This is a genomic window from Micromonospora sp. NPDC049523 (assembly GCF_040676775.1).
GTDB lineage: Bacteria > Actinomycetota > Actinomycetes > Mycobacteriales > Micromonosporaceae > Micromonospora_G.
This window is the reverse complement of sequence record NZ_JBFAPP010000001.1, coordinates 1-56716: the sequence shown is the minus strand read 5'-3', so window position 1 is coordinate 56716 and position 56716 is coordinate 1. Positions and strand designations below refer to the sequence as shown.

Annotated in this window: 56 protein-coding genes (1 of these 56 cut by a window edge); 25 read left to right on the top strand and 31 right to left on the bottom strand. The window is 71.2% G+C overall.

What is annotated here, in order from left to right; all coding sequences use genetic code 11:
• The 6 genes from AB0J90_RS00280 to AB0J90_RS00255 all read left to right on the top strand — a co-directional run.
• Positions 1-1235 carry the 3' portion of a diaminobutyrate--2-oxoglutarate transaminase family protein gene (locus AB0J90_RS00280; protein WP_363590675.1) on the top strand. 151 nt of this gene lie to the left of the window's left edge, so only the last 1235 of its 1386 coding nucleotides appear in the window; its start codon lies beyond the left edge, outside the window; its stop codon occupies positions 1233-1235.
• Complete coding sequence (locus AB0J90_RS00275) at positions 1232-2833, top strand: pyridoxal-dependent decarboxylase (protein ID WP_363590674.1); 1602 nt, start codon at positions 1232-1234, stop codon at positions 2831-2833. Before AB0J90_RS00280 ends, AB0J90_RS00275 begins: the two co-directional genes overlap by 4 nt.
• Entirely contained in the window at positions 2830-4209 is a 1380-nt protein-coding gene (locus tag AB0J90_RS00270) for a lysine N(6)-hydroxylase/L-ornithine N(5)-oxygenase family protein (RefSeq protein ID WP_363590673.1), read from the top strand. The genes AB0J90_RS00275 and AB0J90_RS00270 overlap by 4 nt, the downstream gene beginning before the upstream one ends.
• Positions 4210-4290: 81 nt before the next feature.
• A complete protein-coding gene (locus tag AB0J90_RS00265; protein ID WP_363590672.1) occupies positions 4291-6102 on the top strand; it encodes an IucA/IucC family protein in 1812 nt (603 codons plus the stop codon).
• A gap of 1 nt (position 6103) precedes the next feature.
• Positions 6104-7930, top strand: a complete 1827-nt coding sequence (locus tag AB0J90_RS00260; RefSeq protein WP_363590671.1) for an IucA/IucC family protein — start codon at positions 6104-6106, stop codon at positions 7928-7930.
• Positions 7927-9303 (top strand): glutamine synthetase family protein, encoded by a 1377-nt coding sequence (locus tag AB0J90_RS00255; RefSeq protein ID WP_363590670.1) that lies wholly within the window; start codon positions 7927-7929, stop codon positions 9301-9303. Before AB0J90_RS00260 ends, AB0J90_RS00255 begins: the two co-directional genes overlap by 4 nt.
• Positions 9304-9374: 71 nt before the next feature.
• On the opposite strand, the gene AB0J90_RS00250 is transcribed toward AB0J90_RS00255, so the two are convergent.
• From AB0J90_RS00250 to AB0J90_RS00240, 3 genes are all read right to left on the bottom strand, one after another.
• Positions 9375-10682 (bottom strand): alanine racemase, encoded by a 1308-nt coding sequence (locus AB0J90_RS00250; RefSeq protein WP_363590669.1) that lies wholly within the window; start codon positions 10680-10682, stop codon positions 9375-9377.
• Positions 10683-10701: 19 nt separating this feature from the next.
• Entirely contained in the window at positions 10702-11532 is an 831-nt protein-coding gene (locus AB0J90_RS00245) for a helix-turn-helix transcriptional regulator (protein ID WP_363591367.1), read from the bottom strand.
• 210 nt (positions 11533-11742) lie between these two features.
• On the bottom strand, positions 11743-11982 hold the full coding sequence (locus tag AB0J90_RS00240) for a DUF397 domain-containing protein (protein WP_363590668.1): 240 nt from the start codon (positions 11980-11982) through the stop codon (positions 11743-11745).
• A 322-nt stretch (positions 11983-12304) separates the two neighbouring features.
• Here AB0J90_RS00240 and AB0J90_RS00235 point away from each other — a divergent pair, with 322 nt between their 5' ends.
• Together AB0J90_RS00235 and AB0J90_RS00230 are read left to right on the top strand one after the other, a co-directional pair.
• Positions 12305-12595, top strand: coding sequence for a hypothetical protein (locus AB0J90_RS00235; RefSeq protein ID WP_363590667.1), 291 nt, complete (start codon positions 12305-12307; stop codon positions 12593-12595).
• Between the two features lie 283 nt (positions 12596-12878).
• A complete protein-coding gene (locus tag AB0J90_RS00230; RefSeq protein WP_363590666.1) occupies positions 12879-13808 on the top strand; it encodes an EamA family transporter in 930 nt (309 codons plus the stop codon).
• A 165-nt stretch (positions 13809-13973) separates the two neighbouring features.
• On the opposite strand, the gene AB0J90_RS00225 is transcribed toward AB0J90_RS00230, so the two are convergent.
• The 16 genes from AB0J90_RS00225 to AB0J90_RS00150 all read right to left on the bottom strand — a co-directional run bounded on the left by AB0J90_RS00225 (position 13974) and on the right by AB0J90_RS00150 (position 28501).
• Positions 13974-14414: a DoxX family protein gene (locus AB0J90_RS00225; protein WP_363590665.1), complete on the bottom strand. Its 441-nt coding sequence runs from the start codon at positions 14412-14414 to the stop codon at positions 13974-13976.
• Positions 14415-14559: 145 nt separating this feature from the next.
• On the bottom strand, positions 14560-15843 hold the full coding sequence (locus AB0J90_RS00220; RefSeq protein WP_363590664.1) for a HAMP domain-containing sensor histidine kinase: 1284 nt from the start codon (positions 15841-15843) through the stop codon (positions 14560-14562).
• Positions 15843-16514: a response regulator transcription factor gene (locus AB0J90_RS00215; RefSeq protein ID WP_363590663.1), complete on the bottom strand. Its 672-nt coding sequence runs from the start codon at positions 16512-16514 to the stop codon at positions 15843-15845. Before AB0J90_RS00215 ends, AB0J90_RS00220 begins: the two co-directional genes overlap by 1 nt.
• 177 nt (positions 16515-16691) lie before the next feature.
• Entirely contained in the window at positions 16692-18203 is a 1512-nt protein-coding gene (locus tag AB0J90_RS00210; RefSeq protein WP_363590662.1) for a PQQ-dependent sugar dehydrogenase, read from the bottom strand.
• Positions 18204-18299: 96 nt separating this feature from the next.
• Positions 18300-18764, bottom strand: coding sequence for a nuclear transport factor 2 family protein (locus tag AB0J90_RS00205; protein WP_363590661.1), 465 nt, complete (start codon positions 18762-18764; stop codon positions 18300-18302).
• A 70-nt stretch (positions 18765-18834) separates the two neighbouring features.
• Positions 18835-19374 carry an aminoglycoside adenylyltransferase gene (locus AB0J90_RS00200; RefSeq protein ID WP_363590660.1) on the bottom strand — a complete coding sequence of 180 codons (540 nt, stop codon included), beginning with the start codon at positions 19372-19374 and terminating at the stop codon, positions 18835-18837.
• Positions 19375-19529: 155 nt separating this feature from the next.
• Complete coding sequence (locus AB0J90_RS00195) at positions 19530-20000, bottom strand: hypothetical protein (RefSeq protein ID WP_363590659.1); 471 nt, start codon at positions 19998-20000, stop codon at positions 19530-19532.
• Between the two features lie 130 nt (positions 20001-20130).
• Positions 20131-20640: an SRPBCC family protein gene (locus tag AB0J90_RS00190; protein ID WP_363590658.1), complete on the bottom strand. Its 510-nt coding sequence runs from the start codon at positions 20638-20640 to the stop codon at positions 20131-20133.
• 31 nt (positions 20641-20671) lie between these two features.
• Entirely contained in the window at positions 20672-21844 is a 1173-nt protein-coding gene (locus AB0J90_RS00185; RefSeq protein WP_363590657.1) for a 4-hydroxybenzoate 3-monooxygenase, read from the bottom strand.
• 19 nt (positions 21845-21863) lie between these two features.
• Entirely contained in the window at positions 21864-23327 is a 1464-nt protein-coding gene (locus AB0J90_RS00180) for a benzaldehyde dehydrogenase (RefSeq protein ID WP_363590656.1), read from the bottom strand.
• Between the two features lie 52 nt (positions 23328-23379).
• On the bottom strand, positions 23380-24987 hold the full coding sequence (locus AB0J90_RS00175) for a thiamine pyrophosphate-dependent enzyme (protein WP_363590655.1): 1608 nt from the start codon (positions 24985-24987) through the stop codon (positions 23380-23382).
• Positions 24984-25814, bottom strand: coding sequence for an ABC transporter ATP-binding protein (locus AB0J90_RS00170; RefSeq protein ID WP_363590654.1), 831 nt, complete (start codon positions 25812-25814; stop codon positions 24984-24986). Before AB0J90_RS00170 ends, AB0J90_RS00175 begins: the two co-directional genes overlap by 4 nt.
• Positions 25811-26605: an ABC transporter permease subunit gene (locus AB0J90_RS00165; protein ID WP_363590653.1), complete on the bottom strand. Its 795-nt coding sequence runs from the start codon at positions 26603-26605 to the stop codon at positions 25811-25813. Before AB0J90_RS00165 ends, AB0J90_RS00170 begins: the two co-directional genes overlap by 4 nt.
• The gene (locus AB0J90_RS00160; RefSeq protein WP_363590652.1) at positions 26602-26748 is read right to left on the bottom strand and encodes a hypothetical protein; all 147 of its coding nucleotides are present in this window, start codon (positions 26746-26748) and stop codon (positions 26602-26604) included. The genes AB0J90_RS00165 and AB0J90_RS00160 overlap by 4 nt, the downstream gene beginning before the upstream one ends.
• The gene (locus tag AB0J90_RS00155; RefSeq protein WP_363590651.1) at positions 26745-27542 is read right to left on the bottom strand and encodes an ABC transporter permease; all 798 of its coding nucleotides are present in this window, start codon (positions 27540-27542) and stop codon (positions 26745-26747) included. The genes AB0J90_RS00160 and AB0J90_RS00155 overlap by 4 nt, the downstream gene beginning before the upstream one ends.
• Entirely contained in the window at positions 27539-28501 is a 963-nt protein-coding gene (locus tag AB0J90_RS00150; RefSeq protein WP_363590650.1) for an ABC transporter substrate-binding protein, read from the bottom strand. Before AB0J90_RS00150 ends, AB0J90_RS00155 begins: the two co-directional genes overlap by 4 nt.
• Positions 28502-28847: 346 nt before the next feature.
• On the opposite strand from AB0J90_RS00150, the gene AB0J90_RS00145 reads away from it, so the two are divergent.
• The 9 genes from AB0J90_RS00145 to AB0J90_RS00105 are packed head-to-tail and all read left to right on the top strand — an operon-like array spanning position 28848 to position 35602.
• Entirely contained in the window at positions 28848-29666 is an 819-nt protein-coding gene (locus AB0J90_RS00145; RefSeq protein WP_363590649.1) for a CoA-transferase, read from the top strand.
• Entirely contained in the window at positions 29663-30454 is a 792-nt protein-coding gene (locus AB0J90_RS00140) for a CoA-transferase subunit beta (RefSeq protein WP_363590648.1), read from the top strand. Before AB0J90_RS00145 ends, AB0J90_RS00140 begins: the two co-directional genes overlap by 4 nt.
• A complete protein-coding gene (locus AB0J90_RS00135; RefSeq protein WP_363590647.1) occupies positions 30451-30732 on the top strand; it encodes a hypothetical protein in 282 nt (93 codons plus the stop codon). Before AB0J90_RS00140 ends, AB0J90_RS00135 begins: the two co-directional genes overlap by 4 nt.
• Positions 30733-30741: 9 nt before the next feature.
• On the top strand, positions 30742-31494 hold the full coding sequence (gene pcaH / locus AB0J90_RS00130) for a protocatechuate 3,4-dioxygenase subunit beta (protein ID WP_363590646.1): 753 nt from the start codon (positions 30742-30744) through the stop codon (positions 31492-31494).
• Positions 31487-32059: a protocatechuate 3,4-dioxygenase subunit alpha gene (gene pcaG / locus AB0J90_RS00125; protein WP_363590645.1), complete on the top strand. Its 573-nt coding sequence runs from the start codon at positions 31487-31489 to the stop codon at positions 32057-32059. Before pcaH ends, pcaG begins: the two co-directional genes overlap by 8 nt.
• A complete protein-coding gene (locus AB0J90_RS00120) occupies positions 32034-33653 on the top strand; it encodes an adenylosuccinate lyase family protein (protein ID WP_363590644.1) in 1620 nt (539 codons plus the stop codon). Before pcaG ends, AB0J90_RS00120 begins: the two co-directional genes overlap by 26 nt.
• Positions 33650-34438, top strand: a complete 789-nt coding sequence (pcaD, locus tag AB0J90_RS00115; protein WP_363590643.1) for a 3-oxoadipate enol-lactonase — start codon at positions 33650-33652, stop codon at positions 34436-34438. The genes AB0J90_RS00120 and pcaD overlap by 4 nt, the downstream gene beginning before the upstream one ends.
• On the top strand, positions 34425-34805 hold the full coding sequence (gene pcaC, locus AB0J90_RS00110) for a 4-carboxymuconolactone decarboxylase (protein WP_363590642.1): 381 nt from the start codon (positions 34425-34427) through the stop codon (positions 34803-34805). Before pcaD ends, pcaC begins: the two co-directional genes overlap by 14 nt.
• Positions 34802-35602 carry an IclR family transcriptional regulator gene (locus AB0J90_RS00105; protein ID WP_363590641.1) on the top strand — a complete coding sequence of 267 codons (801 nt, stop codon included), beginning with the start codon at positions 34802-34804 and terminating at the stop codon, positions 35600-35602. The genes pcaC and AB0J90_RS00105 overlap by 4 nt, the downstream gene beginning before the upstream one ends.
• A gap of 89 nt (positions 35603-35691) precedes the next feature.
• On the opposite strand, the gene AB0J90_RS00100 is transcribed toward AB0J90_RS00105, so the two are convergent.
• From AB0J90_RS00100 to AB0J90_RS00070, 7 genes are all read right to left on the bottom strand, one after another.
• Entirely contained in the window at positions 35692-36030 is a 339-nt protein-coding gene (locus tag AB0J90_RS00100) for a DUF952 domain-containing protein (RefSeq protein ID WP_363590640.1), read from the bottom strand.
• 91 nt (positions 36031-36121) lie between these two features.
• Positions 36122-36352: a ferredoxin gene (locus AB0J90_RS00095; protein ID WP_363590639.1), complete on the bottom strand. Its 231-nt coding sequence runs from the start codon at positions 36350-36352 to the stop codon at positions 36122-36124.
• A complete protein-coding gene (locus tag AB0J90_RS00090; RefSeq protein ID WP_363590638.1) occupies positions 36346-37554 on the bottom strand; it encodes a cytochrome P450 in 1209 nt (402 codons plus the stop codon). Before AB0J90_RS00090 ends, AB0J90_RS00095 begins: the two co-directional genes overlap by 7 nt.
• 194 nt (positions 37555-37748) lie before the next feature.
• Positions 37749-39854 carry a xanthine dehydrogenase family protein molybdopterin-binding subunit gene (locus AB0J90_RS00085; RefSeq protein WP_363590637.1) on the bottom strand — a complete coding sequence of 702 codons (2106 nt, stop codon included), beginning with the start codon at positions 39852-39854 and terminating at the stop codon, positions 37749-37751.
• Positions 39851-40843, bottom strand: a complete 993-nt coding sequence (locus AB0J90_RS00080) for a xanthine dehydrogenase family protein subunit M (RefSeq protein WP_363590636.1) — start codon at positions 40841-40843, stop codon at positions 39851-39853. Before AB0J90_RS00080 ends, AB0J90_RS00085 begins: the two co-directional genes overlap by 4 nt.
• Complete coding sequence (locus tag AB0J90_RS00075; RefSeq protein WP_363590635.1) at positions 40840-41379, bottom strand: 2Fe-2S iron-sulfur cluster-binding protein; 540 nt, start codon at positions 41377-41379, stop codon at positions 40840-40842. Before AB0J90_RS00075 ends, AB0J90_RS00080 begins: the two co-directional genes overlap by 4 nt.
• Before the next feature lie 78 nt (positions 41380-41457).
• Complete coding sequence (locus tag AB0J90_RS00070; RefSeq protein WP_363590634.1) at positions 41458-42135, bottom strand: HAD family phosphatase; 678 nt, start codon at positions 42133-42135, stop codon at positions 41458-41460.
• Between the two features lie 298 nt (positions 42136-42433).
• On the opposite strand from AB0J90_RS00070, the gene AB0J90_RS00065 reads away from it, so the two are divergent.
• The gene (locus tag AB0J90_RS00065) at positions 42434-43714 is read left to right on the top strand and encodes an Ig-like domain-containing protein (RefSeq protein ID WP_363590633.1); all 1281 of its coding nucleotides are present in this window, start codon (positions 42434-42436) and stop codon (positions 43712-43714) included.
• A 374-nt stretch (positions 43715-44088) separates the two neighbouring features.
• Entirely contained in the window at positions 44089-45972 is a 1884-nt protein-coding gene (locus tag AB0J90_RS00060) for a Xaa-Pro dipeptidyl-peptidase (protein WP_363590632.1), read from the top strand.
• Between the two features lie 109 nt (positions 45973-46081).
• Here the strand turns inward: AB0J90_RS00060 and AB0J90_RS00055 are convergent, their stop codons facing one another.
• Together AB0J90_RS00055 and AB0J90_RS00050 are read right to left on the bottom strand one after the other, a co-directional pair.
• Complete coding sequence (locus AB0J90_RS00055) at positions 46082-46306, bottom strand: helix-turn-helix transcriptional regulator (RefSeq protein ID WP_326558720.1); 225 nt, start codon at positions 46304-46306, stop codon at positions 46082-46084.
• Complete coding sequence (locus AB0J90_RS00050) at positions 46306-46902, bottom strand: DUF2975 domain-containing protein (RefSeq protein ID WP_363590631.1); 597 nt, start codon at positions 46900-46902, stop codon at positions 46306-46308. The genes AB0J90_RS00055 and AB0J90_RS00050 overlap by 1 nt, the downstream gene beginning before the upstream one ends.
• Positions 46903-47036: 134 nt before the next feature.
• On the opposite strand from AB0J90_RS00050, the gene AB0J90_RS00045 reads away from it, so the two are divergent.
• The gene (locus tag AB0J90_RS00045; RefSeq protein ID WP_363590630.1) at positions 47037-47900 is read left to right on the top strand and encodes an NAD(P)-dependent oxidoreductase; all 864 of its coding nucleotides are present in this window, start codon (positions 47037-47039) and stop codon (positions 47898-47900) included.
• Between the two features lie 22 nt (positions 47901-47922).
• On the opposite strand, the gene AB0J90_RS00040 is transcribed toward AB0J90_RS00045, so the two are convergent.
• Positions 47923-49077, bottom strand: coding sequence for a phospholipase D-like domain-containing protein (locus AB0J90_RS00040; protein WP_363590629.1), 1155 nt, complete (start codon positions 49075-49077; stop codon positions 47923-47925).
• A gap of 207 nt (positions 49078-49284) precedes the next feature.
• Here AB0J90_RS00040 and AB0J90_RS00035 point away from each other — a divergent pair, with 207 nt between their 5' ends.
• Positions 49285-49974 carry a helix-turn-helix transcriptional regulator gene (locus AB0J90_RS00035; protein ID WP_363590628.1) on the top strand — a complete coding sequence of 230 codons (690 nt, stop codon included), beginning with the start codon at positions 49285-49287 and terminating at the stop codon, positions 49972-49974.
• Between the two features lie 44 nt (positions 49975-50018).
• Here the strand turns inward: AB0J90_RS00035 and AB0J90_RS00030 are convergent, their stop codons facing one another.
• On the bottom strand, positions 50019-50411 hold the full coding sequence (locus AB0J90_RS00030) for a VOC family protein (RefSeq protein ID WP_363590627.1): 393 nt from the start codon (positions 50409-50411) through the stop codon (positions 50019-50021).
• Between the two features lie 256 nt (positions 50412-50667).
• Between AB0J90_RS00030 and AB0J90_RS00025 the strand changes: the two genes are divergently transcribed.
• From AB0J90_RS00025 to AB0J90_RS00010, 4 genes are all read left to right on the top strand, one after another.
• Positions 50668-50844: a hypothetical protein gene (locus tag AB0J90_RS00025; protein WP_363591403.1), complete on the top strand. Its 177-nt coding sequence runs from the start codon at positions 50668-50670 to the stop codon at positions 50842-50844.
• 34 nt (positions 50845-50878) lie between these two features.
• Positions 50879-52315, top strand: coding sequence for a methyltransferase (locus AB0J90_RS00020; RefSeq protein ID WP_363591365.1), 1437 nt, complete (start codon positions 50879-50881; stop codon positions 52313-52315).
• Positions 52308-54374, top strand: a complete 2067-nt coding sequence (locus AB0J90_RS00015; RefSeq protein WP_363590626.1) for a sulfatase-like hydrolase/transferase — start codon at positions 52308-52310, stop codon at positions 54372-54374. The genes AB0J90_RS00020 and AB0J90_RS00015 overlap by 8 nt, the downstream gene beginning before the upstream one ends.
• A 154-nt stretch (positions 54375-54528) precedes the next feature.
• Entirely contained in the window at positions 54529-55812 is a 1284-nt protein-coding gene (locus tag AB0J90_RS00010) for a citrate synthase (protein ID WP_363590625.1), read from the top strand.
• Positions 55813-55906: 94 nt separating this feature from the next.
• Here the strand turns inward: AB0J90_RS00010 and AB0J90_RS00005 are convergent.
• Positions 55907-56716: glycosyltransferase family 4 protein (locus tag AB0J90_RS00005; protein ID WP_363590624.1), on the bottom strand; the 810-nt coding region annotated here is incomplete at its 5' end.

Here is a 56716-nt window from a genome sequence, read left to right as displayed (position 1 = left end):
GCGCGGACGGCCGACGCTACCTCGACTGCCTCTCCGGCGCCGGCACGCTCGCACTGGGCCACAACCATCCGGTGGTCGTCGACGCGATCCGCCGGCTGCTCGACTCCGGTGCCCCGCTGCACGTACTCGACCTCGGCACGTTCGAGAAGGACGAGTTCACCACCACGCTGCTCGACACGATGCCCGGTGGACCCGAGGGTTGGCGACTGCACTTCTGCGGACCGGCCGGCACCGACGCCGTCGAGGCCGCGCTGAAACTCACCCAGATCGCGACCGGACGCTCGGGTGTACTCGCCTTCACCGGTGGTTACCACGGGATGACCGCCGCCGCGCTGGCGGTCAGCGCCAACGTCGGGGTCAAGACACCGCTGCCGCGCGCCGCGATCGAGGTGACCCGACTGCCCTTCCCGTACGACTACCGGTGCCCGTTCGGCCTCGGCGGTGCGTTGGCCGCCGACCTTGCCGCCCGGTACGCCGAGACGATGCTGACCGACCCGCACTCCGGTGTGGTGCCACCGGCCGCGATGATCCTCGAACCCGTGCAGGGCGAGGGCGGCACCGTGCCCGCTCCCGACGGCTGGCTGCGGGAGATGCGCCGGATCACCGCCGCGCACGGGATTCCGTTGATCGTGGACGAGGTGCAGACCGGGGTCGGCCGTACCGGGGCGTTCTGGGCGGTCGAGCACGCCGCGGTGGTGCCGGACGTACTGGTGATGTCGAAGGCGATCGGCGGCAGCCTGCCGCTGGCCGTCATCGCGTACCGCGAGGAGCTGGACACCTGGCGGCCGGGAGCGCACACCGGCACCTTCCGCGGCAACCAGCTCGCCATGGTGGCCGGCTCGGCGACCGTGCGCCACGTCCGGGAGGCCGGACTGGTCGAGCGGGCCGCCACGGTCGGCGACCGGATGCTGCGCGAACTGCGGCTGTTGCAGGGACAGCAGCCCGCCGTCGGCGACGTACGCGGTCGGGGTCTGATGATCGGCCTGGAGATCGTCGAGCCGGACGCGGCCCCGAACGCCATCGGCGCCCGCCCGGCCGCTCCCGAACTCGCCCGCCGGATCCAGGCCGAATGCCTCGACCGTGGACTGATGGTGGAACTGGGCGGCCGGCACGACGCCGTACTCCGGCTGCTGCCACCCCTGACCATCACCGACCTCCAGGTCGACGCGGTGCTCACCCGGCTGGCCGGCGCGGTCCAGGCCGCCACCTCCGGCTACCAGGGAACCCGCCGATGACCGGCCAGCAGCACCCGCCGTCCGACCCGCTCGACACGGCGCTGGCCGGCGGTGCCGACGGCCCCTCCGCCCTGGGCCCCCTGGTCGACATCGCGCTCGACGCGCTCCGGCTCGGTACGCACCGACGCGGCGGCCCGCTCCCCGCCGGTACGCCCGCCGAGGTGGCCCGTGCCGTCGCCGCCGCGACCGGTGGTGCACTCCTGCCCGACCTGGGGACCGGTGCGCGCTCTGCGCTCGCCGCGCTCGCCACCGAACTCACCGCCGGCACCGCCGACCCGGCCGACCCGCACTGCGCCGGCCACCTGCACTGCCCACCGCTTGCGGTGGCGGTGGCCGCCGAGGTGGTCGCCGCCGCGTTGAACCCGTCGCTCGACTCCTGGGACCAGGGGCCGTCGGCGACCGAACTCGAACCACTGGTGGTCGCCACCCTGGCCGAGCTGGTCGGCTACCGCGCCGACAGCTCCGGCGGGGTGGTCACCACCGGTGGCACCGAGTCCAACCTGATGGGCCTGCTGCTGGCCCGCGACGCCGCGGTGCTCACCACCACCGGCTCGACCGCGGCCACCGTCGGGCTCGGCGCGGTCGGGTCCCGGTTGCGCTACTTCTGCAGCGAGGTCGCCCACTTCTCGGTACGGCGCAACGCCGCCCTGCTCGGGCTCGGCGAGGAAGCCGTGGTCCCGGTGCCGGTCGACCGGGCGTACCGGATGGACCCGGCGGCGCTCGCCGACCGGCTGGCCGGCACCGTTTCCGCAGGTGGCGTACCGGCGGCGGTGGTGGCGACCGCGGGAACCACCGACTTCGGCAGCGTCGACCCGCTGCCGGCGATCGCCGCAATCACCGCCCGCCACCGCACCTGGTTGCACGTCGACGCCGCGTACGGCGGCGGAGCGCTCTTCTCCGACCGGCTCGCCGGCCTGCTCCACGGCCTGTCCGGAGCCGACTCCGTCGCGCTGGACCTGCACAAGCTCGGCTGGCAACCGGTCGCCGCCGGGGCGTTCCTGACCGCCGACGCCGCCGCGTTGGCACCGCTGTCGCAGCGGGTGGCGTACCTCAACCCGGCCGACGACGAGACGGCCGGCTACCCGAGCCTGCTCGGACACTCGCTGCGCACCACCCGGCGGGTGGACGCGTTCAAGCTCGCGGTGACCTTCCGCGCGCTGGGCCGGCAGGGACTGGGCGCCTTGGTCGACGCCTGCCATGACCTGGCCCGGCACGCGGCGGCCCGGATCGCCGCCAGTCCACACCTGGAACTGGCCGCCGACCCGGTGCTCACCACGGTCGTGTTCCGCTACCGCGCCGGTGCGCGCGGCAACCGGGTCAACGCCGCACTGCGCCGGCGCCTGCTCGCCGACGGCTCGGCGGTGGTCGGCCGCACCGAGGTCGGCGACGCGGTCTGGCTCAAGCTCACCCTGCTCAACCCCCATGCCACCAGCGCCGACGTGGACGCGCTGCTGGACCTGGTGATCCGGGCCGGTGCCGCCGAGCAGCAGGCCGCCGCCGAGCAGCAGACTGGTACGCGGCGAGCCGGTGCAGCGGCACCGAACGCCGTCGCCCCGAGGGCGAGGACCAGCGACACCCCGGAGGAAGCCAGCCGATGAGCACCGACGCCGTACCGACCGTCACCGACCCCGATCCGGTCGACACCGGATACGACCTGGTCGGCATCGGCCTGGGGCCGTTCAACCTGGGACTCGCCGCGCTGGCCGAACCGATCGCCGGCCTGCGTACGCTCTTCGTCGACGCCCGCCCCGACTTCGCCTGGCACCCCGGCCTGCTGCTGGAGGGCGCCCAGTTGCAGGTGCCGTTCCTCGCCGACCTGGTCTCCCTGGTCGACCCGACCAGCAGGTGGTCGTTCCTGAACTACCTGCGCGAGCACGACCGGCTCTTCCCGTTCTACTTCGCCGAGCGGTTCCACGTGCCGCGCCGCGAGTACGACCACTACTGCCGCTGGGTCGCCGAGTCGTTGCCCTCCTGCCGGTTCGGCGCCCGGGCGGACCGGTTGCGCTGGTCGGCCGAGACTCAACGCTTCTCGATCGAACTGACCGACCCGGACACCGGTGCCACCAGCCGGGTCACCGCGCGGCACGTGGTGCTCGGCGTCGGCACCGAGGCGGTGGTCCCCGAATCCCTGGCCCACCTGGTCGGCGAGCACATCTTCCACGCCGAGCACTACCTCGACCGGCAACCGGCCCTCGCCGGTGCCCGGGACGTCACCGTGGTCGGATCCGGCCAGTCCGGCGCCGAGGTCTTCCTCGACCTGCTGCGCCGCGCCCCGGAGCAGGGCTGGCGGCTGCGCTGGCTCACCCGGTCGCCGGGCTTCGCCCCGATGGAATACTCGAAACTCGGGCTGGAGCACTTCACCCCGGACTACACCGCGTACTTCCGGGAGCTGCCGGAGTCCACCCGCGACCGGCTCGTACCCGAGCAGTGGCAGCTCTACAAGGCGATCAGCGCCGAGACCATCGACGAGATACACACCCTGTTGTACGAGCGGTCCGTCGGCGGTTACCGACCCGAGGTGGCGCTGACCGCGAACGTGGCGGTGGAGTCCGCGTCCGTCACCCAGGACGGCTACCTGCTCGCCTGCCGGGAAACCCGTCAGCAACGCTCGTTCACCGTGCGTACGGACCGGGTGGTGCTGGCCACCGGCTACCGGGCCCGCCGGCCGGCGCTGCTGGAACCCCTGGCCGACCAGGTGCTCTGGGACGCCCACGGGCGGTACCGGGTGGACGCCGACTACCGGGTGTCGCTCACCCCGGCGGTCACCGGCTCGCTCTTCGTGCAGAACGCCGAACTGCACACCCACGGGATCGGCACACCCGACCTGGGGCTCGGTGCCTGGCGCAGCGCCACCATCCTCAACGCCGTCACCGGGGGGAAGGCGTACCGGCTGCCGGCGCGGACCGCGTACACCGGGTTCGGCGTACCCGAGGACGCGGTCGAGCGGGACCTGCCGGACCCGTTGGCGCACTGAAGCTCCGTCCACCGGTCGCCACCCACCGATCGGCGCCCGGCCCACCCCTGGTCACCGAACCCGCCCCCACGAAGGAGCGCCGTGTCCGTCGAGCCCGCCACCGCACCACCGCCGCACCTCGTACCGGAGCACTGGACCGCCGCCGGCCGTACGCTGCTCGCCCGCACGATCGCCGAGATGGCGTACGAGGAAATGGTCACGCCGCGGCCGGACGGCCCGGCGGAGAGCTGGTGCCTCGACCTGCCCGACGGGGTGAGCTACGCCTTCCAGGCCCGCCGGGGCGCGTTCGGGGCCTGGCGGATCCGGCCGGAGAGCCTGCGGCGACGGGCCGCCGGAACCGAGTCACCGGCGACCGACCCGACCCGGTTCGTGGTGGACTCCGCCGACATGCTCGGGCTGACCCGGGCGGTCCTCGCCGACCTGATCCGCGACCTCACCGCCACCCATGCCGCCGACGCCCGGCTGCACGCCCGTGCGATCCCGGCCGCCGACCTCGCCGACCTGTCCCACGAGGACCTGGAGGCGCACCAGACCGGCCACCCGTGCATGTTCCTCAACAAGGGCCGGCTCGGCTTCTCCGCCGCCGACACCGCCCGGTTCACCCCGGAGGCGGCCGGCGACTTCCGGCTGGTCTGGCTCGCCGTCACGCCCGAGCTGGCCCGGTTCAGCTCGGTGTCGGGGCTGGACCGGCAGACGCTGCTCGCCGGCGAACTCGACCCGGGCACCCGGGCCGAGTTCGCCGACCGGGTACGCGACCGGGGCGGCGACCCGGACGCCTACGTCTGGCTGCCGGTGCACCCGTTCCAGTGGGACGAGGTGATCCTGCCGCTGTTCGCCGGGCAGATCGCCGACGGGAGCGTGGTCTACCTCGGCGAGAGCGCCGACCGGTACCGCCCGTTGCAGTCGATCCGCACCCTGACCAACCTGGACCGACCCGGACGGCGCAACGTCAAGGTGCCGCTGATGATCCGTAACACGCTGGTCTGGCGTGGCCTGTCCGAGGCGCAGACCACCTGTGCGCCCCGGCTCACCACCTGGTTGCAGGAGTTGCGCGACGGCGACGCCTTCCTGCGCGACGAGTGCCGGGTGGCGATGCTCGGCGAGGTCGCCTCGGTGACCGTGCCGCACCCGACCTACCGGGACCTGCCGGACGCCCCGTACAAGTACCAGGAGTTGCTGGGCGCGATCTGGCGGGAGCCGGTGCACGGTTACCTGGAGCCGGGGGAGCGGGCCCGGACCATGGCCACCCTGCTGCTGGAGGGGAGCGACGGGCGGGCGGTGGTGAGCGAACTGGTCGACCGTTCCGGTCTGGGAGCGCGGGAGTGGCTGCGGGCGTACCTTGGCGCGCTGCTGCCGCCGCTGCTGCACTACCTCTACCGCTACGGCGCCTCGTTCACCCCGCACGGGGAGAACGTGGTGCTGATCAGCGACGCGGCCGAGCGGCCCAGCCGGATCGCGCTGAAGGACTTCGGCGCCGACGTCGAACTGCTCCCGTTCGACCTGCCCGAGTACGCCCGCATCCCGGCCGAGGCCCGCGACCGGCTGCACCGCTGGCCGGCCGGGGACCTGGCGCACTCGATCCTGTCCGCTATCTGCGCCGGGCACTTCCGGTTCTTCACCGACATCGCCGACCGGCACCTGGGCGTACCGGAGCGGGAGTTCTGGTCCCTGGTACGGGAACCGATCGACGCCTACCACCGGCGCTTTCCCGAACTGGCCGAGCGGTTCGCCTGGTTCGACCTGCTCGGGCCGGAGTTCGGTCGGGTGGCGCTCAACCGGGAGCAGTTGCTCGGCGGCGGCTTCCACGACCGGGCCGAACGCGACGCCGAGTTCGACGTCATGTACGGCACCCTGGCCAACCCGCTGCACCTGGCCCGAGTCGACGGAGACTGAGATGGACATGGTCATCCCACCCGGCCTGGCCCCCGGGACCTGGCAACGGGTCTGCGCCGCGCTCGCGGTCAAGATGGTCGCCGAACTCGCCTTCGAGCAGGCGCTGACCCCGGCCCCGCTGGGCGACGGCCGTTACCGGGTGCCGGTCCTGCCCGACGTCGGGTACGAGTTCCGGGGCCGGCCGGTCGCCATGGACTCGTGGCGGATCGAGCCCGACTCGCTCGTCCGGGTCACCGACGGCGGGAACGAGCCGGCGGACCCGTACCGGCTGCTGCTCGACCTGCACCGGGCGTGGGGGCTGGATCCGGCGGTCACCGCACTGACCGTGACCGAACTGAGCGCTACCCTCTCCGCCGACGCGTGGCTGCTGCACACCGGGCTACCGGTCGCGGAACTGGCCGAGCTGCCACACCTGGAACTGGAGGGTCACCAGACCGGCCACCCGTGGATTTTCGCGAACAAGGGCCGGGTCGGCTTCTCGTACGCCGACCGGGCCCGGTACGCACCCGAGTCCCGCCACGCGGATCCCCTGCACTGGATGGCCGTGCACCGGGACCTGGCCAGCTTCCACGGCGTACCTGGGCTGGACGAGGCGACGCTGCGCGAGCGGGAACTGGACGGCGCGACCCGGCAGCACTTCACCGACCTGCTCACCGACCAGCGGCTGGATCCGGCCGAGTACGTCTGGCTGCCGGTGCACCGGTGGCAGTGGGACGAGGTGGTGTTGCCGCTGTTCGCGGCGGAGCTGGCCCAGCGGCGGATCGTGCCGTTGGGCGAGGCGCCGGACCGATACCGGGCGCAGCAGTCGATCCGTACGTTCGGCAACGTGTCCCGGCCGGACCGGTTCGACGTGAAGCTGCCGCTGTCCATCCTGAACACGATGGTCTACCGGGGCATCCCCACCGAGCTGGTGCACGCCGCCCCGTACGGCACGACCTGGATCCACTCCATCCGGGACGCCGATCCGTTCCTGCGCGACGAGTGCCGGGTCGTCCTGCCCGGTGAGGTCGCCGCGGTGGCGGTCCGGCACCCGGTGTTCGAGGCGTTGCCGCAGGCGCCGTACCGCTACCGGCAACTGCTCGGGGTGATCTGGCGGGAGCCGGTGGCGGCCAGTCTCGACCCGGGCGAGCGCGCCCGTACCCTGGCCGCGTTGCTGCATGTCGACCCGGCCGGCCGGGCGTTCGTCGCGGAGCTGGTCGAACGCTCCGGGCTGGCGCCGACGCGGTGGCTGGCCGCGCTCTTCGCCGCCGTGCTGCCGCCACTGCTGCACCTGCTCTACCGGTACGGCATCGGCTTCAACCCGCACGGCGAGAACGCGATCGTCGTCTACGACGGCGGCGACGTGCCGGTCCGGTTGGCGGTGAAGGACTTCGTCGACGACCTGAAACTGCTCGACGAGGACCTGCCCGAGTACGCCGACCTGCCGGCGCAGACGCTGGGCGTACTGATGCGGTTCGGGGCCGAGGAACTGTCCGGGTCGATCGTCAAGTCCTTGCTGATGTGCCACTTCCGTTACCTCGCCCCGCTCTGCGCCGAACAGCTCGGTGTGCCGCAGGACGAGTTCTGGCGGTTGGCGCGCGCCGAGATCGTGGCGTACCACGCCCGGTTCCCGGAACTCGCCGAGCGCTTCGACCGGTTCGACCTGCTGGCGGCCGAGTTTCCTCGGGTCTGCCTGAACCGGGAGCGCCTGCTGCCCGGCGGCTACCACGACCGGGCCGAGCGGGACGCCTCGTTCCACCTCGATGTCGCCCCGGTCCCGAACCCGCTGCACCTGCCGCCGGTCGACCCCACTGCCGGTTTCCCGGTCGGCCCGGAGGGGATCCGATGAACACGAACCCGTTTCCGATGCCGGTCGAGCGCCTGCGCGCCGAGGTGGCCGCCGGTCGGATCGACAACGTCATCGTCGCCGTACCCGACCTGCAGGGACGGTTGCAGGGGAGCAGGCTCGACGCAGAGCATTTCTGCGAGCGGGTGCTCGTCGACGGCTTCGCCGCCTGCGTCTACCTGCTCGCCGTGGACGTGGAGATGAACACCGGACCGGGCTACGCCGTCGACCCGTGGGCCGCCGGCTTCGGCGACCTCAACCTCACCCCGGACATGGGTACGCTGCGCGAGCTGCCCTGGGATACGGGCACCGCCCTGGTGATCGCCGACGCGTACTGGCCCGACGGCCGGCCGCTCGGTTTCGCGCCCCGGCAGGTGCTGCGGACCCAGCTCGACCGGCTGGCGCAACGGGGACTGACCGCACACGCCGGCACGGAACTGGAGTTCATCCTGTTCCGGGACAGCTTCCAGGAGGCACACGACCGGGACTACCGCGGTCTGCGTACCGCCACGCGGCACAACGTGGACTATTCGCTCGCCGGGGTGACCGAGGTCGATCCGGTGCTGCGACGGATCCGGCGTGAGATGACCCGGGCCGGCCTGAAACTGGAGTCCGCGCGGGGCGAGGTCCACCCCGGCCAGTACGAGATCGTCTTCCGGTACGCGGACGCGCTGACCACCTGCGACAACCACGCGCTCTACAAGACCGGGGTACGTCAGATCGTCACCCAGGAGGGCCTGGCCGTCACCTTCATGGCCAAGTACGACGAGGGCGAGGGCAACTCCTGCCACGTGCACCTGTCGCTGCGCCACGTCGACGGCACCCCGGTCTTCGCCGGTGACGGCACCGGGGACAGGGCGGGCATGTCCCCGCTGATGGAACACTTCGTCGCCGGACAACTCGCCGGGCTGCGTGAGCTGACCCTGCTCCAGGCGCCGAACATCAACTCGTACAAGCGGTTGGCGCCGGGCGCGTTCGCCCCGACCGGCGTCGCGTGGGGGCGGGACAACCGCACCTGCCCGATCCGGGTCGTCGGTACGGGCGACTCGCTGCGGATCGAGCACCGGGTGGCCGGCGGCGACGCGAATCCGTACACGGTGGTCGCCGCGATCGTCGCCGCCGGCCTGCACGGCATCGACCGGGAACTGCCACTGCCGCCGGCCCAGTCCGGCAACGCCTTCGCCGCCACCGACCTGCCCCGCCTGCCGGCGTCCCTGGCCGAAGCCGTCCACCTGTGGGAGAACAGTACCCTCGCCCACGACGCCTTCGGCCCCGAGATCGTCACCCACTACGCCGCCGCCGCCAAGGCAGAACTATCCGAATACGCCCGCGTAGTCACCGACTGGGAACGCCACCGAGCCTTCGAACGCCTCTAACCCCCACCCCACCCCGTTGACCATGAAGTTAGCTACGGAAAATCGGCCGGAAATTCGCGCCAACTTCATGATCAACGCAAAGGGTCAGGGGAGGTCAGGGGAGGGGAGGGGAGGAGGGTGCGGGTGGCTGGGGGGTGGGAGAGGAAGGAGGGCATGGCGAACTCCCAGCCGTAGGAGCCGGCCATGGGGAAGACGATCTGGTCGCCGGCACGGACCGCCGTGACAGTCACGTCGCGGGCGAGGGTGTCCTCGGTGGTGCAGAGTTCGCCGACCACGGTGACCGGTTGGTCCCGTACCTCGGGGCGGGGGTACGGATGCGGCCAGTCGGCCACCGGCAGGACCGCGAACCGGTGCGGGATGTCCCAGGAGGTCGGCAACTGGAAGTGGTTGATGCCCCCGCGCAGCACCACGAACCAGGTGCCGTACGTCTGCTTCACGTCGACCACCTCGGCGGCGTACCAGCCGGCGTCGGTGACCAGGTAGCGCCCCGGCTCGAAGAGCACCCGGCAGTCCGGCGGCGGTGCGAGGTCGGCGAGCCGGCTGCCGAACTCCTTGACGTCGAACGGCTGCTCGCCACCGAACGGCACCCCGAGCCCACCGCCGACGTCCACGAAACGCAGGGCCAACCCGTACGCCTCGGCGGTGCGTCGGCTCCAGTCCAGGCACCAGGCGACGTACGCGGCGTGGGCGGCGGCGTCGAGGTTGTTGCCCACCACGTGTACGTGGAAGCCGACCACCCGCAGCCGGGGCAGGGTCGCGGCCAGCCGCAACACGTTCGGCACCTCGGCCTCGGGAATGCCGAACTGGGTGGCCGATCCACCCATGGTCAGCGCGCCGCTGACCGACACCGCCTGCGGGTTGACCCGCAGCGCCACGTCCACCCGTCGGTCCAGCCGGTCGGCCACGACCTGTAGGCGGTGCAGTTCGAGCGCGCTCTCCACGTTGACGAGGTCGACGTCGAGGTCGACCAGCCGGTGCAGCAGTCGTTCGGTCTTGGCCGGCCCGGCGGCCACCATCAGCCTGCCGTCATCGCGCGTTGTCGAATCTGCCGAGGGCAGGTGTCCGTCCAGTGTCGCCTGCACGTGCCGGGCCAGGGTCGCCTCGGCGGCGGAAGCGACCTCGAAACCGTCGACGTACGGGGCGAGCGCGTGCACCAGCGGGGGATAGGAGTTGGCCTTCACCGCGTAGCAGATCCGGGCCCAGTCGGGCAGGGCCGTACGCAACTCGGTGGCTCGCCGGATCGCCGCCGCCGGGTCGTACAGGTAGCCACTGGCCGGCTCGGCCGCGCCCGTACGGGACAGCAGGTGGTCGCGGACAGCCGGGGGCAGGTCCGATGCGGTGAGTGCCGGTCGCCCGGCGGCGGAGGGGGGCAGGTCCAACGCGTCAGCTCGTTGTAGCTCAGCGGTCGAGGTCGGCCAGGATGCGGGACAGGATGTCCGGCGTACGGGCCGGCGGTTCGGCCTCCACGCAGACCCGCTCCATCGCCGCGGCGTAGTGGTCGACGTCGTCCCGCTTGTCCAGGTAGAGCGCGCTGGTGAGCTGTTCGATGTAGACCACGTCGGGCAGGTCCCGGTCGGGGAAGCGCAGGATGCTGAACGCCCCGCCCGCCGCGGCGTGCCCACCGGACGCGAACGGCATCACCTGGAGCCTGACGTTCGGCAGTTTGGTGGCCTCGATCAGTGCGTTGATCTGGCCCCACATCACCTCGGGACCGCCGATCGGCCGGCGTAGTGCGGCCTCGTCCACCACCGCCCAGAGCTGCGGTGCATCCGGGCGGGTGAGCAGTTGTTGCCGGGCCATCCGCAGGTTGACCCGGCGCTCGACCTCCTCGCGCGAGGCCGCCCGATGGCCGAGCAGGACAACGGCACGGGCGTAGTCGCGGCTCTGCAACAGGCCGGGGATGAACTGCACCTCGTAGGTACGGATGAGCGACGACGCGGCTTCCAGGCCGAGGTAGGACTGGAACCACTGGGGGAGGATGTCGCCGTACCGGTGCCACCAGCCAGGCTCGTTGGCATCGCGGGCGAGCCCGAGCAGCACCGCGCGTTCACCGTCGTCGTGTACGCCGTAGAGGGTCAGCAGGTCCGCGACGTCACGTTCCTTGAAGCCGACCCGGCCCAGCTCCATCCGGCTGATCTTCGACTCGGAGGCCCGGATCTCCCACCCCGCGGCCTCCCGGGTGACCCCGTTGGCCTCGCGGAGCCGGCGCAACTGTGCGCCGAGCAGCATGCGCAACACGGTGGGACCGGTGGCGGTCTCGCCGTCGGGCCGTGTAGTCGTCATGCACCTACCTCCCGATGCTGCGCGCGGCCAGGACGGCCGGCTTTACTGCGGCGTAAGCATGCCATGACCGCGTGCTGTACGGGATCAACGGGAGGGTTCGAATATCAGCGGGTCTCCCACCCTCGGAAGGGCCCGATTTTCACCGGGTCCGGGCGATCATCCGATCAGGTGGTCGAAGTCGCCGTCCCGTGCGCCGAGGATGAAGGCGGTGATCTCGGCCGGGGTGTAGATCAGGGCCGGACCGTTCGGGTCCCGGGAGTTACGGACCGCAATTCCCGCGCCACCGGGTAGCTCCGCGAGTTCGACGCAGTTCCCGCTCGGATTGCTGCGGCGACTCTTCCGCCAGGCGATGGGCGGTAGCTCGGTGACGGGGATCCCGTTGTATGGCTGATTCATCGAAGTCTCTCTCAACGGCCAGGACAGGCCGGGTGTCGGTCAGGTCGCAGCCCGGGATCCTGTTCCCGGGCGGAGGTGGGCGGCGCGGTACCGCTCCTTCTCTCGACCGCTTTGCATGGTCATCTGCACGTGCATCTGCTCTTGCGTCTGCATCGCACAGCGAGCATGATAGCGCTTGTGTAGGTGTGCCCGGTTACTCACGGTTAGTAATTGGAGGGTGGGTCGGCCCGTGACGAAACAACTGCTCGGGGTTACCGCCAACCGAGCCCGCACGTGCGCTGACCACCCGACAAGCCGCGCAACGACAGGAGGCTAGGTAGAGATGGCCGTACCGACCATCGACCCGAACCAGCGTGACCCGCACGACGTGGTGCCCACCGACAGTTACCAACCGACAGACCCGGTCTGGATCTTCCGTTCCGGCACCTGGCGCGCGGGTGTGGTCGAGGTTGCCTCGGCGGGCGCCGCCACGGTCACCTACCGGCCCAGTGGCGCCCGGGGTACCGGTGTGGACACCCTGACCGCCCGGTACGTGCTGCCGCGCGCCGACCTCGATCCGCTCGACGCGGTGAGTGGCATGCAGCGCCGCCTGGACGTGGCCGAACTGCGCTGATCCGTTCCGGCTCGGGCGCCCCGACGACGCGGCGCCCGATGCCGTCGAACGTGACCCGCCCGGCCCCTGCTCCGCGCGCGGCTTCTCGAATACGTGCCGCGCGCGGTTGTGGTTAGAGTGGCGTTGTGCACCGACGCTTCCCGATCACTCCGCCGCCCCGCTCCTGAGCGGGGCAGTGCGCTCTTCGCGTCACGCCGTCTGAGCTGACGTCGCCCGTACCCGGGCCGGTTCGTCGTGCCCCGCTTCCGCGACCAATTCCTTCTCGTCGCAGGAGCGTTTTTTCATGCTTGTTTCTTCAACGCCGATGGCGGCTGCTCGTCGCCGTACCGGTGTGGGTCTGTCCTATCTCGCCCTGGCCGGGGTGCTCTGGGGAACCGGCGGGCTGCTCGGCAGCCTGTTGGGCCGGCACGCGGGTCTGTCCCCGGTGGCGGTCGCCACGTACCGCCTCGCGGTGGGCGGCGTACTGCTCGTCCTCGTGCTCCTGCTCTCCGGTCGGCCGTTGCCACGCGGTCGGGCGGCCTGGTCCCGCATCGTCGTGCTGGGCATGCTGTTCGCCCTCTACCAGGCCTGTTACTTCGGGGCGGTGGCGCTGACCTCGGTCTCACTGGCCACCCTGGTCACCATCGGTACCTCGCCGGTGCTGGTGCTGGCGGCCGATTGGGTGACCACCCGGCGCAGGGCGAGCCGGCGGACGGTCGGCGCGGTCTGCCTGGCCGTCGTCGGCCTGGGCCTGCTGGTGGGCCTGCCCGCCGGTGGGTACGCACCGGGTGCCGTACTGGCCAGCGCGGGGCTGGCACTGCTCTCCGCCGCAGGCTTCGCCACCGTCACCCGGCTCGGTGCCAGGCCGGTCGTCGGGTTGGACGAGCAGGCCGCGGTCGGGCTCGGATTCGGTGTCGGTGGACTGCTGCTGGCACCGATCGCCGTCTCCACGGTCGGGCTGGGTTTCCAACCGAGCCTGCTCACCGTGGGGCTGCTTGTCGCCCTGGGGGCCGCACCGACCGCGCTGGCGTACACGTTCTACTTCCGTGGCCTGCGCACCGTGGGTGCCAGCACGGCGGTGGTGCTGGCGCTGCTGGAGCCGTTGACCGGCGCCCTGCTGGCGTCGGTCCTGCTGCATGACCGGCTCGGTGCGGCCGGCGTCGCCGGGGCGGCCCTGCTCGCGGCGGCGGTGGTGCTCGCCGGGAGCGCGTCCGGCCGGTCCGAGCCGAGCTGACCGGGCCCGGCCGGTCGGGTCGGTTTCGTGTTGCACCCGGGCGGTTCCGGCGCCGGGGCGACACGGCCGGTCTGCGCCGATGCCGGTGCACGTGGCCGGCGGGCACGACCGGGTTCCCCGGGGTGCCCGCCGGCCGACGCGGTCGAGCGGAGCCCGCCCTCGTTCTCAGGCCACCGACGCGGGTTGCGGTGCCGACCGACGGGACCGCTGCAGGGCGGACAGCCCGCGGTCGAGCGACCATGGCCCGGGGCCGAGCACGGCGATCAGCAGGAACGACCAGCAGAACAGTGCGGACAGTTCACCGCCGTTGTTCAGCGGCAGCAGGTCGTCCGGCTGGTGGACCACGAAATAGGCGTACGCCATGGAGCCGGAGCAGAGTACGGCGGCCGGGCGGGTACCGAGTCCGACCAGCACCAGCAGCCCGCCGACCAGTTGGATGAGCGCGGCCCACCAACCGGGCCAGGTGCCGAACGGGATGGCCTCGCCCGCGCCACGGCTGCCGCCGAAGACGCCGAACAGCGACGACGCGCCGTGCAGCGTGAAGAGTAGGCCGACCACTATCCGGTAGAGGGACGTGACCAGGTCGGGTAGACGGAGGGACTGCACAATGACCTCCTCGCGGATCAGCGAATAGAAGTTTTGTACATGTCGTTTTTCAGATTGATTTCAAAGGTCATCGATATGTTGGCGCCGGATTGGGCCGATCGGACGCGTCGCACCGGGGGGTCGCGTCGACGAACGTGTCGACTCGCTACGTGTCGGCTCCGAGTTGCCGCACACGTTGCCACCTGACGCCCCGGAGCTGTCCCTGTGTCGACGCGGGGAACCGGGTCGTGGGAAGCCGTACCGTGAAGATCGCGCCACGGCCCGGATAGCCCTCGGCCGCGATCGTGCCATGGTGGCTGGTGACGACCTCCTGCAGCAGGGCCAGCCCGAGGCCGAAGCGCTGGTCGCCGGAACCCGCGCCGCGGTGGAACCGGTCGAAGATCCGCCGCGCGTCCGCCTGGTCGAAGCCCTCGCCGGTGTCCGCGACCACGATCTCGGCGTAGCCGTCGCGGGCCTGTAGCGCCAGGTGGATCCGGCCGCCAGCGGGAGTGTGGACCAGCGCGTTGGCGAGCAGCTCGCCGACGACCCGGCGCAGCGCCGACTCGACCCCCGGTACCGGTAGTGGCCCATCGGGCGCCTCGACGGTGACCGTGACCTGGCGCTCGGCGGCGCGTTCGGTCTCCGCGGCGACCGTCGCCCCGACCAGCGAGGTGAGGTCGACCGGCGGGTTCGGCTGCTGGCCGCTGGGAGCCGCGGCGAGTTGGGCGGAGAGCAGCAGGTCGTCCACGATTTCGCCGAGTCGCCGGGTGGTGCCGACCAGTCGTTCGAGATCGTGCAGGTCCGTGGACGACCTGCCGGTACGCGCCCGCTGGGCCAGCAACTGGGCGCGGGTGTGTACCTGGGCGATCGGAGTACGCAGTTCGTGACTGGCGTCCGCGACGAAGCGGCGTTGACGGGTGAGTGCCTCCGCGAGCGGTGCCACGGCCCGGCGGCCGACGAGCACGCCGGTCAGTGTGGCGGCGAGCAGGCCGACCGCTGCCGCGAGGCTGAACGCGAGCAGCAGGTGCCGCCGGTCGGACAGCTGGAAACGCGCGTCGAACACCGCCTGCACCACCGTGTCGCCGCGGGCCGCCGTACGCACGTGGTAGACCGTCTCGTTGCGGGTCACAGTGGTGATCTCGGTGGCCCCGGTAGCGGCCACCGTCTCCAGCGCCTTCCGCACCGGAAAGCCGGGGGGCGGCGGATTGGTGCCGGTGTCCACGGTGCTGCCGTCGTACTGGAAGATCCAACTGCAGGCGGGTGGACCGGCGATCGTGCCGTACGTCGTGCCCCACTCAAGCTCACGCTGGATCTGGGCCTCCTGGCTACGGATCAGCGCCGCGTACGAGATGCCCCCGCCCAGCAGCAGCAGCGCGCTGATGGACAGGCCGACCAGCAGGCCGATCCGTAGCCTGGCCCGCCGGACGATCCTCCGCTCGGCCGAATCCATCAGAGTGTGCCGAGCCGGTAGCCGAGCCCGTGCACCGTCCGGATCACCGCGCGGCCGAGCTTGCGCCGAAGGTAGTAGACGTAGGTGTCCACGATCGATGCCGCGGCGGCCTCGTCGAAGACACGGCGGCGCAGTTCGGTCCGGGGGTGCACGGCGCTCGGCCGGGCCGCCAGCACCCGCAGCAGCTCGAACTCGCGAGCGGACAGCGCCACCCGCGTCCCGTCGGCCAGCACGACGTCGCGCGGCGCAAGGTCGAGCAGCCCGGAGCCGATCCGCAGCACCTCGGTGGAGTCGGACGCACGCCGGCACAGCGCCCGCAGCCGGGCGCTCAGCTCGTCCAGGTCGAAGGGTTTGACCAGGTAGTCGTCGGCGCCCGCGTCCAGCCCGGCGATCCGGTCGTCGACCGTGCCGAGCGCGGTGAGCATCAGCGTCCTCGCCGGGACCGCCCGCGAGCGCAACCGGGCGATCAGGTCGAGGCCGTCGAGCGCGGGCAGCAGTCGGTCGATGACCATCACGTCGTACGGTCGGGTCAGCCCGAGATGCAGGCCACGCTGACCGTCGGGTGCGCGGTCGACGAGGTAGCCCTCGTCGCTCAGCGTCTCGGTGAGCAATTCCGTGAGGTCCGCGTCATCCTCGACCAGCAGCAGCCGGTTTGATCTTCCGCCGCGCATTCGTCAACAATCGCATAGGTCGAGCCCGATGAAAGCAGTGATAGTTGTCTCTTGAATCATTCGAACCGGACCGGGCCGACGTGCGTGCAGCAATGGTCGATTCTTGATTCTGTGCCCCCGCGGCTGTGGGGGTACGGCTGCCCGCCGTGCCGGCGGTCGACCGGCCGGCACGACGGGTCAGCCGGCGCCGCAGACGGTCCCGTTCAAGCGGAACTCGACTGGTCGCGGGGTGTTGCCGGAGTGGTTCGCCTGGAAGCCGAAGGTGGTGCTGGCGTTGGTGGCGATGGTGCCGTTCCAGGCGGCGTTGCGCGCACTGACGTTCTGGCCGGTCTGGGTGATCACCGAGTTCCACCCGCTGGTGACCTGTTGGGTTCCGGCGAACGCCCAGGTCAGGGTCCAGCCGTTCACCGCGGGCCCGCGGTTGGTGATGGTCACGTTCGCGGTGAACCCGCTGGCCCACTGGTTCGTCTGCCAGCCGACGGTGCAGGAGCCGAGACCGGTCGGGGGCGGTGTGGTCGGCGGGGCCGTCGTCGGCGGTGCGGTGGTAGGCGGGGCGGTGGTAGGCGGGGCAGTGGTGGGCGGGGGCGTGCTGGTGGGCGGAGGCGTGGCGTCCAGCGGCGGGAAGCGCAGGATCCGGTCGTCGGTCGTGGCCGGCGTACCGCGCCCGTCACGGTTGCTGGTACTCACCCAGAGCGAGCCGTCGGGGGCGTACACCACCGTGCGCAGCCGGCCGTACGCGCCGGTCAGCTGGGCGACCGGGGTGCCGGCGCCGCCGTTGCCGGTCAACGGTACGGTCCACAGCCGGGTGCCGCGCAGAGCGGCGACGAAGAGCCGGTTGCCGGCGATGGCGGCACCACTGGGCGAGGCCTCGGCCGTGGTCCAGGTGACGATCGGATCACGGAAGCGCGGGTCGTTCGCCCGGCCCTCCACGGTGGGCCAGCCGTAGTTGCCGCCGGGCACGATGTAGTTGACCTCGTCCCAGGTGTTCTGCCCGAACTCGCTGGCGTAGAGCCGGCCCTGCGCGTCCCAGGCCAGACCCTGCACGTTGCGGTGGCCGAGGCTGTACACCAGTGAGCCGGCGGTGGGGTTGTCCGGGGGTACGGTTCCGTCCGGCCGCATCCGCAGGATCTTGCCGTTGCGGCTCTGCGGGTCCTGTGCGCTGGCGGTCTGGTTGGCGTCACCGACCCCGGCGTAGAGCATCCCGTCCGGACCGAACCCGATCCGCCCGCCGTCGTGGACGGTGGCCCGGGCCAGGCCGGTGAGGATCGGTTGCTGGGTCTGCGGCGCGGTCAGCCGGAAGCGGACGATCCGGTTGTCGCTGGCGGAGGTGAAGTACGCGTACACGTAGCCGTCCTGGCCGTAGGTGGGCGACACGGCGAGCCCGAGCAGCCCGGCTTCACCACCCGCCGAGACCCCGGAGATCAGCGCCACCTGCTGGGGTGTCTGACCGGGACGCACCTGGAGTACGCGGGCGCTGTTGCGCTCGGCGACCAGGGCACTGCCGTCGGGCAGGAAGGCCATGCCCCAGGGTGTCTGGAGGTTGGTGGCGACCACCTGGGGACGGCTGAAGTCGAAGTCTCCGATCGCGGCGACACCGGCTCCGCCGGCTGCCGGCGCCGTCACGGCGACCAGCCCGGCGATGCCGACGCCGAATGCGGTGGCCAACCCGACAACGAGGCGACCTCTCATCTCCACCCTCCCGAACTACGACGACGACCGTCAATTCAATGACGGATGTCAATGTAACACGGGATGCGTGGGAGCGTGCCCATCGACGATGGTCGTTCAGTCGCGGGCCGCCAGGAACTTGTCCAGCCTCTGCCGGCCGGTCTGCTGTAGCACCCGCCGACCGGCCGGCGTGATCGCCAGCAGTCGTCCCTTGAGGCCCAGCGCCTGCGTAGCCCACCGCCGTACGTCGAACTCGTCACGGTGGGTCAGGATCAGGCCGTCGGTGAAGGTGAAGCGGGAACGTACGTCGTTGCGCACGGTCCGACCGCCGAACGGGTACGTGGCGACCCAGTGCGCCGAGCCGCCGCTGTCGTCCGCGACGATCTCCGACACCTCGACCTCGGCCCGGGCCCGCGCGGTCAGCATCGACCACATGCCCCGCACCTCGCGGGCGTCGAGATCGGGGAAGAGCGGGTCGGAGAACCGGGCCCGGTCGGAATAGCTGGCACCCATGGTGGTGCCGTCACCGGCGGCCAGGGCGGCGTAGAACCGGGTGAGCAGGGCGACGTTCGGATGTTCCACGGGTACCTCGGGTCGGGCGAAGCGCCGGTTGGCGTCGGTGGTTGGCGTCGGTCGGCGCGGGTGACGCCGGTCAGTCCGGCGGCAGAGCCGCGCGGAGCAGCAGGATATCGTCGCGGTCCTTGTCCCGGCGCGTCATCCCGGGCACCCATACCGGCATCATCCGCTTGATCTCGATCTGGGCCGGCGCCGCGATGATCGGACAGGTCAGACCGGCGAGCCGGCCCGGTGCCGCGTCGAGCATGCCGTCCGGCCACGGCTCACCTGCGTAGGGCCCACCGGCCACCACGACCCGACCGGTGTCGTCCCGGTCGAGCAGGGCGATGCCCAGTTCGACGTCGCCTCGGACGAGGTCGCGCTGCTGTTCCGGGGCTGCGTCACCGGTCGGCCCGAAGCCGAGTACGGCCAACGCTTCGGTCAACCTGTCCGCGTCCGCCGCCCAGCAGAACCAGTCGACGTCCACGTGCTCGCGGGTCCGTGACCCGAGGAAGAAGTCCATCGCCCAGCCGCCCCGCAGCCAGACCTCGATCCGCTCCCGCTCCGCCACGGCCAGCACCTCGGCGATCGCCCGCAGTTGCCGCTCGGAGAGCGCGTCCCGGTCCCGCTCGTGCATGGAAATCCGTATCCCCGTTCCCGGTCGTCCGCTGTCCGCCCAGCATCGCCGGCCCACGGCCATCGTCGGTCCGCCGAGCCGATCATCGACCGGAAACGATAGCGGGTCGGGAGGCGGCGCCGGTTCGCATGATCGCGTTCGCGGCGATGGGTCTGCTAGCCCGCGCCGGTAGCCTCGTCGGTCAGGGTGAACAGCCAGCGTGCCGGGTCGGCCGGCCGATGGCGGCGGGGCCGGAATGGCACTTTGCCGAGCCCCTGCCCGGCGTCGCCGAAGCGGAACTCGTACGACTCTATCCGGTCCGCGGTGGGCGACACCGCCAGTGCGCCGAGGAACGGCTCCGCCCACTGACTGCGTCCCTTGCCCCAGATCATCATCGCCCGGATCTCGAGCCCGAGCGGGGAGGTGACCACGACGGAATCGGGGAGCAGACCGTCGACGTACCGGTGGCGGTTCCAGCCGGGGTGGTCCCGCAGCAGCCCGTTGAGAAACCATTCCAGTTGGGCGCAGATCCGTTGCAGCCGTTCCTGTCCGGCCACCGAGCCGCGATCGGTCATGGCGAGATATGCCCGTACGCCGACCGCGAGTTCGGCGCGAAGATCGTCGAGTGCGTTGTCGGATTCACCCACGTCGCCACCCCCGCGACGAACGTGGATGTGGACGAAGCATATTCATGGCGTTCAGTGTGGCGTAGTTGGCGTACGTTTTCTGCCCGGTGTCGCTTTATCGCCCGCCGACCATGGTCAGTTCGGCATTCGACTATCCCTTTGACGCGGTACCGGGTCCGTCCGGCGCAGCGGCGGCCAGCGCCCGTACAAGATGAGTGTTGCGCTGGTCGATCAGGCGGCGCATGTATCGCCGCAGGAAGACGATGGTCACCACCCACCCGAGCGGTCCGGCTGGCGCGGTGAACTCGATTCGGTCCACCATGACCGTGCTGCCCGGAGCGCCATCCGTGCCGTCGTCGGGCTCGTCGGTGAACAAATGCTCGTGGTACCAGCGCCGGAACGGGCCGCTGACCTGCTCGTCCACGAACCGGTGCGGGCGGTCGTGGACGGTGATCCGAGAGGTCATCCGCCAGGTGACGCCGAAGTGCCGGGCGGCCCAGGTGACCGTGTCACCGAGCGCCATCGGACCGTGGGCGACCCCGGCGACCACCCGTTCCCGCGCGGTGAGCATCGAGGCGGTGTGCGCGTCCACGTCGATCGACAGGTCGAAAACCCTCGCCGCTGGCGACGGCACGACAGTGCTCAGCTCGATGATCGCCACGGCGGCAACCTATCCCGTACGTCGTTGCTGGTCACACCTCGGGCAGGCCGACGTAGTTCTCGGCGAGGCTGGTCGCGTACGACCGGGAGGTGGCGACGTAGCGCAGGGTGGACAGTTGGAGCTGCACCTCGTACGGGTCGTGGCTGTCCAGCCGGTGCAGCATCGAGGTCATCCACCAGGAGAAGTGCTGTGCCCGCCAGACCCGACGCAGGGCGGTACGGGAGTAGTCGCGCAGCAGGTCGTCGCGACCGTCCGCGTACCAGGCGGCGAACGCGTCGCCGAGCAGCGCCACGTCGGCGAGCGCGAGGTTCATCCCCTTCGCGCCGGTCGGCGGCACGATGTGCACCGCGTCCCCGGCGAGGAACAGGCGCTCCCACTGCATCGGCTCGACCACCAGGCTGCGCATCGGGGTGATGCTCTTCTCCAGGATCGGTCCCGCGTTCACCGACCAGCCCGGCACTGTCTCCAGCCGGGTACGCAGCTCCGCCCAGATCCGCTCGTCGGGCCACTCGTCCAGTTGCTCGTCCGGGTCCACCTGCAGGTAGAGCCGGGACACCTCGGGCGAACGGAGGCTGTACAGCGCGAAGCCCCGCTCGTGGTTGGCGTAGACCAGTTCCTTCACCGCTGGCGCGGCGGCGGCGAGTACGCCCAGCCAGGCGAACGGGTAGGCCCGCTCGTACGAGGTGAGCACCCCGCCCGGGACCGAGCCGCGACTGACCCCGTGCGACCCGTCGCAGCCGGCGACGAAGTCGCAGTGCAGCTCCACGTCGTGACCGCCCTGCCGGAACCGGATCACCGGCGTCGACGTGTCGAGCCCGTGCAGGCCGACGTCGTCGACCTCGAACACGATCCGACCACCGGCCGCGATCCGGGCACTGATCAGGTCCTTGACCACCTCCTGCTGCCCGTACACGGTGATCGCCCGGCCGGTCAGCTCGGTCATCGGCACCCGGTACGCCTCACCGGCGAAGCGCAGCTCGATCCCCTCGTGCCGGCTTCCCTCGCGGGTCAACCGGTCCCCGAGCCCGCTGTCGCGCAGCAGGTCCACCGAGCCCTGCTCCAACACGCCGGCCCGAATCCGGCGCTCGACGTAGTCCCGGCTGCGGCGTTCGATCACCACCGAGTCGATGCCGCGCAGGTGCAGCAGGTGCGACAGCATCAGTCCGGCGGGTCCGGCACCCACGATCCCGACCTGGGTACGCATCGGTTTCTCCTATGGTGGCTCAGAACGGGTACCGGGTGATGGCGCCCTGCAGGGTGACCCACTGGGTCTCGGTGAAGGCGTCCACGTTCGCCGCCGCGCCGCCGAACCGGGCCCCGGTGCCGGACGAGCCGACGCCGCCGAACGGGGCCACCGCCTCGTCGCCGACGGTCTGGTCGTTGATGTGCACGATCCCGCTGGGAATCCGCTCGGCCAGGTCGAGGGCCTTCATCACGTCCCGGCTGAGGATGCCGAGCGAGAGGCCGTAGTCGCTGTCGGTGGCGAGGGAGACCGCCTCGTCGAGGTCGCCGAAGCTGATCACTGGTGCGACCGGTCCGAAGACCTCCTGGGCGAACGCGGGGGTGCCGGGGCGAACCCCGGCGAGCACCGTCGGCCGGTAGAACAGCCCGTCGTAGGTGCCACCGGCGGCCAGCGTCGCTCCCTCCCGGACACTCGCCGTGACCAGGCTGTGTACCTTGTCCCGCTGATGGGCGTCGATGATCGGGCCGAGGGCCACCCGGTCGCGGGCCGGGTCACCGACCATCAGCCGGTCGGCGTGCTCGGCCAGCTCGGTCACGTACCGCTGCGCTACGCTCTCGTGCACCAGGTGCCGGCCGGTGGTCATGCAGATCTGTCCCTGGTGCAGGAACGAACCCCACGCCCCGGCCGAGACCGCGAGGTCCAGGTCGGCGTCGTCGAGCACGATCAGGGCCGAGTTCCCGCCGAGTTCGAGGTGCGCGCGCTTGAGGTGCCGGGCGGCGGCCTGGCCGACGGCGCGACCGGCGGCGGTGGAACCGGTGAAGCTGATCACCCGTACGTGTGGGTCGGCGACCAGTGCCTCGCCGGTCTGCGCCCCGCCCGGCAGCACGTGCAGCAGTCCCTCGGGGAGTCCGGCCTCCTCGAACACCCGGGCGATGGACACGCCACCGCTGACCGCCGTACGCGGATCGGGTTTGAGCACCACGGCGTTGCCCAGGGCCAGGGCCGGGGCGACCGAGCGGATGGCCAGGATGAGCGGGAAGTTGAACGGTGCGATGACACCGACCACACCGACCGGCACCCGGCGGGCGAGGCTCAGCCGGGGCGAGGTGGACGGGATGACCTCGCCGAGCGGGCGGGACGGCAGGGCGGCGGCCTCGTAGCACTCCTGGGCCGCGATGTGCGTCTCCAGTTCGGCCTTGGGCGGGATCGCCCCGGATTCGCGGACCACCCAGTCGCCGACCTCGGCCGCGTGCTGTTCCCACAGCTGGCCGGCCCGGCGCAGCACCGCCGCGCGTTCTTCGAAACCGGTCGCCGCCCAGGCACGTTGGGCGGCTGACGCGCGGGCGCAGGCGCGGCTCACGTCGTCCGGCGAGGCGATGCCGGTGCGACCGAGTTCGGCCCCGGTCGCCGGCTCGACGACCGCGGCGTCACCGCCGTCGGCCTTGCCCCAGCCGTCGCTGAAGACCTTGCCGTGCCAGGTGGTGGTGGGGTCGAGCAGAGTCACCGGGTCCTCCTTCTCGCGGGTGGCAGGCTGGGCTGGGCCTGCCGGGACGGGCTCAGGGTTCGAAGTGCGGTTCGGTCGCCACCCGTACGTCGAGCAGCAGCGGTTCGGTCCGGTCGGCCAGCGTCGGCACCACCTCGTCGAGTACGGCGAGCAGGTCGGGGTGATCGGTGATCCGCCGCGCGGGGCAGCCCAACGCGCCGGCCAGCCCGGCCACGTCGATCTCGTCGAACGCCGGCCAGGGCGGCTTGCCGCCGTGCTTCTCGGCCAGCCGGTCCATGATCGCGTAGCGTCCGTTGGAGAGGATCACGTACAGCACGCCGCAGCCGTACCGGGCCGCGCTCCACAGGCCCTGGATGGCGTAGAGCGACGATCCGTCGCCGAGCACGGCCACCACCGGCCGGCTCGGGTCGCCGAGGCGGAGTCCGGCGGCGGCGGGCAGGCCGAAGCCGAGACCACCCATGGCCGCGCTGACGAAGCCGCGGGGCTGCCGGGCCGGCAGCATCCGGTGCAGTTGGGGACGGGTGGACGGGGTCTCCTCGACCAGCACCACATCGGACGGCAGCCGGGCGGCCAACGCGGCGAACACGTGCCCGGCCCGCAGCGGCGCACCGTCGTCCGGTGCGTCGAGCACGTCGCCGCCTGCCGGTCGTGCGCTCGCCGGCACCAGCGGGCGATCCGGCAACAGTCTGGCCACGGCCGCGCAGAACGTCGCCGGATCGGCGAGTACGGCCAGTTCGGCGCTGCTGTGGTGCAGTTCGGCCGGGTCGTCGGAGAGCACCGCGACCCGCATCCCGACCGGCACCAACGGTCCAGGCTCGTACGGGTACTGCCGGAACGCTCCGGTACCGACGACGAGTGCGACGTCGTGCCCGCTGAGCACCGCCCGCAGGCGGGACCGCCCGGCCGGCAGGTGCCCCGCGAACCGCGGATGGTCCTGCGGAAAGCCGGCGCGGGCACCGAACGCCTCCTGCCACACCGGTGCGTCCAGCCGCTCGGCCAGTTCGACCAGCGCGTCCCAGCTCGCCCGGTCGTCCGCGCCGGCACCGACGACGAGCACCGGGGCGGACGCGTCGGTGAGCAGTCGGGCGACCTCGTCGGCGGCCGGACCCGGTGCCGAACCCGAACGTCGTACGGTGCTCGGCGCGGCCAGGCCCAGCGACGGGTCGAGGTCGGCGTACCAGTCGTCCATCGGCACCACCACCAGGGCCGGACCCCGCTGCTGACCGGCCTCGTGCCAGGCCCGCCGGATCGCCGTCGGTACGTCCTGCGCCAGCACCGGTTGGTCCACCCAGACCGGGTACGGTCCGGCGAGCCGGTCGAGTTGGCCGGCGAGGAACGGCTCCAGGGCCAGATGGCGGCGGTCCTGCTGGCCGACCACGACCACCAGCGGTGCCCGGTTGACCCGGGCGGTGGCCAGCGCGCCGACCGCGTTGCCGAGCCCGGCGGTGGTGTGCAGGTTGACGAAGGCCGGCGCCCCGGTGGCGATCGCGTACCCGGTGGCCAGCCCGACCACCGATCCCTCGTGCAGGCCGAGCACGAACTCGAGGTCGTCGGGGAGGTCGGCGAGGAAGGCCACCTCGGTCGAGCCGGGGTTCGCGAAGATCCGGCGCATGCCGTACTCGCGCAGCAGCGCCCAGGTCGCCTCGCGGACGGTGGTCATCGCGGGTCTGCCGGTCGGCCGTCCTTCGCCCGCTGGATCTGCCCGAACACGTGCGCCCGCAGTTCGGCGAAGCGGGGCGACGAACGGGTGCCGAGCTGGTCGCGTACGGCCGGCAGGTCGATCGCCACGTCGTCCAGCACCACGGTCGGTGAACTGGACAGGACCAGCACCCGCTGACCGAGGTAGACCGCCTCGTCGATGTCGTGGGTGACGAACAGGATGGTCACCCCGAGCCGCTGCCACAGCGACCGGACCAGGTCCTCCAGGTCGGCCCGGGTCTGCGCGTCGACCGCCGCGAACGGTTCGTCCATCAACAGGATGTGCGGCTCGTACGCGACCGCGCGGGCGATCGCCACCCGCTGCTGCATGCCGCCGGAGAGCTGCCATGGGTGGGCCGCGTGCACGTCGGCGAGACCGACCGCGGCGAGTGCTTCGTCGACGAGTTCCCGGCGCCGGGCACGGGGCAGCTTCTTCTGCTTCAGCGGCAGTTCGACGTTGTCCCGTACGGTCATCCACGGGAAGAGGCTGCGGCCGTACTCCTGGAAGACCACGGCCATGCCGGGCGGCGGACCCGCCACCGTGTTCCCCTCCAGCACCACCGCTCCGCCGGTCGGCGGGAGCAGGCCGGCGATGCACTTGAGCAGGGTGGTCTTGCCGGCGCCGGAGGGTCCGACCACGCAGACCAGTTCGCCCCGGCCGACGGAGAAGGTCAGGTCACGGACCGCCTCGACCGACCGGCCACGGCCGTCGTAGACCTTGCGGATGGCGCGTACGTCGAGCAGCACACCACCGTCGGCCTGTGCCTGGGTTTGCGTCATAGTGCTCATCGACTCCCGCCTCGCTGCGCCTGGCGCAGCCCGAAGTACCAGTGGAGGACCCGCCGCTCGAAGACCCGCATCAGCAGCGCGAGCAGGTATCCGAGCAGGCCGAGCAGCAGGATGCCGGTCCACATCTCGGTGACCGCGAACGACCGTTGGAACCCGATGATGGTGAAGCCGAGCCCATTGCTGGCCGCGAACATCTCGCTGATCACCATGAGGATGATGCCGATCGAGAGGCCCTGGCGCATGCCCGTGACGATCTGCGGGCTGGCCGAGCGGACCACCAGGTGCCAGAGCCTGGCCGGGCCGCGGATGCCGTAGCAGCGGCACGTCTCGGTGAGGACCTCGTCCACCGCGCGGACGCCCTCGACCGTGTTGAGCAGGATCGGCCAGACCGCGCCGGAGACGACCACCAGCACCTTCATCGAGTCGCCGATGCCGGCGAAGAGCATCAGGACCGGGATCAGCACCGGTGGCGGGATCGCCCGCAGGAACTCCAGCACCGGTTCACAGAAGGCGCGCAGCGCTCGAGAGGAGCCGATCAGGACGCCGAGCCCGACGCCGAGCAGCACCGCGACGAGGAATCCGATGAGTAGCCGCAGCACGCTGGGCAGTACGTCGTCGGCGAGTCGGGTGGAGTGCAGCCAGACGTCGTCGAAGATGGACAGGATTTCCGACAGCGGCGGCAGGTAGTAGGTGGTGCTGTCGGCGGAGGTGACCCACCAGAGCGCCAGCAGCGCCACCGGCAGGGCGAGTACGGCCAGCACGCCCCTGACCATCCGGACAACCAGACTCACGCCGCCTCCTCGCTTCGCTCGTCGCCGACGTCGACCCTGAGCCGACCGGTGACCTCGCTGCGCTCGCTCACGCCGCCTCCTCGCTTCGCTCGTCGCCGACGTTGTTCCCGAGCCGATTTGGTGACCTCGCTGCGCTCGCTCACGCCGGCACCTCGCTGCGGATCGACGGGTGCCAGGCGAGCAGCCAGCGCTCGGCCAGCCGGGCCAGCATGTTGACCGCCACCCCGAGCAGTCCGGTGACGATGACCAGCGCGTACATCTCGGCGACCGCGCCGCCGGACTGGGCGGTGCCGATCGCGTTGCCGAGGCCGGGTGCGCCGATGACGAGTTCGGCGGTGATCGCCAGGATCAGCGCCACCGCGGCGGCGAGCCGGACCCCGGTGAGTAGGTACGGCAGTGCGGTGGGCCAGGTGACGTACCTGATCCGGGCCCAGCGGCCGAGACCGAACGTACGGGCGGTGTCCTGGGCGACCGGGTCGACGTCCTGTACGCCGTAGAGCACCTGGATCAGCACCTGCCAGAACGAGGCGTAGACGACCAGCAGCAGCACCGAACGCAGGTCGGTGCCGAAGAGCAGCACGGCCAGCGGGATCAACGCCACCGACGGGATGGGCCGGAGGAACTCGATGGTGGAGGCGGTGAACTCGCGCAGCACCGGCACGGTGCCGATGACGAAGCCGAGCACGACGCCGAGGGCGACCGCGATGGCCAGGCCGAGGAACCAGCCCCGGACGGTGTCCCCGGCAGCGGTCCAGAATGCCGGTTCGCCGAGCAGTTCGGTCAGCGCGACCGCGATCCGGCTCAGCGGCGGCAGATAGTCGGGGGAGACGAGCCCGCTGCGCGGCACCGCCTCCAGCACGGCCAGGAAGGTCGCGAAGCCGAGTACGCCGAGCAGCGTGTGGCCGCCACCGACCGGGCGCCGCCCTCCAGCACTCACGGCAGCAGTTCCGAGATGTCGACCTTCTCCTTGATCAGCCCGTCGGTCAGCATCAGATCGGCCATCACCTGCACCGATTCGCGGTTGATCTCGGTCGGCCAGGCGGGCAGGGTGATCTGCTCGGTCACCGCAGCCTCGATCTTGGTGTAGCTCAGCAGCACCTTGCGGGCCTCGTCCGGGTGCTCCTGCGCGTACTTCAGCGAGGTCTCGATCGCGGCCTTGAACCGGCGGGTCAGGTCGGCCTGCTCGTTGACGACCTTCTCGCTGGTGAAGTACGCCGCCACGGTCATGTTCGGCGCGGTGTCGACGAAGTTCGAGGCGACCACCCGGGCACCCTGGTTGCGGGACACGGTGAAGAACGGCTCGACGATCCAGGCCGCGTCGACCCGCTTGGCGGCGACCGCCGCGGGCATGTCGGGAAAGGGCAGCTCGACGAACTTCACCTTGGTGGCGTCACCGCCCGCCTTGCGGATGGAGGCGCGCACGGTGGTGTCGCCGACGTTCTTGAGGTTGTTGACCGCGACGGTACGGCCCGCGAGGTCGGCCGCGGTCTGGACCGGACTGCCGGGCGGGACCACGATGCCGCCGAAGTCCGCGTCGGCCTTGCCGGTGGACGAGTTGCCCACCGCGATCGCCTTCAGCGGCAGCCGCTGGGAGCGGGCCAGGATGAGCGAGACGACGTTGCCGAAGGCGAAGTCGAACTCGCCGCTCACCACGCCCGGTACGGCTGCGGCACCGCCGGTGGTGTTGACCACCTCCAGCTCGATTCCCTGCTCGCGGAAGAAACCCTTCTCCTTGCCCAGGTAGAGCGGTGCCACGTCGACGATGGGGATCGCGCCGACCTTGACCCGATCCGGTCCGGCGGAGCCGTCGTCGTCGCCGGTTTCGTCGGCGGAACCGCAGGCCGCCGCGCCGAGCATCAGGATGGCGGCGATGGCACTGACCATGAGACGGCGCATGAGTCGCTCCTGCGTCCGGTGGTCCTGCGCGGACCGAGGGGGACGGGCCTCGACCGGAAGCCCTTGAGGGTGTTCGGAAGCGGTGGGTGGTGGTGTTCGGAAGCGGCGGCGGTGTTCGCAAGGCGAACGGCTGTTCTCATTTAGAACGTTGGCATGTGGTGAGCCTCACGTCAAGGCCTCGTCCCGACACGTGCCGGCCACATTTCCGCAACGGCTCCAACGTCCTTTGAGGAGGCCTCCGACCTCGTTGACGGAACGCCTCGCCGGCCGCTACGTTCGAATTGAGGACGGCAGTCCGCATGCCGAACACTTGGCGGCGGCTCGGAAACGAGGAGGCGGAAGGCCGATGGCGAAACTCGTCTCGCTGTCCGAGGCAATCGCGGAGCTGGTGCACGACGGGGACGTGGTCGCCCTCGAAGGCTTCACCCATCTCATCCCGTTCGCCGCCGGCCACGAGATCATCCGCCAGCGACGGCGCGACCTGACCCTGGTACGGATGACCCCGGACGTCATCTACGACCAGCTCATCGGCATGGGCTGCGCGAACCGGCTGGTCTTCTCCTGGGGTGGCAACCCAGGCGTCGGCTCCCTGCACCGGTTCCGCGACGCGGTGCAGAACTCCTGGCCGGGCCGCCTGGAACTGGAGGAACACAGCCACGCCGGGATGGCCAACCGGTACGTCGCCGGCGCCTCCGGCCTGCCGTTCGCCGTACTGCGCGGCTACACCGGCACCGACCTGCCCCGGCACACCCCGAACATCAGGACCATCAGCTGCCCGTTCACCGGAGAGCTGCTGACCGCCGTACCGGCGCTGCGGCCCGACGTCACCGTGGTGCACGCCCAGCGCGCCGACCGGGCCGGCAACGTCCAGCTCTGGGGCATCACCGGGGTGCAGAAGGAGGCGGTGCTGGCCGCCCGCCGATCCCTGGTCACCGTCGAGGAGGTCGTCGAGCGGCTGGAACCCGTACCGGGTCAGGTGATCCTGCCGGCCTGGGTGGTCAGCGCGGTGGCCGAGGTCCCCGGCGGCGCACACCCGTCGTACGCACAGGGCTACTCGGTCCGGGACAACGGCTTCTACCTCGGCTGGGACGAGATCAGCCGGGACCGGGACACCTTCCGCCAGTGGATGGAGACACACGTGCTGGAAGCGGTTGAATCGGAATGAGTGAGGGCCTGGACACCGCCGGCCGTCCGGACTGGACGGCGGACGAGATGATGACCGTCGCCGCCGCCCGGCAACTGCGCGACGGCAGGTCCTGCTTCGTCGGCATCGGACTGCCGAGCACGGCGGCGAACCTGGCCCGTGCCACGCACGCCCCGAACCTGATGCTGATCTACGAGTCCGGTTGCCTGGGCGCGAAACCGGACCGGCTGCCGCTCTCCATCGGCGACGGCATTCTCGCCGACACCGCCGACTCGGTGGTCTCGGTGCCCGAGGTCTTCAACTACTGGTTGCAGCCCGGCCGGATCGACGTCGGCTTCCTCGGCGCCGCCCAACTCGACCGCCTCGGCAACCTGAACACCACCGTGATCGGCGGCAGCTACGACGACCCCAAGGTACGGCTGCCCGGGGCCGGTGGCGCGCCCGAGATCGCCGCCTCCTGCCGCGAGGTGATCGTCGTGGTCCGGCAGACCCCGCGTACGTTCGTCGAGCGGGTCGACTTCGTCACCTCGGTCGGCTACGGCCGGGGACCCGGCGACCGGGAACGGCTCGGACTGCGCGGCGGTGGCCCCCGGCTGGTCATCACCGACCTCGGTGTCCTCGAACCCGACCCGGACAGCCTGGAGTTGACCCTCACCCGGCTGCATCCGGGCGCCACCGTGGAACGGGCCCGCGCGTCGACCGGCTGGCCGCTCGTCATCGCCGACGACCTCGGCACCGAGCCCGCGCCGACCGAGGCCGAACTCACCGCGCTGCGCGCCCTCACCGCCACCCTGGACGGTGCCGCATGACCGGTGAGGTGTACCTGGTCGACGCGGTCCGCACCCCGATCGGCCGGTACGGCGGCGCCCTCGCCGGCGTACGCCCCGACGACCTGGCCGCGCTCAACCCCGACCTGGTCAACCCGCAGGGCGGGGCGATCGCCCTGGGACACCCGCTCGGCTCGTCCGGGTCACGCATCCTCGGCTCACTCGCCTGGCAACTGCACCGCCGCGGCGGCGGCTTCGGGCTGGCCGCCATCTGCATCGGCGTCGGCCAGGGGCTGGCCGTCGTGCTGGAAGCCTGTTAGGAGGGACCGATGACCGAGACCACCGGGCGCCGCCCGACCGGCCTGGTGCTGCCGACGTACCGACCGGACGGCGACCGTACGCACCCGCCGCTGCTCAGCCCGGAGTACGGCTCGACCGTGCTGCGCGCCCCCAGCCGACCGCTGGTCCTGCTGCCGCAGCGGCTCACCGAGGTCACCGGGCCACTGCTCGGTGCGGAACGGCTCGGCCCGCTCGACCACGACCTCACCCGTCAGCACGACGGTGAACCGATCGGCCAACGGATCATCGTGCACGGCCGGGTACGCGACGGCGACGGCCGCCCGGTCCCCGACACCCTGGTCGAGATCTGGCAGCCGAACGCGGCCGGCCGGTACCGGCACGCGGTGGACAACTGGCCAGCACCACTGGACCCCAACTTCACCGGCGTCGGGCGGGCACTCACCGACGCCGACGGGCGGTACCGCTTCGTCACCATCGCGCCGGGCGCCTATCCCTGGCGCAACCACCTCAACGCCTGGCGGCCGGCGCACATCCACTTCTCGCTGTTCGGCCGGGCGTTCACCCAACGCCTGGTGACCCAGATGTACTTCCCCGGCGACCCGCTCTTCTTCCAGGATCCGATCTTCAACTCGATCCCCGACCGGCAGGCCCGGCAACGGCTCGTCTCCCGGTACGACCACACCGTCTCCGAACCGGAGTGGGCGCTGGGCTTCGAGTTCGACATCGTCCTGCGGGGCCGGGACAGCACGCCCTTCGAGGACGGGGACGACGACGATGACTGAGCGCCTCGGCTCCACCCCGTCGCAGACGGTCGGTCCGTACCTGCATCTCGGGCTGCTCTGGCCGGACGGGCCGGATGTCGTGCCGGCCGGCACACCGGGCGAGATCTGGCTGCGCGGGCAGATCCTCGACGGCGCCGGTGCGCCGGTGGTCGACGCGCTGGTCGAAAGCTGGCAGGCCGACCCGGACGGCCGCTTCGACCACCCCGACGACCCCCGGGGCGCCCACCGCTCGCTGGTCGCCGGCTTCCGTGGCTTCGGCCGCAGCCCCACCGACGCCTCCGGCCGGTACGCCCTCCGCACGGTCAAACCGGGGCCGCTGCCCGGACCGGACGGGACCGTCGAGGCGCCGCACCTGGACCTGTCGATCTTCGCCCGCGGGCTGCTGCACCGGCTGGTGACCCGGCTCTACTTCCCCGACGAACCGGCGGCGAACGAAGCCGACCCGGTGCTCGCGGGCATCGACCCGGACCGGCGTACGACCCTGCTCGCCCGAAGCGCGCCCGACGGTTTCCACTTCGACATCCACCTGCAGGGCGAGCATGAGACCGTTTTCTTCGCCGTCTGAGGACCGCCCACCGGCCCGCCTGCGTGGCGTACCGACCGGAGATCAGTTCGGCACCGACGGCCCGGTACCGGTCGGGGACCGCCCCGGCGACGAGGAAGCCGACCCGTCGACTCGGGGCGCGCTGTTCGGCGGGTTGTTCGGTGCGTCCGAGGTGGACAACGAGCTGACCGACCGGGCCGTCCTGCAGGCGATGCTCGACGTCGAACGCGCACTGGTCGAGGCGGCGGCCGACGAGGGGCTCGTACCGGCACCGGCGGCCGCGGCGATCGGGCGGGAATGCCGCGCCGACCGGTTCGACCCGGCCGCGCTCGGGCGGGACGCCGACGAGTCCGGCAACCCGGTGATCCCGCTGGTCCGGGCGCTGACCGCTGCCGTACCGCGCGACGCCCGGCCGTGGGTGCACCTCGGCGCGACCAGCCAGGACGTGCTCGACACCGCGCTGGTGCTGGTGGCCGTACGGGCCGGGGTGCCGCTGCGACAGGACCTCGACGCCGCGGCCGACGCCGCCGCCCGGCTCGCCCACGAGCACCGCGACACCGTCATGGTGGCGCGGACACTCGGCCAGCAGGCGGCACCGACCACCTTCGGGCTCAAGGCCGCCGGCTGGCTGACCGCGCTGCTCGACGCCGGAACGCGGCTCGACGCGCTGCTCGACGCCGGGACCCGGCTGGCCCCGTTGCCGGACGCGGAGACCCGGTTCGTCCCGTTGCTCGTCGCGGAAACCGGGCTCGACCCGCAAGCCCGGCCGGACCAACCTCCAGACCGGCTCGCGCTGCCGGCGCAACTCGGCGGCGCGGCCGGCACCCTGGCCGCGCTCGGCCCGGCCGGTCCGGCGGTGGCCGACCGGCTCGCCCACCGGCTCGGCCTGGCCACCTCCCCGCTGCCCTGGCACACCCGGCGGCAACCGCTGCTCGACCTCAGCGCCGCGCTCGGCGGGCTGATCGCGGGCACCGGGAAGATCGCTCTCGACGTCGGGCTGCTCGCCCAGTCCGAGGTCGCCGAGGTCGCCGAGGGCGGGCCGGCGGGCCGGGGCGGCTCGTCGGCGATGCCGCACAAGCAGAACCCGGTCGACTCGGTTCTCGTCACGGCGGCGGCCCGGCGCGCCCCGCACCTGGTCGCCACGATGTTCGCCGCCGCCGTGCAGGAGCACGAGCGGGCTGCCGGCGGTTGGCACGCCGAATGGGAACCACTGCTCGACCTGCTCCGGCTCGCCGGGAGCGTCGCCTTCCGGACCCGGCGCCTGCTCGACGGGCTGCGGGTCCGGCCGGACCGGATGCGGGCCAACCTCGCCGCGACCGGCGGGCTGGTGCTGGCCGAGGCGGTCGCCGCCCGACTCGCGGCCGGGGTCGGGCGTACCGCCGCGCACGACCTGGTCGCCAGGGCCGCCGCCGAGTCGGTTCGCTCCGGGGCGACGCTGCGGGACGCGTTGCTCGCCGACCCGACGGTCCGTGCCCTGCTCACCGACGACGAGCTCGACCGGGCACTCGACCCGAGGCGATGGCTGGGATCCTCGGGCGTCTTCATCGACCGAGCCCTGACCCGGCACCGGGAACAGCGGCCGGTCGGTAACCCTTCACGGGAGGTAGGGGGATGACGAGTCGACTGCACGCCCGCATCGACGGTCCCGAACACGCGCCGGTGCTCGTACTCGGCAGTTCGTTGGGGACCACCGGACAGATGTGGCGGCCGCAGGTCGACGCACTGGCGTCACGGTTCCGGGTGATCCGGTACGACCACGCGGGTCACGGCGGTTCGGCGCCGCCGTCGGCCCCGTACACGATCGCCGGTCTCGGCACCGACCTGCTGGACCTGCTCGACGACCTCGGGATCCGGCGGGTGTCGTACGCGGGACTGTCGCTCGGCGGGATGGTCGGCATGTGGCTGGCCGCGTACGCGCCGCAGCGGGTGGAACGGCTGGCGCTGCTCTGCACCTCGGCCCTGCTCGGCCCACCCGAGGGCTGGCGGGAGCGGGCCGAGACGGTACGCCGGGCCGGCACCGGGGCGATCGCGGACGCGGTGCTCGCCCGCTGGTTCACCCCGCCCTTCGCGGCTCGTCGGCCGGAGGTGGTCGCCGCGCACCGGGCGATGCTGACCGCGACCCAGGCCGACGGGTACGCCGCCTGCTGCGAGGCGATCGGGGCGATGGACCTGCGGCCGGACCTGCCCCGGATCACCGCGCCGACACTGGTCATCGCCGGGGCGGAGGACCCGGCGACGCCGGTGCCGCACGCTGAACTGATCGCCGCGACGATCCCGGCAGCCCGGCTGCGGGTGGTGCCGGACGCCGCCCACCTGGCCAACGTCGAGCAGCCGGAGCTGGTCACCGAGCTGCTGCTGGATCACCTGGCCGCGCCGGGGGAGCCCGATGGACGACCGTGAGCGGCACGAGGCCGGCATGGCGGTACGCCGGCAGGTGCTCGGCGACGCGCACGTGGACCGGGCGGTCGCCGGGACCGACGACTTCACCGCAGACTTCCAGGACCTCATCACCAGGTACGCCTGGGGCGAGATCTGGACCCGTCCCGGCCTGGACCGGCGTACCCGCAGTTGCATCACGCTGGCGATGCTGGCCGCCCTGCAACACGAGGAGGAACTGGCCATGCACGTACGCGCCGCGCTGCGCAACGGCCTGACACGCGAGGAGATCCGCGAAGTGCTGTTGCAGGTCGGCGTCTACGCTGGCGTACCAGCGGCGAACCGGGCGTTCAAGGTCGCACAGCGCACTCTGCAACAGGAGGATGGGTGACCGAGGCGACCGAGACGGCGTCGCGAAGTCCGGAGTTCGTCCAGTCGCTCGAGCGCGGTCTCGCGGTGATCCGGGCCTTCGATGCCGTCCACCCGCAGCTCACCCTGAGCGAGGTGGCCCGCGCGACCGGGCTGACCCGGGCCGCCGCCCGTCGCTTCCTGCTCACCCTGGTCGAGCTTGGCTACATGCGTACGGACGGGCGGCTGTTCTCGCTGCGGCCCCGGGTGTTGGAACTCGGCTACGCCTACCTGTCCAGCCTGAGCCTGCCGGAGGTGGCCCAGCCGCACATGGAGGCGCTGGTCGCACAGGTGCACGAGTCCTGCTCGATGTCGGTGCTCGACGGCGACGAGGTGGTCTACGTCGCGCGGGTGCCGACCAAACGGATCATGGCGGTGGCGATCAGCGTCGGGACCAGGTTCCCGGCGTACGCCACCTCGATGGGCCGGGTGCTGCTGGCCGGACAGCCGGCCGACTGGCTTGCCGACTACCTCGACACGGCGCAGTTGCGCCCGCTCACCCGGCGTACGATCACCGACCCGGTGAAGCTGCGCGCCGCGCTGACTCGGATCGGCAGCCAGGGTTTCGCGCTGGTCGACCAGGAGTTGGAGGAGGGGTTGCGGTCGCTGGCCGCACCCATCCACGGCGAGGACGGCTCGGTCATCGCGGCGCTGAACGTGTCGGCCCATGCCAGCCGGGGCACCTCCGAGGTGATCCGCAGGGAGCTGCTGCCGCCGCTGCTCGCCACCGCCCGGCGGATCGAGGAGGACCTGCGCGGCGGCTCCCAACCGACGCGTTGAGGCGGGGCGGTCCGCTGACCAGACCCGGCCTGGTCCGACCCGGCCCGGTCCGACCCGGCCCGGCGACGCGACCCGAGCCCGCGCGGCGCTCAGGTCAGCAGGGCGGCTACCGCGTCCGGGACCGGGAGCTCGACCGGCAGGGGTGCGACCGCGACCACCGCGTCGGTCGGCAGCGGCCCGTACAGATGTGGGAAGAGTGCGCCGCCCCGCGACGATTCCCAGCGCAGGTCGGCCCCGAGCCGGTCCGGGGCGACGGTGAGCAGGACCAGGTCCGACTGGCCGGCGAAGTGCCGAGCCGCCGTCTCGACCACCTGGTCCCGGCCGGAGAGGTGGATGAAGCCGTCGCGGAGGTCGACCGCCGAACCGTCGTACCGACCCTGGGTTTCGGCTTCGGCCCAGTCCGCCGCCGCCAGCAGCTTGTAGATCACCGGTCCAGCCTAGACACCGGTTGGTCCGTGGACGCTGATCGGTGGGGCCTGGCTCGGTCACCGGCCGCCAGGCCCCACCGATCGGTGCCGGTCAGGGCTCGGGTGCGATCAGTCGGTCGTCGGTCGAGTCCCGTACGGTGATCGCCTCCACCGGGCAGGAGTCGGCCGCGGCGGCGACCTCGTCGGCCGGGATGACGGTCTCGGCGACCGGGGTGGAGAGTCCGTCGACGAGCACGAAGTGTCTCGGTGCGGCACCGGCGCAGATTCCCGAGCCGATGCAGCGGCGCGCGTCCACCCGGACCCGCCAGGCGGGGCTCACCATTCGACCGGCATGTGCTTGAGGCCGCGTACCAGCATTCCGCTCTTCCAGACCAGTTCCGACTCGGGCACGGCCAGCCGCAGTCCGGGCAGCCGGTCGAGCAGCGTACCGATGGCGACCTGCAACTCCATCCGGGCGAGCTGCGCGCCGAGGCAGTGGTGTACGCCGTGCCCGAAGCCCATGTGCGGGTTGTGCTCGCGGGTGAGGTCGAGCCGGTCGGGGTCGTCGAAGACCCGGTGGTCCCGGTTGGCCGAGCCGAGTTCGACGATCACGGGTTCACCGGCGCGGACCAGCACACCGCCGAGTTCGACGTCTTCGAGCGCGTACCGGGCGAAGCCGGAGGCGGCGCCGAGCGGCACGTGCCGCAGCAACTCCTCGATCGCGCCGGGCAGCAGGGTCCGGTCGGCCCGCAGCCGGGCCAGCTCCTGCGGGTAGCCGAACAGGGTGTAGACGAAGTTCGGGATCTGGGTCACGGTCGTCTCGTGTCCGGCGGCGAGCAGACCGGCCGCGAGCTGCACCATCTCTTCCTCGGTCAGCCGGCCCTCGTCTTCGTCGCGGGCCCGTACCATCGCGCCGAGCAGGTCGTCGGTCGGCTCCTCGCGGCGCTGCGCGATCAGGCCGCCCATGTACGCGTACAGGTTGCCGTAGTACTCCTGGATCGTCTCCGGGGGCAGCGAGGTGGTCGACACGATCGCCTCCGACCAGAGGTGGAACTTGTGCTCGTCGGCGACCGGCACCCCGAGCAGTTCACAGATGACCCGGATCGGCAGCGGGGTGGCGAACTGCTCGACCAGGTCGGCCGGGGGACCGGCGTCGATCAGTGCGTCGACCAACTCGTCGGCGATCTGCTGCGTACGCGGTCGCAACTGCTCCACCCGGCGTGCGGTGAACGCCTTGGTGACCAGCGTACGGATCCGGGTGTGCTCGGGTGGATCCATGCTGAGGATGCCGGTGGCCAGCCGCTGCGGCGTGCTCCGGGGCTCGTCGTGTGCCGCGGCGGCGGCCCGGCTGAACCGGGGATCGCCGAGCACGACCCGTACGTCGGCGTAGCGGGTGGCCAGCCAGGCGTCCTCGCCGTAGGGCATCCGGATCCGGGTCAGCGGTTCGTTTTCACGTAGCTCGGCGTACTGCGGGTCGAGGTCCAGCCGTTCGGGCGGGTTGAACGGGTAGGCGCGGGCGTCCGACACCTGCTGAATTTCCGTCACCGGGGGCTCCCTGTCGTCAGATGGCGCGTTCTCTTCGGACGCGTACGACGTGCGGTTGCGCGACACGACACCAAGATCTACCTGGGGTCATGCTCCGGGTACGGATGGTAGCGAAACGGGTGGATTTACGCTACTGGTCGTTATCGATACCTCGATCGACAGTGACGACGGCTGGTGGACGGCGGGCCGCCCGATCACTGGCCCTGAAGCGCGGTGACCCGGGGCAGCAGCTTGTCCAGCCGGACCGGCAGCTGGCGGATCCGTACGCCGGTCGCGTGGTACACGGCGTTCGTGACGGCGGCGGCCGAACCGACGATCCCGATCTCACCGACGCCCTTGACACCGAGCGGGTTGAGATGCGGATCGTCCTCCTCGACCCAGTCCGCCTCGATCTGCTCGACGTCCGCGTTCGCGGTGATGTGGTACGTGGCGAAGTCGTGGTTGACCCAGTCGCCGAAGCGGGGGTCGAGCAGACCTTCCTCGTGCAACGCCATCGAGATGCCCATCGTCATGCCGCCGATGAGCTGGGACCGGGTGGTCGTCGGGTTCACCACCCGCCCGACACCGAACATGCCGAGCATCCGGCCGACCCGGATCTCCCCACTGTCCACGTCGACGCGTACCTCGACGAAGTGGGCGCCGAAGGCGTAGCGCACGTACGAGCGGTCCGCGGACAGGGCGTTCGTCTCCGGCGCGGTGTTCGCCTCCACCCGTACCTCCTCGGTGGGCGGCCGGTCGCCGAGCCGGTCACGCAGCGCCCGGCAGGCCTTGCTGACGGCCCAACTCCAGGACGCGGTGCCGGTCGAGCCACCGGCCAGCGGGGCCGGGGGGAGCCGGCTGTCGCCGATCTCGATCCGTACCCGCTCCGGTGGCACGCCGAGCGCGTCGACCGCCACCTGCCAGAGCGCGGTACGCGCCCCCGTACCGATGTCGGCGGCGTTGATCCGGACGACGTAGGTGCCGTCCGGGTTGGCCTGGGCCGAGGCGGACGACGCTCCGGCGCGGGCCGGATAGCTGCCGCCGGCCACACCGGTGCCGACCAGCCAGCGGCCCTGCCGCCGCACGCCGACGGTCGGGTCCCGGTCCGCCCAGCCGAACCTCGCCGCGCCCTCGCGCAGGCAGGCGACCAGGTTGCGGCTGCTGTACGGGGTGCCTTCCTCCGGGTCGACCCGGGCGTCGTTGCGGATCCGCAATTCGACCGGGTCCACGCCACAGGCCACCGCCAACTCGTCCATCGCGGACTCCAGCGCGAACGAGCCGGGGCATTCGCCCGGTGCCCGCATCCACGACGGCGTCGGTACGTCCAGCCGGGCGATCCGGTGGCTGGTCCGCCGGTGCGGGGCCGCGTACATGCCGCGGGTGTAGACGGCGGTCTGCTCGGCGAACTCGGTCAGGGTGGAGGTCTGACTGATCGCGTCGTGGGCGATGGCGGCGAGCCGGCCGTCCGCGTCGGCACCGAGCCGGATCCGCTGGATGGTGGGGGTGCGGTAGCCGACCAGGGAGAACAGTTGCTGGCGGGTGAGGGCCAGGCGTACCGGCCGGTCGACCGCGCGGGCGGCCATCGCGGCGAGCACGGACTGGCAGCGCGGCGTGCCCTTCGACCCGAAACCGCCGCCGACGTGTTCGCTGATCACCTGCACCGAGTCCGGTGGCAGGTCGAACAGCCCGGCCAGGATCTGGGCGACGGGGGTCGAGCCCTGGTTGGAGTCGTGCACGACCAATTCGCCGTCGCGCCACTGTGCGGTCGCGGCGTGCGGCTCCATCGGATTGTTGTGGTACGCCGGAGTGCGGTAGACGTGGTCGACGCGTACCTCCGCGGCCTCGTACCCGGCCTCGAAGTCGCCGACGGCGGTGTTCGTGGGATAGGCCGGGTTCACGTGGTCGGGTGTGTACAAACCCGGATGTGTCTCGCTCAGCACGGTGCTGTGCGGCAGCGTGTCGTAGTCGAGCCGGACCAGGCCGGCCGCCTCCCGGGCCGCCTCCAGCGTCTCGGCCACCACCAGGGCCACCACCTGACCGCGGAAGTGCACCTCGGGCCGCTGCAACAGGAACAGGTCGACGTTCGTCTCCGAGTGCAGCCGGGGCGCGTTGGCGTACCACAGCACGGTCAGCACCCCGGGTGTGGCGAGCGCGGCGTCGGCGTCGATCCGGGTGATCCCGGCCCGGACCACGTCGGCCTGCACGGCCCAGGCGTACACCACGCCGTCGACCGGGTACTCCACGGCGTACCGGGCCGCGCCGGTGACCTTGTCCCGCCCCTCCAGCCGGGTGTGTGGACGGCCGACGGTCGGCGCGCTCACCGGGTCGCCTCCTCGGCCAGGTCGGCGAGCGTACGCACGGTCAGGTTGCGGATCAGCGACACCTTGAAACCGTTGTCCGGCAACGGACGCGCGGCGGCCAGTTCCTCGTCGGCGGCCAGGCCGAAGTTCTCCACCGTGGCCGGTTGACCGCGCAGCGCCTCCTCGGCCAGCCGGGCCCGCCAGGGGCGGTGGGCCACCGCGCCGTACGCGATCCGAACCTCGCGGACCAGGCCGCCGTCCAGGTCGAGTGCCGCCGCCACCGAGCCGGCGGCGAAGGCGAACGAGGCCCGGTCCCGGGCCTTGCGGTACGTCGAGTGCCGGGCGTACGGCAGGGCCGGGACCCGTACGCCGGTGATCAGTCCGCCGGGCCCCATAGTGGTCTCCAGGTCCGGGCGGTCGCCGGGCAGGCGGTGGAACTCGGTCAGCGGGATCTCGCGGGCCCCGTCCGGCTCCAGCACCTCGACCCGGGCGTCCAGGGCGGCGAGGGCCACCGCCATGTCGGAGGGGTGGGTGGCCACGCACGACGTCGACCAGCCGAGGATGGCCAGGTCCCGGTTCTGGCCCTCCAGCGCGGAGCAGCCGGTGCCGGGTTCGCGCTTGTTGCACGGCTTGCCGACGTCCTGGAAGTAGACGCACCGGGTGCGTTGCAGCAGGTTGCCGCCGACCGTGGCCATGTTGCGCAGTTGACCGGAGGCGGCCGCGAGCAGTGCCCTGGCCAGCACCGGGAAGTCGCGCCGGACCACCGGGTGGGCGGCCAGGTCGCTGTTGCGTACGGTCGCGCCGATTCGCAGGCCCCCGTCGGGCAGCGGTTCGACCGAGCCCAGCGGTAGCCGGGTCACGTCGACCAGCAGCCGGGGGCGTTGCACGCTCAGTTTCATCAGGTCGACGAGGTTCGTGCCGCCGCCCAGGTACGCCGCCTCGGTCTCGCCGGCGACCATCCGTACGGCCTCGGCCGCGTCGTCGGCCCGGTGGTAGCGGAAGGTCCTCATCGCAGTACCGCCTCCGCCGTGGCGGTCGCCCGGATCGCCGCCACGATCTGCTGGTACGCCGCGCAGCGGCACAGGTTGCCGCTCATCCGTTCCCGGATCTCCTCCTCGCTGAGGCGGGCCGGCCCGGCGGCGAGGTCTGCGGTCACGACGCTGGGCCACCCCTTGCGGACCTCGTCGAGCATGCCGGTGGCGGAGCAGATCTGGCCGGAGGTGCAGTAGCCGCACTGGAACGCGTCATGGTCGATGAAGCACTGTTGCAGCGGCTGCAGGTCCGCGCCGTCGGCCAGGCCCTCCACGCTCACCACCGCCGATCCGGACGCCGCCACCGCGAAGATCAGACAGCTCTTCACCCGGCGCCCGTCGAGCAGTACGGTGCACGACCCGCACTGGCCGTGGTCGCAGCCCTTCTTCGCGCCGATCAGTCCGAGGTGCTCGCGCAACGCGTCCAGCAGGGTGGTCCGGTTGTCCAACCGGAGCCGGTGCTGCTGGCCGTTCACCGCCAACGTGACCGACGACCGCTCTGTCTCCTCGGGCATGCCGATCGCGCCTCCCGCCCGTTCCTCCGGATACGCGCAGATTATCCGGTTTGCTGCGGGGTGGAGGCTCGATCGGGCTTAAGCGTCGCTCGGTCCGGCTCCCGGGGCCGCGTCGCGTACGGCCTGGTCGGTCAGGTCACGGATGGTCGGGATGACCAGGATGGCGAGCTGCTGTGCGTCCGGGTCGATCGGGTACGAGGCGTGCGGCACGGCGATCACGCGGGTGCCGGCGGCGCTGGCCGACCGTACGCCGTTGGAGGAGTCCTCGACCGCGACGCAGCGGGTGGGGTCGAACCCCAGCCGCTCGGCCACCCGCAGGTACACGTCCGGCGCCGGCTTGCCCCGCGGCACCTGTTCGGTGGAGAGCGTCACCGAGAACGCGTCGGTGAGCCCGGTGGCCCGGAGCGCGGCCTCGATCAGCCGGGCCGGCGACGAGCTGGCCAGCCCCATCGGCCAGGTCCCGGCGAGCCGGCGCACCACCTCGTCGGCACCGGCGATCAGCGGTACGTGTTCCAGGTAGCGCCGGGCCATCTCGTCCACCACCTCGGTGGCGACCTGCTGCGGCGAGCGGTCCACCCCGAGTTCGGCGCTGAGGTAGCGAGCCCATTCGCCGGTGCTCATCCCCATCAACCGGCGTTGGCTGTCCGGCTGCCACTGGCCGCCGTGGTCCGCGACGTAGCGCCTGCGGACCTCCTCCCACACCGGTTCGGAGTCCACGATCACGCCGTCCAGGTCAAAGATCACCGCGTCCGTCACGGTCCCATCGTGCCCGATCCCGCCCCACCCGCGTCGGCGGGTTGCTCCGACCCGCCGTGATCCCGCCTGTGGCCCGCGGTCGCGCCGCCGTCGCGTGCGCGGCGGCGACATACCCGGATCCGACTGGTCTATCCGCCGCCGGACCGGGTATTCGCGCTCTGTCCGGCAACAACGCGTTCTGTCCGGCATCAATCCGAATGCGCGATACGCGCTTCGATTCTTCTGTTCCGAACCGACGCGGTGCCCGCGACTCTCGTTACACAATGTGGCGAGACGCTAGCGGAATGGGGTGGGGATCATGACAAAGAGGCGTCGGGCCACAATTCTGGTGGCGATGGTCGCTACCGCGTCACTGGCCCTGGCGGGGTGTACCAGTGAGCAGGACAAGAAGGAGGCCGCGAAGGCGGCGGCACCGCCGCCGCAACTGAGCATCAGTCCTGCGGCGAATGCGAAGGACCTCCCGATCAGCACCGAGGTCGGCCTCACCGTCACCGGCGGGAAGGTAACGGCGGTAACGCTCACCGACGACAAGGGTGGGAAGGTCGCGGGCTCGTTGCGTACGGACGGTTCGTCCTGGTTGCCGGATAAAGCGCTGAAGAACAAACAGCGCTATACGGCGCAGGTCACCGCAACCAACGATGCGGGCAAAGAAGTGACCCAGACGACCAACTTCACCACCATGGACAAGCCGGCCAAGGAAATCTTCTCGACCCTTTATTTCCAGGACAAACGGACGTACGGGGTGGCCATGCCGGTAACGGTCGACTTCGACCCAGGGGTGCCGAAGGAAAAGCGCGCCGACGTACAGAAACGGCTCTTCGTCACCACCACTCCGGCGCAGCCGGGTGCGTGGCACTGGACCGAGGACGGACAGCAGGTCTTCTACCGGGCACCGGACTTCTGGAAGCCCGGTACGACGATCAGCGTCAAGGCCATGCTCGACGGGGTGCCGATGGGCAAGGAGGGCTTCGGTGATGCCGACCGAAGCGCCACCGCCAAGATCGGTAACAAGGTCTCGTTGGACATCGACAACGGCACCAAGCAGATGTCGGTGTTCAAGAACGACAAGCTGGTACGCAAGATCCCGGTCAGCCTCGGCAAGCCGAGCACGCCGACGTCCAGCGGCAAGATGGTGATCATGGAGAAGCACGAGCAAACGGTCTTCGACACGACCGGCTCGGCCGACCCGTACGTGGTCACCGTGCAGGACGCCCAGCGTCTGACCTGGGGTGGCGAGTTCATCCACTCGGCGCCGTGGTCCGAGGGCGATCAGGGCAGCACGAACGTGTCGCACGGCTGCACCAACGTCTCCGCCGCCAACGCCGCCTTCCTGATGCGGACAACCCAGGTCGGTGACCTGGTCACGGTTCGCGGCACCGAGGTGCAGCTCGATGACGGCAACGGCTGGACCGCCTGGAACATGGACTGGGACGAGTACGTGAAGGGCAGCGCGCTGCCCGTACCGCAGGACCTGAAGCCGGCTGCCGCGCCGCCGGCCGCCGCCGGTGCGCCCGCGCCCAGCGGCCCGCCGTCGACGAACCAGCCGCCGGCCCCGGCACCGTCGAACCCGGGCGGCTGACCCCGCCGGAACGTACGCCGGGCGGTGAAGCCGACGGGGAGCCAACCCCGTCCGGCATCACCGCCCGGTTTCTGTCGGAACTTCGTGTCGTAGCGCCCCACCCGATGGTCAGGCCGGGCCGGGGTGGATGACGGCCGGGCCGGTCGCCGGTCCGGCCTGTGCACTGTGGCCCCCCGACCTCGCGCCGGTCCCCGTCCGGGCCGGCGTTTCCCGGCCCTGGGTACCCGCTCGCGGCACGGACAACCGGAAACCTGGTACGACCGCGAATGATCGACTACGGGCGTCGACCCGCCTAGCATGTGTGGCCGATGGAACCAACTCGATTCGTCCCCCTGACCGGTTCCGGCCACGAGCCCGATCGAAGGGAACTGCCCATGCGTCGACCCCGTCACCCGGTGCTGCTCACCGCCATCCTGACCGGCACGCTGGTCCTGACCGCACCCGTGGTGCCCGCCGCCGCCGGCACCCACACGCCACCTCCGACCATTGTGGTCACCGACGGGATGACCCAGCCGGTCTTCTCGTTCGCCGACGCGATCGAGGAGCGGGTGTTCGTCCAGACGCCGCTGGACACCGACCACGACGGCCGCCTCGACCGGGTCGCGATCGACATCTCCCGCCCCGCCGAGACCGCCACCCGGGGCTTCAAGGTGCCGGTGATCTTCGAGCACAGCCCGTACCGCAAGGACACCTGGGGCGACGTGCCGTACCCGAGCGTGCTGGTGGACGAGCTGCCGCAGAACGGGTTGACCGGCCGCAACGGTGCCCGCGCGGCCGGTGGCGAGATCGGGCTCGCGGCGGCAAAGGCCAACCTCCCCGGATCGCTCGACGACTACTACGTGCCGCGCGGTTACGCCGTGGTGCTCGGCCAGAGCATCGGCACCGGTGACTCGGACGGCTGCCCGACCAGCGGCGACCGGGCCGAGACGCTCGGCACCAAGGCGGTCATCGACTGGCTCAACGGCCGGGCCCGCGGATTCGACGCCAGTGGCGCGCCGGTCACCGCCGGCTGGACCACCGGCGCGGTCGGGATGACCGGGGTCTCCTACAACGGCACCCTGCCCAACATGGTCGCCACCACCGGGGTCAAGGGTCTCAAGACGATCATCCCGGTCTCGGCGATCAGCAGCTGGTACGACTACTACCGGGCCAACGGCCTGGTTGTCGCCCCCGGCACGTATCAGGGCGAGGACGCCGACATCCTGGCCCAGTACACCGCCGGTCAGACGCGGGCCGAGGGAACCTGTGCCGACGAGATCGCCGAGATCACCCGGGAGCAGGACCGAGTCACCGGTGACTACACCCGGTTCTGGCAGGAGCGGGACTACCTCGACGGCGCGCGTGACGTGAAGGCCAGCGTGTTTGTCGTACACGGGCTCAACGACTGGAACGTCAAGACGGAGAACTTCGCCGGCTGGTGGGACCAGCTCGCCCGGTACGACGTACCGCGCAAGATCTGGCTGCACCAGGGCGGGCACGGCGGGCCGGGCAATGGTGCCACCGTACCGCTGCCGGACGGCAAGTCCTGGACCTACAAGCAGACCGAGAACCGCTGGTTCGACTTCTGGCTGTGGGGGGTGCGCAACGGCATCATGGACGAGCCGACCGCGGTGGTGCAGCGTGAGAACCGCGCCTACACCACGTACGCCAACTGGCCCGACCCCGGCGCGCGTGAGGTCGACCTGCGGTTCGCCGCGACCAACGCGACCCAGCCCGGCACCCTGACCACCGGCAAGCCGCCGAAGGGCAAGGTCGAGCAGGGCTTCGTCGACGAGGGGCGGACGATCGCGCCGACCCAGTTGGTGGCCCAGCCGGACACCGCCAGCCCGAACCGGCTGGTCTACACCTCGCCCGCGCTCGCCCAGGACGTCCGGCTCTCCGGCCGGCCGGAGATGCGGCTGCGGATGGCGATCGACAACAAGCCCGACGCCAACCTGACCACCTACCTGGTCGACTACGGTCCGGCGGGCTCGACCGCCGCGCCCGTCGTGGTGACCCGGGGGTGGACGGATCCGCAGAACCGCAAGGACGCCGACCGTACCGAGAAGGTCAAGCAGGGCAAGTTCTACGACTACAGGTGGACCCTGGAGCCGAAGGACTACATCTTCGCCGCCGGGCACCGGATCGGCGTGGTGGTCTTCTCCAGTGACCAGGAGTACACCCTGCTCCCGCTGGGTGGCACCCGCCTGCGGGTCGCGCCGAACGACAGTGAGCTGCGCATTCCCGTGGTCGGCGGACGGTCCGCGCTCGGCTTCTGAGCGTCCGCGCCACACCTCGATCGGCCGCCGGGGAGCGATCCCCGGCGGCCGATCCGTTGGTCGGTGACGGCGGTCGCCCGGCCTGACCCGGCCCGCCAGCCGCCACCGGTCAGGAGCGGCGGACGGTGAGCAGGTCGCCTGGCTGGCAGTCCAGTTCGTGGCAGAGGGCCGTCAAGGTGCTGAACCGGATCGCCCGTGCCCGGCCATTTTTCAGCACGGACAGGTTGGCGAGGGTCAGGCCGACCCGGTCGGCCAGCTCGGTCAGGGTCAGGCCGCGTTCGGCCAGGAGCTTGTCGAGATGTACGTCGACCCGGTGATCCTCCTCGGGCGGCATCAGATCACCGTCTCCAGTTCGGTCCGCATCGCCAATCCGCGCTTGACGATCTCGGCGATCGCGAAGAATCCGAAGCCCAGCAGCAGGAACAGCCCGGTCCGGGTCAGGTCCAGCGTCGCGGACTGCTCGCCGTCCGCGGTGACCCGCGCGGTCAGTTCGAGCGAAGCGATCAGCTGTACGAGCTGCGCCAGGACGCCGCCGACGAGGGCGACCCAACCGATCAGGCGCAGTCGCCGGACCGTACCGGTGGCGAACGGATCCTCGCGACGGGCGTGCCGCAGCACGGTCCAGAGCAGGACCAGCACCGCCGCCGCGACGGCGAGCATCGGCAGCACGGTCAGGTGGTACGCCACGAGCTGGCCCGGTGTGGGGTCGGCGACCCGCACCTCGACGTCACCGTCGACGACGCCTCCGGCGCGCAGGCCATCCGTGGCGCCGGCGACGCCTGCTACCGCATCCGCCGGGATCTGGGCGGTCACGGGGCCGCCGTTCGCGAGCGTGACGACGTTGAACACGACGATCGCGGCCAGGAGGAGCAGTGCGGCTACCACGAGGCCCTGCAGTTCGGTGAGCCAGTCAGGGTTGCGGAATCTCATGAGACACCTCCGCCTTATCGATTAGCGATATCTCGATAATCGATAAGTAGGTGGCACTTGTCAACCCCACCACCGTCAGCGCAACGGGCCACGTCCTAAGTTGGTCCCATGATCTCGTGCAAGGGTGCGGCGCAGTGGTGACCCGGGTGGCGGTCACCGGCGGCAGCGGCAAGCTCGGTCGGGCGGTTGTCGACGACCTGCTCGACCACGGTTACCAGGTGGTCAACCTCGACGCGGCGCCGCCCGCGACAGCACGCTGCCCGTACACGAGGGTGGACCTGACCGACTACGGCCAGACCGTCGAGGCGCTCAGCGCGATCGACGACCGGCACGGCGGTGTGGACGCGGTGGTGCATCTTGCCGCGATCCCCGCACCGGGCCTGCGGACCAACTCTGCGACGTTCCACCACAACATCGCCGCCACCTACAACGTCTTCACCGCCGCCCGCGCGGTCGGGATCCGGAACGTGGTCTGGGCCTCCAGCGAGACGCTGCTCGGGCTGCCGTTCGACACGCCGCCGCCGTACGTCCCGATCGACGAGGAGTATCCGGCCCGGCCGGAGAGCAACTACGCGCTGGTCAAGCACCTGGAGGAGGAGCTTGCCGGAAAGCTCTGCCGGTGGGAGCCGGATCTCAAGATGATCGGCCTCCGGTTCTCCAACGTGATGGAGCCGGCCGACTACGCGGCCTTCCCGGCCTTCGACGCCGATCCCACGCTGCGCAAGTGGAACCTGTGGTCGTACATCGACTGCCGCGACGGCGCCCAGGCGGTCCGCCTCGGGCTGGAACACCAGGGCACCGGGGTCGACGTTTTTGTGATCGCCAACGCCGACACGGTGATGAGCCGTCCCAGTGCGGAACTTGCCGCCGAACTCTTCCCGGACGTCCCGCTGACCCGCGAACTCGTCGGCAACGAGACCCTGATGTCGATCGACAAGGCCCGCCGGGTCCTCGGCTACGAGCCCACCCACTCCTGGCGGGACCAGGTGCGCGGCTGACCGGGAAGCACGACCCGGCCGGCTAACCCGTGCCGGCGAAGCGTTCGCCCGCCTCGATGATGCGCTGGATCTCGGCGCGGAAGAAGTTGGTCAGCTCGGCGCACCGGCCGAGGTCCACCGGCCCGCCTTCGCTGGCGGGCAGATCCGGGTACGGGCTGCCGAGCACGAAGATGTTCTCGTCGTTGTACTGGTTGGCCGGGGCGGTGTAGTTGAACGAGCCGGCGATCACCGTACTGTCGTCGATGGTCATGAGCTTGTGGTGCAGCTTGCCGAACGCGGGTGACCTGATCGGGGCGTAGAGCGCGATCTTGGCCCGGTTCAGGTCGTGCGTCGCGGCCCAACGCTGCGCTCCCTGACCCGGGTCCACCGCACCCGTGACCGTACGGCCGGCGGCGGCCAGGGCGATCATCGCGTCGTCCAGGCCGGATGAGCCGGCGAAGGTGAAGACCGCGAAGTCCACCCGCCCGGTCGCCTTCAGCATCTGCTTCATGATCTCAAGCTCCGGCGCGTGGTCCGGGGCGAAGAGCACCTTCACCGGTATCCCGCCGAGGTTGTAGGCCCGGGGCACCTTGCCGTGCGCACCGCGACCGAACTGCCCTGCCCGGAGCTGGGTGAACTCGCCCGCGTACTCCTGGCAGATCCGGGCGTCGTGGAAGGTCACCACGTGGTTGAGGTTGCGGTGGCAGTCGGTGCCGGTGAAGTTGGCCGACCCGGACAGCACCGCGGAGGTGGTGCCGGCCCGTTTCCGGTAGTCGCGGACGATGAACTTCTGGTGGAAGATCGCCGGGTTGTAGTCGGCCTTGACGTCGACGGCGCAACGCAGCAGCGCGGCCATGATCTTGCGGTTGGGCTCCAAGCTGCGGGCGCCGGGTTCGGCCGCCCACTGGACTCGCCGCTGGGCGGCCTGCGCCGATTCGCCGGCCCGCGCCGTCACCTTGGGCGCCTTGGCCGTACGCAGATAGTCCTGCTCCAGCACGATCCGGATGTCGACGCCGCGGAACTTGGCGTCCAGTAGTGCCTGCGCGATCGGCTCGGAGTCGAGTTCCTGTACGGCGACGTCGAGGGAGTCCTTGGCGTCGTCGATGAACCCGACGATGACCTGTTCGAGATCGTCGGCGGCGCCGAGTTCGGGCGGCCCGACGAAGGCCTCTATCTTGCCCGCGGCGAAACGTGTCATGCCTGTCAGGCTGACATCTCGTAACCCTCCGTAGTGTCGGCTTCCAGGACGCCGTCGGTGCCGGAAGACGCACCAGCGGCACGAGCACCGCATTCCGACCCGGTCCGCCGGTGCTGGTCGGCCCGGACACCGGGCCGACGGCGGTGCCCACACCACCACCGGCACGCCGGCTCGCGGCACAGGGGAGGTGCTGGCAGGCTGGGGGACATGTACCGGGAGACCACCTCCGCCCTGGTGGGCGGGGCCGTCCTGTGGTGGAGCACGGCGCCGCCGGGGGCGACACCGGTCCGGGTCCTGCCCGACGGCTGCATGGACCTGATCTGGTCCGAGCGGCACGGGCTGCTGGTGGCGGGGCCGGACACCGCCGCCCAGGTCGGGACCGCCACGGGAGAGCGGTACGTCGGACTGCGGTTCCCGCCCGGCACCGGCCCGGCCGTGTTCGGTGTTCCGGCGTACGAGCTGCGTGACCAGCGGGTCCCGCTCACCGCGCTCTGGTCCGACGCCCGCACCCGTGAACTCGACGAGCGGGCGGCGTACGCGGACCACCCCGAGCGCCTGTTGGAGTCGGTGGCGGCGGCCCGGCTGGGTGACGCAGGTGGCCCCGACCCGATCGCCCGTACGTTGGTCGCCCGGCTGGGTGCGGGCGCCGACGTGGCCGGCACCGCGGCCGATTTCGGTCTCGGCCCCCGCCAGCTCCATCGGCGCAGCCGGGCGCTGTTCGGCTACGGGCCGAAGACACTGGCCCGGATCCTGCGGATGCAGCGGGCACTGGCACTGCTCCGGACCGGGGTGCCGGCCGCCGACACCGCCGTACGGACCGGCTACGCCGACCAGCCGCACCTGTCCCGGGAGATCCGGGCGTTGGCCGGTGTCCCGCCCCGCGACCTGATCACCTAGCCGCCACGAGCGGTAGAACCGAGGGTGGAGCCCTCGGGTCGGGGTCAGGTGAGCGGGGCGAAGAGGTCGACGCCGTTGCCGTCCGGGTCGAGCAGGGTGGCGTAGCGCTGGCCCCAGAAGGCGTCCCAGGGTTTGAGATGCCCGGGGTAGCCGGCGTCGGTCATCTCGGCGTACATCGAGTCGACCTCGCCGGGATTGTCGCAGCGGAAGGCGAGCGTGATCCGACCGGGGCCGGTGGGCATGGACCAGTTCGGGTCGATCGAGGAGACCGTCTCGGCGGTGTCCCAGGCCAGGCGCAGCCCGCCGGGCAGCGGTGCCTCCACGTGCGGATCTTCGTCCGAGTCGGCGGGGATGTCCAACCCGAGGCGGCGGTAGAAGGTCAGGGAGCGGCCCATGTCGGCCACGACCAGGGAAATTACGTCTAGGTGAGGTGCCATTGCCCCACCATAGGGTCGACGGTCGCCGCCGGTCTTGAAGGAATCGGACACCCGTTCGTGGAGTGCGAATCGGACACCGGGCACCAGGTCTGCAGTGCGAGTGCGAGCAGGCGATCTCCGGCGTACGGTGTGGTTAACGGCACCTGAAGCCCAGATGAGCAGGGGGTTGCCGGCACTGGACGCCCTTCGCGACACGCCGACGCGGACACCGTCCCGGCCGGCGCGGCGGGCTCGGCGTGCCGGCCGACGTATCAACATGCGGGACGAAATGAAAGGGGCGGCCGAGATGGACCTGGCCTATCTGGATGCCGGATCCGGCAGTCTCATCGTGCAGGCGGTCATCGGCGGTGCCGCTGGGGTCGCGGTCGCGGCCAAGCTGTACTGGCGGCGGCTGGTCGGCCGGTTGCGCCGGCAGCCGGCGGAGAAGGACTGAGAGCGGGGCCCGGTCGCAGATGTCCCCGCCACCAATTTCCACATCGGAGGCCGGTGTACGCGCGGAGCCGGGCTCGTTCCGCGACCCCGGCAACCGGGTCTTCTACCTCGACGGGCAGGTGCTGCGCGGACTCGACCGGCGGGCGACCGAGGACTGGCACGCCCTCGCCACCAGCGAATTCTTCCCACCCCTGCTCACCGCCGGCAAGGTCTGCGGCACCGAACCCGTCGACCGGGACACGCTGTCGGTGCCCGACGAGAACTGCTGGGACACGGTGCTGCGACACGAGCGGATACCGTTCGTCTCCTACCCGTACGAGTGGTCCTTCGGGATGCTCCGGGACGCCGCGCTGTTGCATCTGGAGATCCTCACCGCCGCGCTGAACTCCGGGTTCACCACGAAAGACGGATCGGCTTACAACCTACAGTGGCGGGGTTCCACGCCGGTCTTCATCGACATCGGCTCCTTCGAACGGGCGCGCGACGGCGAGCCCTGGGCCGGTTACCGACAGTTCTGCCAGACCCTGCTCTACCCGCTGATGTTGCAGGCCCACCTCGACCTGGATTTCCAGCCCTGGCTGCGATCCCGGATCGACGGAGTCGAGCCCGGCCAGATGCGCCGCGTCTTCGGCGGCACCCGCCGGTTCTCCGCGGGGGTGCTCAAGCACGTATACCTGCACGACGCGATGCAGGCCCGGCACGCCGACGCGAGCACCGGGACGGTCCGGGCCGAGCTACGCGACGCCGGCTTCTCGCGGGACCTGGTGCTTTCGGGCGTACGGGCGGTGGAGAAGCTGGTCCGCCGGCTGGACTGGCAGCCACCGGCCAGCCACTGGGAGCAGTACCGCCAGACCTGTGGCTACTCCGACGCCGACCGGGAGCGCAAGGAACGCTTCGTCGAGGCGGCGCTGGTTGGAGCCTCCCCGCAACTCGTGCTCGACCTGGGCGCCAACGACGGCGACTACTCCCGACTCGCCGCCCGGCACGCCGCGTACGTGGTGGCGGCGGAGAGTGATCCGGCGGTGGTCGAGAACCTCTACCGGCGCCTGCGGGCCGACGGTGAGCAGCGCATCCTGCCGCTGGTGCTCGACCTGGCCGACCCCTCATCCGGCGGGGGCTGGGGCGGTGTCGAACGGGCCTCCTTCGCGGCCCGCGCCGACGCCGACGCGGTGCTCGCCCTGGCCGTGATCCACCACCTGGCCATCGGTCGCAACGTGCCGCTGCCCCAGGTCGTCGACTGGCTGGTCGGATTCCTGGCCACCGCCGGTTCGCGCGGCCGGCTGGTGGCCGAGTTCGTGCACCCGGAGGACCCGATGGCCCGGCGGCTGCTGGCCAACAAGCCGGCCGGTCTGTTCCCGGACTACCGCCGGGAGGAGTTCGAGCGGTTGCTGGCCCGGCGGTGCGACATCACCGCACGGGAGGAACTCCCGTCCGGCACCCGGACGCTCTACGTCGGGGTGCCGCGTGGCTGAGGCGGCCACCCCGCCCGCCCGGGGCCGGCTGTCCCGCTGGTGGCGCGCGGAACTGCCCACGTTTCTGGAGATCGTGGCGCTCTGCGGGCTGGTGATCACCCAGCCGTTGCTCGACGTCACCGGGCGCAGCCCCGACTTCTTCCTCTTCTACGGCGCCGGACCGGTCGAGATCCTGCTGCTGGTGGCCGCCTTCACCGTTCCGATTCCGGTCCTGGTCTGGGGGATCGGCGCGCTCACCCGGCTGATCGGGCCGGGGGTCCGGGGCGTGGTGCACACCGTGTCGCTGGGGCTGCTGCTCGCCGCGCTGGCGATCCAGGTCGGCAAACACCTGCTGCCGTGGCGCGGGCTGCCGTTGGCGCTGGTCGCACTGCTGGTCGGCGCAGTCGGGGCGTACGCGTACCGGCGCTGGCGGGCGGCCGGACAGTTGTTGCGGATCGCCGCCGCCGGACCGCTGGTCTTCGTCCTGCTCTTCGTCTTCGCCTCGCCGGCCTCGGCGGTGGTGCTGCCGGCCGAGCGCGGCTCGGGTCCCGGCGCCGCACACGAGTCGGCCAGCCATCCACCGGTGGTGATGCTCGTCCTGGACGAGTTGCCGCTGGTCTCCCTGCTCGGTGAGGGCGGGACGATCGACGCGACGAGGTTCCCCAACTTCGCCGCACTGGCCGGCGGATCGACCTGGTACCGCAACGCGACCGGGGTGAGCGGGTGGACCCCGTACGCGCTGCCGGCCATGCTCACCGGCCGCTACCCGTCGTCGGCGCGGGCGCCGCACTACTCGCAGTACCCGGACAACCTGTTCACCTTGCTCGGCGGGACCTACGACCTCAAGGTGCAGGAGAGCATCAGCCAGCTCTGCCCGCCGAGCGAGTGTGCGCGGCGCGAGACGCCGGTGCGCGGTGGGCTGCCGGTGCTGCTGCGGGAGAGCGCCGGACTGCTCCGGCAGATCGTCTCGCCGGTCGACGTACCGGACGATCCGGAGTCGTCGTACCGGGAGGCGACCCGGCAGGAGGCGGAGCTCGAGGAACTGGAGCAACAGCCACCGCCGACGGACCCGAGGTTCCGGTGGGGCGAACTCGACGTCAACCAGCCGGCCCGGTTCACCCAGTTCCTCGCCGACCTGCGTCCCGCCGAGCGGCCCACCCTGCACTTCCTGCACCTGCTGATGCCGCACACGCCGTGGAACTACCTGCCGTCGGGCATGCGGTACGACTCACCACCGGGTATGCCCAACGACGGTGACGGCTGGGTGGAACTGGCCCGGCAGCGTCACCTGCTGCAACTCGGGTACACCGACCGGTTGATCGGTGAAACCCTGCGTACGCTGCGCGAGTCCGGGCTCTACGACGACGCCCTGGTGGTGGTGACCGCCGACCACGGGCTCAGCTTCACTCCCGGGGTGCAGGGCCGGGGCCGGGCGTCGATCGACCGGGCCCCCGGCGAGGTGGCCTGGGTGCCGCTGTTCGTCAAGGAGCCGGGGCAGCGGGACGGGCGCGTCGACGACCGCAACTGGGAACACGTCGACCTGCTGCCGACGATCGCCGACCGGGCGCAGGTCAGCATCCCCTGGCAGGTCGACGGCCTGGTCGCGCCGGACGCCACCCGGGAGCGGTCGGAGAAACGGTTCCACGACCAGCCCACGTTCGCCCTGCAACTGCCCGGTGACACCTTCGCCGACGTGCTCAGCGGTGCCGCCCGGCCGAAGCTGCCCGCGCCCCCGTCGCCGGAGCTGATCGGCCGCCGGGTCACTGACCTGCGGGTCAGCGACGACCGCACCGGGGTCAGCGTGATCAATCGGGCCGCGTTCGACAACATCGACCCCAACGGCGGGCGGCTGCCCGCGCTGGTCTGCGGCACGGTCCCGGACTCGGTGCCCACCGGCGCCCGGATCGCGGTCGCGGTCAACGGCCGGATCGGCGCGGTCGTGCCGGTGGTCGACCCGGACAAGAACGGTCGTCGCTTCGGTGCCCTGGTGAGCGACGAGTCACTGTTCGTCCCCGGTGCGAACAAACTGGAGTTGTTCCTGGTCAACGACGGTGGCGAGTTGCGCCGGTTACGTCTGTGACTTAGGCGACATTCAAGGTGACAGTTTCGCAAGTGGGGTGATGCGTGACGCATCCCTCACCGCTCGACCATGGCCAGGTGTTGGTTCCGCGCCACGATTACCGTAGGAACAGAGGCAATTCAACGAAGATTTTGCCGCCGAAGCGAGGAACCACATGACGGATGTCAAGCTCGACCACCCCGGCGGGCAACTGTCTATGCCGGTGCGGCCCGCTGTCGAGGGCCCGTCCGGGATCGGCGTCGGCAAGCTGTTGGGCGAGACCGGGTACGTCACCTACGACCCGGGTTTCGTCAACACCGCCGCCTGCTCCTCGGAGATCACCTACATCGACGGAGATGCGGGTATTCTCCGCTACCGCGGATACCCCATCGACCAGCTGGCGGAGAAGGCCTCGTTCCTCGAGGTCTCGTACCTGCTGATCTACGGCGAGCTGCCCACCGCCCAGCAGCTCACCGAGTTCAGCGAGTGGATTCGCCGGCACTCGCTGCTCCACGAAGAGATGCGGCGGTTCTTCGACGGGTTCCCGCGCGACGCGCACCCGATGGCGGTGCTCTCCTCGGCGGTGAGCGCCATCTCGACCTTCTACCAGGACAGCCTGGACCCGTTCGACCCCGAGCACGTCGAGATCTCCACCGTGCGCCTGATGGCCAAGGTGCCGACGATCGCGTCGTACGCGTACAAGAAGTCGATCGGTCAGGCACAGCTCTACCCGGACAACTCCCTCGGGTACGTGGAGAACTTCCTACGCCTGACGTTCGGCGTACCGGCGGAGGAGTACGAGGTCGACCCGGTCGTCGCCCGCGTACTCGACATGCTGTTCGTGCTGCACGCCGACCACGAGCAGAACTGCTCCACCTCCACCGTCCGGCTGGTCGGCTCCAGCCAGGCCAACCTGTTCGCCTCGGTCTCGGCCGGCGTGAACGCGCTCTTCGGTCCCCTGCACGGGGGCGCGAACCAGGCGGTACTGGAGATGCTGGAGGGCATCCGCGCCGACGGCGGGGACGTCCAGGCCTTCGTCCGCCGGGTCAAGGCCAAGGAGCAGGGCGTCAAGCTGATGGGCTTCGGCCACCGGGTCTACAAGAACTACGACCCGCGGGCGGCCATCGTCAAGAAGGCCGCGCAGGACGTACTGGCCCGGATGAACAAGCCCGACCCGCTGCTCGACCTTGCGCTGCAGCTCGAGGAGATCGCGCTGGCCGACGACTTCTTCGTGTCGCGCCGGCTCTACCCGAACGTGGACTTCTACACCGGCCTGATCTACAAGGCGATGGGGTTCCCGACCAAGATGTTCACCGTGCTCTTCGCGCTCGGCCGGCTGCCCGGCTGGATCGCCCAGTGGCGCGAGATGATCTCGGATCCGGAGACCAAGATCGGCCGTCCGCGGCAGCTCTACACCGGTGCCGGCGAGCGGGCGTTCGTCCCCGTCGACCAGCGCTGATTGGTGCCACCGGTACAACGCTGAGCCGTGACACCACCGGCCGCCGACGCCCTCGGGCATCGGCGGCCGGAGTCGTACCGGGACCGTTTGGCGGTCAGCGCACGCCGACGGCGGCGAGCAGGTTCCCCGCCGGGATGTCGAGCACCGGGCGGCCGTGCGCCAACCGGTGCGCCGCCTGCTCGGTGGTGAACGCCGCGGCCTTGTCGATCGCGGTGGCGTACGTGGCCGCGGTGCGCTGTGCGATCGACGCCCAGCCGTAGTCGTCGGCCACCATCCGCCGGGCCCGCCGGGCCAACTCCCGCGCCCGGTTACTGTCGGCCAGCAGCGCGTGTACGGCGTCCGCGAGCGCGTCCGGGTCCTTCGGCTCGAAGGTCATCCCGGTCACCCCGGTCTCGACGATCTCGGCGAGCCCGCCGGTGGCGGCGACGGCGAGGGGCGCACCGGCCGCCGCACCCTCCAGCGCGACCATGCCGAACGGCTCGTAGATGCTCGGCACCGCGAAGCAGTCCGACGCGGCCATCATCGCGGGCAGGTCCGATCCACCGAGGAAGCCGGGCATGCTCACCGCTCCGCGTACCCCGAGCCGGTCGATGTCGGCCTCCAGCTCACCCCGGTACGGACCGTCACCGGCGATGACCAGGCGCAGTCCGGGGTGCTCCCGACGCAGCCGGGGCAGTCCCGCGATGAGGTGCTGGACACCCTTCTCGTAGACCAGCCGGCCGGCGAAGGTGACCAGCGGGCCGTCCCCGGCGAAGCGCTTGCGAGCGGCGGCGACAGCGGCGGCGCTGGCCTTCCACCGGTGCGTCTCCACGCCGTTGGGTACGACGTCGATGTGGGTGGTGGGGAGGTTGAAGAGGTTGTTGACCTGGTCGCGCATGTAGCCGGAGCAGGTGATGACGCGGCT

What these genes read in the sequence shown, in the direction of transcription:
- AB0J90_RS00275 (WP_363590674.1), top strand. Translation starts at nt 1,232, where the DNA reads ATGACCGGCCAGCAGCACCCGCCGTCCGACCCGCTCGACACGGCGCTG.
- AB0J90_RS00270 (WP_363590673.1), top strand. Translation starts at nt 2,830, where the DNA reads ATGAGCACCGACGCCGTACCGACCGTCACCGACCCCGATCCGGTCGAC.
- AB0J90_RS00260 (WP_363590671.1), top strand. Translation starts at nt 6,104, where the DNA reads ATGGACATGGTCATCCCACCCGGCCTGGCCCCCGGGACCTGGCAACGG.
- AB0J90_RS00255 (WP_363590670.1), top strand. Translation starts at nt 7,927, where the DNA reads ATGAACACGAACCCGTTTCCGATGCCGGTCGAGCGCCTGCGCGCCGAG.
- AB0J90_RS00245 (WP_363591367.1), bottom strand. Translation starts at nt 11,532, where the DNA reads ATGCTGCTCGGCGCACAGTTGCGCCGGCTCCGCGAGGCCAACGGGGTC.
- AB0J90_RS00240 (WP_363590668.1), bottom strand. Translation starts at nt 11,982, where the DNA reads ATGAATCAGCCATACAACGGGATCCCCGTCACCGAGCTACCGCCCATC.
- AB0J90_RS00235 (WP_363590667.1), top strand. Translation starts at nt 12,305, where the DNA reads ATGGCCGTACCGACCATCGACCCGAACCAGCGTGACCCGCACGACGTG.
- AB0J90_RS00230 (WP_363590666.1), top strand. Translation starts at nt 12,879, where the DNA reads ATGCTTGTTTCTTCAACGCCGATGGCGGCTGCTCGTCGCCGTACCGGT.
- AB0J90_RS00220 (WP_363590664.1), bottom strand. Translation starts at nt 15,843, where the DNA reads ATGGATTCGGCCGAGCGGAGGATCGTCCGGCGGGCCAGGCTACGGATC.
- AB0J90_RS00215 (WP_363590663.1), bottom strand. Translation starts at nt 16,514, where the DNA reads ATGCGCGGCGGAAGATCAAACCGGCTGCTGCTGGTCGAGGATGACGCG.
- AB0J90_RS00210 (WP_363590662.1), bottom strand. Translation starts at nt 18,203, where the DNA reads ATGAGAGGTCGCCTCGTTGTCGGGTTGGCCACCGCATTCGGCGTCGGC.
- AB0J90_RS00200 (WP_363590660.1), bottom strand. Translation starts at nt 19,374, where the DNA reads ATGCACGAGCGGGACCGGGACGCGCTCTCCGAGCGGCAACTGCGGGCG.
- AB0J90_RS00185 (WP_363590657.1), bottom strand. Translation starts at nt 21,844, where the DNA reads ATGCGTACCCAGGTCGGGATCGTGGGTGCCGGACCCGCCGGACTGATG.
- AB0J90_RS00175 (WP_363590655.1), bottom strand. Translation starts at nt 24,987, where the DNA reads ATGACCACCGTCCGCGAGGCGACCTGGGCGCTGCTGCGCGAGTACGGC.
- AB0J90_RS00170 (WP_363590654.1), bottom strand. Translation starts at nt 25,814, where the DNA reads ATGAGCACTATGACGCAAACCCAGGCACAGGCCGACGGTGGTGTGCTG.
- AB0J90_RS00150 (WP_363590650.1), bottom strand. Translation starts at nt 28,501, where the DNA reads ATGCGCCGTCTCATGGTCAGTGCCATCGCCGCCATCCTGATGCTCGGC.
- AB0J90_RS00145 (WP_363590649.1), top strand. Translation starts at nt 28,848, where the DNA reads ATGGCGAAACTCGTCTCGCTGTCCGAGGCAATCGCGGAGCTGGTGCAC.
- AB0J90_RS00140 (WP_363590648.1), top strand. Translation starts at nt 29,663, where the DNA reads ATGAGTGAGGGCCTGGACACCGCCGGCCGTCCGGACTGGACGGCGGAC.
- AB0J90_RS00135 (WP_363590647.1), top strand. Translation starts at nt 30,451, where the DNA reads ATGACCGGTGAGGTGTACCTGGTCGACGCGGTCCGCACCCCGATCGGC.
- pcaH (WP_363590646.1), top strand. Translation starts at nt 30,742, where the DNA reads ATGACCGAGACCACCGGGCGCCGCCCGACCGGCCTGGTGCTGCCGACG.
- pcaG (WP_363590645.1), top strand. Translation starts at nt 31,487, where the DNA reads ATGACTGAGCGCCTCGGCTCCACCCCGTCGCAGACGGTCGGTCCGTAC.
- AB0J90_RS00120 (WP_363590644.1), top strand. Translation starts at nt 32,034, where the DNA reads ATGAGACCGTTTTCTTCGCCGTCTGAGGACCGCCCACCGGCCCGCCTG.
- pcaD (WP_363590643.1), top strand. Translation starts at nt 33,650, where the DNA reads ATGACGAGTCGACTGCACGCCCGCATCGACGGTCCCGAACACGCGCCG.
- pcaC (WP_363590642.1), top strand. Translation starts at nt 34,425, where the DNA reads ATGGACGACCGTGAGCGGCACGAGGCCGGCATGGCGGTACGCCGGCAG.
- AB0J90_RS00095 (WP_363590639.1), bottom strand. Translation starts at nt 36,352, where the DNA reads ATGGTGAGCCCCGCCTGGCGGGTCCGGGTGGACGCGCGCCGCTGCATC.
- AB0J90_RS00080 (WP_363590636.1), bottom strand. Translation starts at nt 40,843, where the DNA reads ATGAGGACCTTCCGCTACCACCGGGCCGACGACGCGGCCGAGGCCGTA.
- AB0J90_RS00075 (WP_363590635.1), bottom strand. Translation starts at nt 41,379, where the DNA reads ATGCCCGAGGAGACAGAGCGGTCGTCGGTCACGTTGGCGGTGAACGGC.
- AB0J90_RS00065 (WP_363590633.1), top strand. Translation starts at nt 42,434, where the DNA reads ATGACAAAGAGGCGTCGGGCCACAATTCTGGTGGCGATGGTCGCTACC.
- AB0J90_RS00060 (WP_363590632.1), top strand. Translation starts at nt 44,089, where the DNA reads ATGCGTCGACCCCGTCACCCGGTGCTGCTCACCGCCATCCTGACCGGC.
- AB0J90_RS00055 (WP_326558720.1), bottom strand. Translation starts at nt 46,306, where the DNA reads ATGCCGCCCGAGGAGGATCACCGGGTCGACGTACATCTCGACAAGCTC.
- AB0J90_RS00050 (WP_363590631.1), bottom strand. Translation starts at nt 46,902, where the DNA reads ATGAGATTCCGCAACCCTGACTGGCTCACCGAACTGCAGGGCCTCGTG.
- AB0J90_RS00040 (WP_363590629.1), bottom strand. Translation starts at nt 49,077, where the DNA reads ATGACACGTTTCGCCGCGGGCAAGATAGAGGCCTTCGTCGGGCCGCCC.
- AB0J90_RS00035 (WP_363590628.1), top strand. Translation starts at nt 49,285, where the DNA reads ATGTACCGGGAGACCACCTCCGCCCTGGTGGGCGGGGCCGTCCTGTGG.
- AB0J90_RS00030 (WP_363590627.1), bottom strand. Translation starts at nt 50,411, where the DNA reads ATGGCACCTCACCTAGACGTAATTTCCCTGGTCGTGGCCGACATGGGC.
- AB0J90_RS00025 (WP_363591403.1), top strand. Translation starts at nt 50,668, where the DNA reads ATGCGGGACGAAATGAAAGGGGCGGCCGAGATGGACCTGGCCTATCTG.
- AB0J90_RS00010 (WP_363590625.1), top strand. Translation starts at nt 54,529, where the DNA reads ATGACGGATGTCAAGCTCGACCACCCCGGCGGGCAACTGTCTATGCCG.